At 68.1% G+C, this 56,074-nt stretch carries 52 protein-coding genes and 1 pseudogene (2 of these 53 cut by a window edge); 30 read left to right on the plus strand and 23 right to left on the minus strand.

All coding sequences use genetic code 11. The features are described 5' to 3' along the window. On the plus strand, nt 1-306 hold the 3' end of the coding sequence (locus BJQ94_RS17915; protein ID WP_265397803.1) for an SDR family oxidoreductase. It extends 450 nt beyond the left edge of the window; the window shows 306 of its 756 coding nt (coding positions 451-756); its start codon lies off the left edge, out of view; its stop codon occupies nt 304-306. A gap of 31 nt (nt 307-337) precedes the next feature. Here the strand turns inward: BJQ94_RS17915 and BJQ94_RS17920 are convergent, their stop codons facing one another. Beyond that, nucleotides 338-931 carry a MaoC family dehydratase gene (locus BJQ94_RS17920; RefSeq protein WP_265397780.1) on the minus strand — a complete coding sequence of 198 codons (594 nt, stop codon included), beginning with the start codon at nt 929-931 and terminating at the stop codon, nt 338-340. A 2-nt stretch (nt 932-933) separates the two neighbouring features. Between BJQ94_RS17920 and panB the strand changes: the two genes are divergently transcribed. Next, a complete protein-coding gene (gene panB / locus BJQ94_RS17925) occupies nt 934-1,779 on the plus strand; it encodes a 3-methyl-2-oxobutanoate hydroxymethyltransferase (protein ID WP_265397781.1) in 846 nt (281 codons plus the stop codon). Here the strand turns inward: panB and BJQ94_RS17930 are convergent. Genes BJQ94_RS17930 through BJQ94_RS17945 form a run of 4 tightly spaced genes read right to left on the minus strand, consistent with a single transcriptional unit; the run spans nt 1,776 to nt 4,365 of the window. Beyond that, a complete protein-coding gene (locus BJQ94_RS17930) occupies nt 1,776-2,234 on the minus strand; it encodes a Sec-independent protein translocase TatB (protein WP_265397782.1) in 459 nt (152 codons plus the stop codon). The genes panB and BJQ94_RS17930 overlap by 4 nt on opposite strands. A 55-nt stretch (nt 2,235-2,289) precedes the next feature. After that, a complete protein-coding gene (gene tatC / locus BJQ94_RS17935; RefSeq protein WP_345893458.1) occupies nt 2,290-3,087 on the minus strand; it encodes a twin-arginine translocase subunit TatC in 798 nt (265 codons plus the stop codon). Nucleotides 3,088-3,092: 5 nt separating this feature from the next. Beyond that, the gene (gene tatA, locus BJQ94_RS17940; RefSeq protein WP_265397805.1) at nt 3,093-3,314 is read right to left on the minus strand and encodes a twin-arginine translocase TatA/TatE family subunit; all 222 of its coding nucleotides are present in this window, start codon (nt 3,312-3,314) and stop codon (nt 3,093-3,095) included. 37 nt (nt 3,315-3,351) lie between these two features. Then, complete coding sequence (locus BJQ94_RS17945) at nt 3,352-4,365, minus strand: intradiol ring-cleavage dioxygenase (protein WP_265397783.1); 1,014 nt, start codon at nt 4,363-4,365, stop codon at nt 3,352-3,354. A 296-nt stretch (nt 4,366-4,661) separates the two neighbouring features. On the opposite strand from BJQ94_RS17945, the gene BJQ94_RS17950 reads away from it, so the two are divergent. Genes BJQ94_RS17950 through BJQ94_RS17960 form a run of 3 tightly spaced genes read left to right on the plus strand, consistent with a single transcriptional unit; the run spans nt 4,662 to nt 8,157 of the window. Continuing rightward, the gene (locus tag BJQ94_RS17950; protein WP_265397784.1) at nt 4,662-6,020 is read left to right on the plus strand and encodes an MFS transporter; all 1,359 of its coding nucleotides are present in this window, start codon (nt 4,662-4,664) and stop codon (nt 6,018-6,020) included. Between the two features lie 47 nt (nt 6,021-6,067). Then, nucleotides 6,068-7,219: a glycoside hydrolase family 88 protein gene (locus tag BJQ94_RS17955; RefSeq protein ID WP_265397785.1), complete on the plus strand. Its 1,152-nt coding sequence runs from the start codon at nt 6,068-6,070 to the stop codon at nt 7,217-7,219. A 38-nt stretch (nt 7,220-7,257) separates the two neighbouring features. Then, on the plus strand, nt 7,258-8,157 hold the full coding sequence (locus BJQ94_RS17960) for a fumarylacetoacetate hydrolase family protein (RefSeq protein ID WP_265397786.1): 900 nt from the start codon (nt 7,258-7,260) through the stop codon (nt 8,155-8,157). Here the strand turns inward: BJQ94_RS17960 and BJQ94_RS17965 are convergent, their stop codons facing one another. After that, nucleotides 8,158-8,997 (minus strand): helix-turn-helix transcriptional regulator, encoded by an 840-nt coding sequence (locus tag BJQ94_RS17965; protein WP_265397787.1) that lies wholly within the window; start codon nt 8,995-8,997, stop codon nt 8,158-8,160. It lies immediately after the preceding gene. 102 nt (nt 8,998-9,099) lie between these two features. Here BJQ94_RS17965 and BJQ94_RS17970 point away from each other — a divergent pair, with 102 nt between their 5' ends. After that, nucleotides 9,100-9,798: an SDR family NAD(P)-dependent oxidoreductase gene (locus BJQ94_RS17970; protein WP_265397788.1), complete on the plus strand. Its 699-nt coding sequence runs from the start codon at nt 9,100-9,102 to the stop codon at nt 9,796-9,798. Nucleotides 9,799-9,824: 26 nt separating this feature from the next. Further along, nucleotides 9,825-10,553, plus strand: a complete 729-nt coding sequence (locus tag BJQ94_RS17975) for a class I SAM-dependent methyltransferase (protein ID WP_265397789.1) — start codon at nt 9,825-9,827, stop codon at nt 10,551-10,553. On the opposite strand, the gene BJQ94_RS17980 is transcribed toward BJQ94_RS17975, so the two are convergent. After that, nucleotides 10,550-12,010, minus strand: a complete 1,461-nt coding sequence (locus BJQ94_RS17980) for a DHA2 family efflux MFS transporter permease subunit (RefSeq protein WP_265397790.1) — start codon at nt 12,008-12,010, stop codon at nt 10,550-10,552. The two genes, BJQ94_RS17975 and BJQ94_RS17980, sit on opposite strands and share 4 nt — an antisense overlap. Before the next feature lie 92 nt (nt 12,011-12,102). Between BJQ94_RS17980 and BJQ94_RS17985 the strand changes: the two genes are divergently transcribed. Further along, nucleotides 12,103-12,756, plus strand: coding sequence for a TetR/AcrR family transcriptional regulator (locus BJQ94_RS17985; RefSeq protein ID WP_265397791.1), 654 nt, complete (start codon nt 12,103-12,105; stop codon nt 12,754-12,756). Nucleotides 12,757-12,788: 32 nt separating this feature from the next. Here the strand turns inward: BJQ94_RS17985 and BJQ94_RS17990 are convergent, their stop codons facing one another. The 5 genes from BJQ94_RS17990 to BJQ94_RS18010 form a co-directional block, all read right to left on the minus strand. Beyond that, nucleotides 12,789-13,181, minus strand: a complete 393-nt coding sequence (locus BJQ94_RS17990) for a VOC family protein (RefSeq protein WP_275875524.1) — start codon at nt 13,179-13,181, stop codon at nt 12,789-12,791. Nucleotides 13,182-13,316: 135 nt separating this feature from the next. Next, nucleotides 13,317-14,231: a MetQ/NlpA family ABC transporter substrate-binding protein gene (locus BJQ94_RS17995; RefSeq protein WP_265397792.1), complete on the minus strand. Its 915-nt coding sequence runs from the start codon at nt 14,229-14,231 to the stop codon at nt 13,317-13,319. A 177-nt stretch (nt 14,232-14,408) separates the two neighbouring features. Further along, nucleotides 14,409-15,152, minus strand: a complete 744-nt coding sequence (locus BJQ94_RS18000; protein WP_265397793.1) for a methionine ABC transporter permease — start codon at nt 15,150-15,152, stop codon at nt 14,409-14,411. After that, nucleotides 15,149-16,168, minus strand: coding sequence for an ATP-binding cassette domain-containing protein (locus BJQ94_RS18005; RefSeq protein ID WP_265397794.1), 1,020 nt, complete (start codon nt 16,166-16,168; stop codon nt 15,149-15,151). The genes BJQ94_RS18000 and BJQ94_RS18005 overlap by 4 nt, the downstream gene beginning before the upstream one ends. A 54-nt stretch (nt 16,169-16,222) precedes the next feature. Continuing rightward, entirely contained in the window at nt 16,223-17,602 is a 1,380-nt protein-coding gene (locus BJQ94_RS18010; RefSeq protein ID WP_265397795.1) for an LLM class flavin-dependent oxidoreductase, read from the minus strand. 271 nt (nt 17,603-17,873) lie between these two features. On the opposite strand from BJQ94_RS18010, the gene BJQ94_RS18015 reads away from it, so the two are divergent. From BJQ94_RS18015 to BJQ94_RS18045, 7 genes are all read left to right on the plus strand, one after another. Next, nucleotides 17,874-19,316, plus strand: coding sequence for a gamma-aminobutyraldehyde dehydrogenase (locus BJQ94_RS18015; protein ID WP_265397796.1), 1,443 nt, complete (start codon nt 17,874-17,876; stop codon nt 19,314-19,316). An 11-nt stretch (nt 19,317-19,327) separates the two neighbouring features. Continuing rightward, nucleotides 19,328-21,352, plus strand: a complete 2,025-nt coding sequence (locus BJQ94_RS18020; RefSeq protein WP_265397797.1) for a primary-amine oxidase — start codon at nt 19,328-19,330, stop codon at nt 21,350-21,352. Then, nucleotides 21,349-22,221, plus strand: coding sequence for a universal stress protein (locus tag BJQ94_RS18025; protein WP_265397798.1), 873 nt, complete (start codon nt 21,349-21,351; stop codon nt 22,219-22,221). The genes BJQ94_RS18020 and BJQ94_RS18025 overlap by 4 nt, the downstream gene beginning before the upstream one ends. Nucleotides 22,222-22,254: 33 nt before the next feature. Next, the gene (locus tag BJQ94_RS18030; RefSeq protein ID WP_265397799.1) at nt 22,255-23,799 is read left to right on the plus strand and encodes an APC family permease; all 1,545 of its coding nucleotides are present in this window, start codon (nt 22,255-22,257) and stop codon (nt 23,797-23,799) included. A gap of 141 nt (nt 23,800-23,940) precedes the next feature. Then, nucleotides 23,941-25,251, plus strand: coding sequence for a glycosyltransferase 87 family protein (locus tag BJQ94_RS18035; RefSeq protein ID WP_265397800.1), 1,311 nt, complete (start codon nt 23,941-23,943; stop codon nt 25,249-25,251). Nucleotides 25,252-25,299: 48 nt separating this feature from the next. Next, complete coding sequence (locus tag BJQ94_RS18040) at nt 25,300-25,917, plus strand: histidine phosphatase family protein (RefSeq protein WP_265397801.1); 618 nt, start codon at nt 25,300-25,302, stop codon at nt 25,915-25,917. A 1,312-nt stretch (nt 25,918-27,229) separates the two neighbouring features. Then, nucleotides 27,230-28,153: an HNH endonuclease signature motif containing protein gene (locus tag BJQ94_RS18045; RefSeq protein WP_275875525.1), complete on the plus strand. Its 924-nt coding sequence runs from the start codon at nt 27,230-27,232 to the stop codon at nt 28,151-28,153. A gap of 32 nt (nt 28,154-28,185) precedes the next feature. On the opposite strand, the gene BJQ94_RS18050 is transcribed toward BJQ94_RS18045, so the two are convergent. Beyond that, nucleotides 28,186-29,322: a class I SAM-dependent methyltransferase gene (locus tag BJQ94_RS18050; RefSeq protein WP_265399308.1), complete on the minus strand. Its 1,137-nt coding sequence runs from the start codon at nt 29,320-29,322 to the stop codon at nt 28,186-28,188. A gap of 150 nt (nt 29,323-29,472) precedes the next feature. Between BJQ94_RS18050 and BJQ94_RS18055 the strand changes: the two genes are divergently transcribed. The 3 genes from BJQ94_RS18055 to BJQ94_RS18065 all read left to right on the plus strand — a co-directional run bounded on the left by BJQ94_RS18055 (nt 29,473) and on the right by BJQ94_RS18065 (nt 34,313). Next, complete coding sequence (locus tag BJQ94_RS18055; RefSeq protein WP_265399307.1) at nt 29,473-32,856, plus strand: SNF2-related protein; 3,384 nt, start codon at nt 29,473-29,475, stop codon at nt 32,854-32,856. 7 nt (nt 32,857-32,863) lie between these two features. Next, on the plus strand, nt 32,864-33,712 hold the full coding sequence (locus tag BJQ94_RS18060) for a DUF1206 domain-containing protein (RefSeq protein ID WP_265399306.1): 849 nt from the start codon (nt 32,864-32,866) through the stop codon (nt 33,710-33,712). Between the two features lie 100 nt (nt 33,713-33,812). After that, entirely contained in the window at nt 33,813-34,313 is a 501-nt protein-coding gene (locus BJQ94_RS18065; RefSeq protein WP_265399305.1) for a glutathione peroxidase, read from the plus strand. On the opposite strand, the gene BJQ94_RS18070 is transcribed toward BJQ94_RS18065, so the two are convergent. After that, nucleotides 34,310-34,684, minus strand: a complete 375-nt coding sequence (locus BJQ94_RS18070) for a cupin domain-containing protein (RefSeq protein WP_265399304.1) — start codon at nt 34,682-34,684, stop codon at nt 34,310-34,312. The genes BJQ94_RS18065 and BJQ94_RS18070 overlap by 4 nt on opposite strands. Before the next feature lie 313 nt (nt 34,685-34,997). Between BJQ94_RS18070 and BJQ94_RS18075 the strand changes: the two genes are divergently transcribed. The 3 genes from BJQ94_RS18075 (at nt 34,998) to BJQ94_RS18085 (ending at nt 38,077) form a co-directional block, all read left to right on the plus strand. Next, the gene (locus BJQ94_RS18075; RefSeq protein ID WP_265399303.1) at nt 34,998-36,290 is read left to right on the plus strand and encodes an NtaA/DmoA family FMN-dependent monooxygenase; all 1,293 of its coding nucleotides are present in this window, start codon (nt 34,998-35,000) and stop codon (nt 36,288-36,290) included. A gap of 180 nt (nt 36,291-36,470) precedes the next feature. Then, entirely contained in the window at nt 36,471-37,040 is a 570-nt protein-coding gene (locus BJQ94_RS18080) for a sigma-70 family RNA polymerase sigma factor (RefSeq protein WP_265399302.1), read from the plus strand. Then, the gene (locus BJQ94_RS18085; protein WP_265399301.1) at nt 37,037-38,077 is read left to right on the plus strand and encodes a CU044_5270 family protein; all 1,041 of its coding nucleotides are present in this window, start codon (nt 37,037-37,039) and stop codon (nt 38,075-38,077) included. The genes BJQ94_RS18080 and BJQ94_RS18085 overlap by 4 nt, the downstream gene beginning before the upstream one ends. Nucleotides 38,078-38,120: 43 nt before the next feature. Here BJQ94_RS18085 and BJQ94_RS18090 read toward each other — a convergent pair. From BJQ94_RS18090 to BJQ94_RS18120, 7 genes and pseudogenes are all read right to left on the minus strand, one after another. Then, a pseudogene (locus tag BJQ94_RS18090) lies at nt 38,121-38,918 on the minus strand (alpha/beta hydrolase); the annotation flags it as partial. Continuing rightward, nucleotides 38,860-39,801, minus strand: coding sequence for an ABC transporter permease (locus BJQ94_RS18095; protein ID WP_265399300.1), 942 nt, complete (start codon nt 39,799-39,801; stop codon nt 38,860-38,862). The gene BJQ94_RS18095 and the pseudogene BJQ94_RS18090, both read right to left, overlap by 59 nt. Continuing rightward, complete coding sequence (locus BJQ94_RS18100) at nt 39,798-40,808, minus strand: ABC transporter permease (protein WP_265399299.1); 1,011 nt, start codon at nt 40,806-40,808, stop codon at nt 39,798-39,800. The genes BJQ94_RS18095 and BJQ94_RS18100 overlap by 4 nt, the downstream gene beginning before the upstream one ends. 25 nt (nt 40,809-40,833) lie before the next feature. After that, nucleotides 40,834-41,631, minus strand: a complete 798-nt coding sequence (locus BJQ94_RS18105) for an ATP-binding cassette domain-containing protein (protein ID WP_265399298.1) — start codon at nt 41,629-41,631, stop codon at nt 40,834-40,836. Beyond that, nucleotides 41,628-42,503 carry an ABC transporter ATP-binding protein gene (locus tag BJQ94_RS18110; RefSeq protein ID WP_265399297.1) on the minus strand — a complete coding sequence of 292 codons (876 nt, stop codon included), beginning with the start codon at nt 42,501-42,503 and terminating at the stop codon, nt 41,628-41,630. Before BJQ94_RS18110 ends, BJQ94_RS18105 begins: the two co-directional genes overlap by 4 nt. 70 nt (nt 42,504-42,573) lie before the next feature. Further along, on the minus strand, nt 42,574-44,235 hold the full coding sequence (locus BJQ94_RS18115) for an ABC transporter substrate-binding protein (RefSeq protein ID WP_265399296.1): 1,662 nt from the start codon (nt 44,233-44,235) through the stop codon (nt 42,574-42,576). A gap of 216 nt (nt 44,236-44,451) precedes the next feature. Beyond that, nucleotides 44,452-45,924, minus strand: coding sequence for a UTRA domain-containing protein (locus BJQ94_RS18120; protein ID WP_265399295.1), 1,473 nt, complete (start codon nt 45,922-45,924; stop codon nt 44,452-44,454). A gap of 236 nt (nt 45,925-46,160) precedes the next feature. Here BJQ94_RS18120 and BJQ94_RS18125 point away from each other — a divergent pair, with 236 nt between their 5' ends. From BJQ94_RS18125 to BJQ94_RS18165, 9 genes are all read left to right on the plus strand, one after another. Further along, a complete protein-coding gene (locus BJQ94_RS18125; RefSeq protein ID WP_265399311.1) occupies nt 46,161-47,453 on the plus strand; it encodes an NtaA/DmoA family FMN-dependent monooxygenase in 1,293 nt (430 codons plus the stop codon). A 25-nt stretch (nt 47,454-47,478) separates the two neighbouring features. Beyond that, nucleotides 47,479-48,762, plus strand: a complete 1,284-nt coding sequence (locus BJQ94_RS18130; RefSeq protein ID WP_265399294.1) for an NtaA/DmoA family FMN-dependent monooxygenase — start codon at nt 47,479-47,481, stop codon at nt 48,760-48,762. Between the two features lie 152 nt (nt 48,763-48,914). After that, the gene (locus BJQ94_RS18135) at nt 48,915-49,478 is read left to right on the plus strand and encodes a dihydrofolate reductase family protein (protein WP_265399293.1); all 564 of its coding nucleotides are present in this window, start codon (nt 48,915-48,917) and stop codon (nt 49,476-49,478) included. Continuing rightward, complete coding sequence (locus tag BJQ94_RS18140; protein ID WP_265399292.1) at nt 49,475-50,407, plus strand: carbohydrate kinase; 933 nt, start codon at nt 49,475-49,477, stop codon at nt 50,405-50,407. Before BJQ94_RS18135 ends, BJQ94_RS18140 begins: the two co-directional genes overlap by 4 nt. A gap of 202 nt (nt 50,408-50,609) precedes the next feature. Continuing rightward, nucleotides 50,610-51,503, plus strand: a complete 894-nt coding sequence (locus BJQ94_RS18145; protein WP_265399291.1) for a hypothetical protein — start codon at nt 50,610-50,612, stop codon at nt 51,501-51,503. A gap of 71 nt (nt 51,504-51,574) precedes the next feature. Then, the gene (locus BJQ94_RS18150; protein ID WP_265399290.1) at nt 51,575-52,546 is read left to right on the plus strand and encodes an aldo/keto reductase; all 972 of its coding nucleotides are present in this window, start codon (nt 51,575-51,577) and stop codon (nt 52,544-52,546) included. Continuing rightward, nucleotides 52,543-53,556, plus strand: coding sequence for an NAD-dependent epimerase/dehydratase family protein (locus tag BJQ94_RS18155; RefSeq protein ID WP_265399289.1), 1,014 nt, complete (start codon nt 52,543-52,545; stop codon nt 53,554-53,556). The genes BJQ94_RS18150 and BJQ94_RS18155 overlap by 4 nt, the downstream gene beginning before the upstream one ends. A gap of 27 nt (nt 53,557-53,583) precedes the next feature. Then, complete coding sequence (locus BJQ94_RS18160) at nt 53,584-54,444, plus strand: aldo/keto reductase (protein WP_265399288.1); 861 nt, start codon at nt 53,584-53,586, stop codon at nt 54,442-54,444. Nucleotides 54,445-54,530: 86 nt separating this feature from the next. After that, nucleotides 54,531-54,833, plus strand: coding sequence for an antibiotic biosynthesis monooxygenase family protein (locus tag BJQ94_RS18165; RefSeq protein WP_110125501.1), 303 nt, complete (start codon nt 54,531-54,533; stop codon nt 54,831-54,833). Nucleotides 54,834-54,837: 4 nt separating this feature from the next. Here BJQ94_RS18165 and BJQ94_RS18170 read toward each other — a convergent pair whose 3' ends face one another. Continuing rightward, entirely contained in the window at nt 54,838-55,773 is a 936-nt protein-coding gene (locus tag BJQ94_RS18170; RefSeq protein WP_265399287.1) for a LysR family transcriptional regulator, read from the minus strand. Nucleotides 55,774-55,865: 92 nt separating this feature from the next. Beyond that, nucleotides 55,866-56,074: the 3' portion of a MerR family transcriptional regulator gene (locus tag BJQ94_RS18175; protein ID WP_265399286.1), read on the minus strand. 205 nt of this gene lie beyond the right edge of the window; only the last 209 of its 414 coding nucleotides appear in the window; the start codon falls outside the window, past its right edge; it ends in the stop codon at nt 55,866-55,868.

Consider the following 56,074-nt stretch of genomic DNA (forward strand, 5'->3'; position numbering starts at 1 on the left):
ATCGCCCAGAACGCCGCGTATGTCACCAGCAAGCACGCCCTGATCGGACTCACCAAGGTCGCCGCACTCGAGTACACCGCCCTCGGCGTGCGCACCAACGCCGTCGGCCCCGGCTTCATCGACACGCCCCTCGTGCGCTCCAGCCTCTCCCCCGAGGCCCTCACTGCCCTCGAGGGCCAGCACGCCTCGCGCCGGCTCGGCACCGACAAGGAGGTCGCCGCACTCACCCTGTTCCTGCTGAGCGACGCCGCCTCGTTCATCTCCGGCAGCTACCACCTCGTCGACGGCGGCTACTCCGCCCAGTAGTCCCGTCCCCGCACCGGGGCAAACTCGGTCGTCACACCGCGCGGCGGAGGATCAGGTTCATCATCACCTGGGACATGACGAGGGCGCCGGCCTGGTCGACGACCTCGATGCGGGTGTGCACGAGTCCACGGTCGGGCTTGGACGCCGAGACGCGTGCAGACACCACCGTGAACCGGGCCGAGAGGATGTCGCCGGCCCGCACCGGACGATGCCACCGGAGGGTGTCCACTCCCGGCGAGCCCAGGCTCGTGCGTTCGTTGAGGTAGTTGTCCACCATCATCCGCATCATCACGGCTGTCGTGTGCCAGCCACTGGCGATCAGAGAGCCGAATGGCCCGGCGAGCGCGGCGACCGGATCCACGTGCATGGCGTGCGGGTCGAACGCGGCGGCGAACTCGACGATGCTCGCCTCACTGACCGGCACGCCCCCGCATTCCACGACGAGACCGGGCACGTAGTCCTCGAAGTAGCGGTCGGCCAGGGGCACGGCGAAGAAATCATCCATAGGGATGCCACTGTACGCACCCGGATGCGCCGTGCCGTTCACAGCGACAGCGGCCACGCCGGGCAGGGCCGCGAGCAGCTGGTCGTACAGTAAATAGTCACCCGAAATACCGAAAGGCACGTATGAACGAGCAACCTGCTCCCTATGGCAGCGCTGTGGCTGCCCCGGCCGGCCGCAAGCGGGTGCGCATCCACCATCTGCAGGAGATGAAGGAGCGCGGCCAGAAGTGGGCGATGCTCACGGCGTACGACATGTACACCGCGGCCACGTTCGACGAGGCCGGGATCCCGGTGCTGCTGGTGGGCGATTCGGCGTCGAACAACGTGTTCGCCAACCAGACCTCGTTGCCGGTCACCGTGGACGAGCTGATCCCGCTAGCCCGCGCGGTCACCCGCTCCGCCGAACACGCCCTCGTCATTGCCGACCTGCCGTTCGGGTCCTACCAGGCGTCCGCCGAGCAGTGCTTCCACACCGCGGTGCGGTTCATGAAGGAGGCCGATGTGCACGCCGTGAAACTCGAGGGCGGCGTGGAGATGGTGCCGCAGGTGGAGCTGCTGGCGCGCTCCGGCATCCCCGTGATGGCGCATATCGGATTCACCCCGCAATCGGAGCACAGTCTGGGCGGCTACCGTATCCAGGGCAAGGGCACGGATGCCCTGCGGATGCTCGAAGCGGCGCTGGCCTTGGAGGCAGCGGGTGCGTTCGCCGTGCTGATGGAGATGGTGCCGGGAGACGTGGCCGCCGACATCACCGCGGCGCTCAGCATCCCCACCGTGGGCATCGGCGCCGGCAACGGCTGCGACGCCCAGGTGCTGGTCTGGCAGGACATGGTGGGCCTTCGCACCGGGCGGCTGCCCCGCTTTGTGAAGCAGTACGCGGACATGCACTCGATGCTGCTCACTGCCGCGCAGGACTACGCCGCGGACGTGACGGCCGGCACGTTCCCCGGGCCGGAGCACACCTTCTAAGCGGCACCCTCTGTCACCAACGGCGTAGCGGCAGTTGTCGCCTCTGGACCGGCCACCGCCGGATCCATCGCTGCCGGCCCCGCTCCCGCCAGAACTGAGCGGTTTCGGGAGGTGCGCATCAGTCGTGCGATGCTGGTTTCCGGCTGCGCCGGCGCCGGTGTCGCCTGTTGCGGAGCGGGCGGGGCGCTCGGCGCCGGGTCGACTGTGTCCGCGAGCGCTTCCCGGACGATTCGGCGCGGATCGTACTGGCGCGGGTCGAGCCGTTTCCACTCGTCGATGTCGAAGTCGTCGCCGAGTTCCTGCTTGACCCGAGCCTTGGCCACCTCCGAGCGGCCACGCAGGGACCGTACGAATTCGGCCAACCGCCCGGCGTAGAGAGGCAGACGATCGGGCCCGATGACGAACACCGCGATCAGGGCGACGACGAGCAGTTTTTCGAAGCTGAGGCCCAGCATGGGCGGTCTCCTTTTCGGTCGGGGCAGGTCGGGGGCGGTTACGGTCAGGGGCGGATCAGGCGGTCACAGACTCGCGGGAGGCCGTGGTGAGCAGCGCGACGCCCCGGTCGACACGTTTGTCGTGCAGCACGGCAATCCCCGCCGCGGCGCAGAACAGGGCGCACATGGGCACCGCGAGCAGGAACATCGACATGATGTCGGCCGCGGGGGTGGCGAGGGCGCAGAACACCACGATCGCCACCAGAACCACCCGCCAGCCCCGCACGATCGTCATACCCGGCAGCACGCCGATGAAGTTGAGCAGCACCACAAAGACCGGCAGCACGAAGGCCACCCCCACCGCGATCACCAACTTCATGACGAAGTCGAAGTAGTAAGACGCCTCGAGGATGGTGCTGTCCTCGGTGGATGCGAAACTGGCCAGCAGCTCGACGACATGCGGGAACAGCGTGAAGCCCGCGACGCATCCGGCCAGGAACAGCGGCACCGCCGAGAGCAGAAACCCGAAGGTGTACTTCTTCTCCCGGCGGGTGAGCGCCGGCACGAAGAACGCGAACAGCTGGTACAGCCAGACCGGACTGGAGAGCACGACGCCGGCGTAGAGCGCGATCTTCATCTTGAGCTCGAAGGCGCCGCTCACGCTGCCGTAGTTGAGAGTGGCGTTGCGCGAGTCGGCCAACGCCACGATCGGGGCCCGCAGCACGTCGAGGATGACATCGGCGAAGATGTAGCCGACGACCACCGCCACGGCCACCCCGATGGACGCACGGAAGATCCGCTTGCGGGCTTCGATCAGGTGACCCGCCAGGGGCATCAGGCCGGGCTCGGTCGACGGTGTCTTGAGTGCGCCCATCGTGATCAGCGCCCGTCGACGGTGGTGACCGGCTGCGGAGCGGACTGCTCGTCGGCCGGAGCGTCGGCCGGAGCGTCGGCGACCCGCGACTCGCGGATCTCGGTCTTGAAGATCTTCATCGACTGCCCGACGCTCTTGGCCAGCACAGGCAGCTTCGCTGCACCGAAGAGCAGCAGGATGACGACGAGGATGATGATGGCGTGCCATCCGGTGAGGTTCTGGAGTATGCCCATGGTCTCGGTTCCTTATCTGTGTGGTGTCGGGTTACTGGGTGGGTGCGTCGGCGGGCGGGGTGCCACCGTCGGTGGGCGGCGTGCCGCCACCACCACTAGGCGGGGTGCCACCCTCGCCACCGCCGTCACCCCCTGCGGGCGACGAGCCGGCCGTCGGGGTGGTGCTGGTGTCGACGCGGGCCGTGAGGGTCACGACGTAGCCGGAGCCGAGATCGCCGGTCGCGGTCGCCAACTGCAGCACGCCGCCGTCGTCGCCGAAGACGTTGTCGTTGTCGAGCGTCACCTGCGACAGGTTGGCGGTGGAGCCCTCGTAACCGGCCAGTTCGTACACGCCGGTGCTGATGTCCTCCGGCAGCGCCGCCTGGGAGGTGGAGATGGCGTTGGCGGCATCCGTGATCGAGTCGACGTCGGGGTAGACCTCGAAGTGGATGTGCGGCCAGCGACCGGTGTAACAGGCCGGGAAGATCGAGGTGAACGTGACCTTGCCCTCGCTGTCGGCAACCTGCACACCGCGCAGGTAGGTTTCATCCTCGATGCCTTCGGAGTACATCGAGTAGAGGCCGGCCGCGTCACAGTGCCACGCGTACACAGCGACATCCGCGAAGGGCGCGTCGTCGTCGTTCATGTCGAGCACAGTGAGGGTGAACGTCATGGGCACACCCTCCGCGGTCAGCCCGCCGCCGATGCTCGAGCGGATGTCGCTGCGAACGATGCCGGACTCTTCGAGCACGTTCGCCCCGTTGGAACCATCGCCCGGGTAGGGGCCGGCCGTCTCGTCGGGGATCTCGCCCGTAGATGTGGTGCTGGTGTCGGTCGATGCGGCCGTTGAGCTCGAGCTGCTACCCGATGCGTCAGTGGAGCAGGCGGCGAGTGCGACAGCGCCAGCGCCGACTCCGACCAGGCTGAGCACGCCACGGCGGCTGATCAGTGTGCGAATGTCGAAGGCTACGCCTTGGTCGACGACCTCCTCGTCGGCGCGGTCGAGTAGGCGGCCCTCGTAGGCGGGGCCGTCTGGGGTGGACTCGGGTTCAGGGATGCGGCTCATGGCTGCCTCTCGAATAGGTGTCTGTCGTTCCGGTAGTGGACCCATCTTGTGGGGGCTCTCCGGCGATCTGCTTGGCATTCCCTATGACTCCCCCATGAACCGTCAGGGCACGTGCCGAGAAGGTGTCAGTGCGCCGCGTTCCGCCTGGCGGACCTGTGTTCCGCTGTATCATTTTTAGTGCTACGGTCAATCTGAAACGATTCAACTACGGATCGTCGAGCAGTTTCGATCATGACCGCACGTCCCTCAACGGAGAGGTCCGGTCCCTCGCCATTGGCGCCGAAGGAGATCTGTACATGACTACAACATTGCCCGGGGAGATCCGTCCCGAAGCCGGTATCGGCAAACGCGACCCGAAGAAGGCCGCCATGAGCGGCTGGATCGGAAGCGCTCTGGAGTACTACGACTTCGCTCTGTATTCACAGGCTGCGGCTCTCGTGTTCCCCACCGTCTTCTTCCCGTCCGGGAACGCGACGGTCGCCATCATCGCCTCGCTGGCGACCTATGCGGTGGGCTACGTCTCCCGCCCGATCGGCGCCATCGTTTTGGGCGCATGGGGTGACAGGCACGGCCGCAAGAACGTGCTCACCTTCGCCATGTTGCTGATGGGCTGTGCCACGTTCCTCGTCGGTCTGCTGCCGACGTTCGGCCAGGTCGGCGTGCTCGCGCCCCTTCTGCTGGTGCTGCTCCGCCTGATCCAGGGCTTCGCCGTCGCCGGCGAGCTGGGCGGGGCCAGCGCGATGATCGTCGAGCATTCGCCCGACTCCCGACGCGGCTTCTTCGCCAGCTTCAGCCTCCAGGGCACCCAGTTCGGCTCGATCCTCGCCACCGGCCTGATGCTTCCGCTGGCCGCGATTCTCAGCGACGAGCAGTTCCACACCTGGGGCTGGCGCATTCCGTTCCTGCTCAGTGCCCTCGTCATCCTCGCCGGGTGGGTCATCCGTCGCCGGGTGCAGGAGCCCCCGGTCTTCCTCGCCCAGAGCGACGCCCTCACGACCAAGCGCAAGCTGCCGGTTGTCGAGCTCGTGCAGACCCACCTCTGGGTTCTGGTGCGTTGCATCCTGATGACCCTCACCAACGTGATCGGCATGGCGACCCTCATCTTCGGTGTGGCCTACGCCACCCAGGAGGGATACGGCAACGGTTTCTCCGCGAGTGAGTTCCTCTGGGTCACGCTCGTGGCCAACATCGTCGCGATCGTCACCATCCCGATCTTCGGCGCTCTCTCCGACAAGATCGGCCGGCGCACCCTCATGCTGATCGGTGGACTCGGCGGCGGCCTGCTCGCAGGGGTCTATCTCTGGGCGATCGACCTGGGCAGCCTGCCCCTGGTCTTCGTGTGCGTCGTCGTCGTTCAGGGCATCTTCTTCCAGATGTGGAACGCGACCTTCGCCACCTTCTACCAGGAGCAGTTCCCGATGCGGATGCGCGTGACCGGCTTCGCGGTCGCGCAAAACGTCGGCCTCATGATCGCGGCGTTCTTCCCGAGCATCTTCACCGCGATCGCCCCTCCCGGCACCGCGAACATCCCACTCGTGATCGGCTCGCTGGCGTTCGGCATCTGCCTCGTCGCTGCGGTGGCGGCGTTCCTGTCCGACGAGACTAGGGGTACCTCGCTCGAGGACATCGAGACCAAGTCGATCAGGCTCCCGTAAGCATCCCAACCAGCACGAATCCCACACGCACAACGAACGGATACCCCATGGCCACGACGCCACAGAAGACCTGGCCGGTGAAGCACAGCGCGCTGCTGCGGGCGCCCGAGCGGCTCATCAGCCGCGACGGAATCGATGAGCTGGTTCACCGGCTCACCGACAACCTGGTCAACATCACCGACGAGACCGGCGAGTTCCTGCTCCGGCTCGACGACGGCAGGGTGATCGACACCAAGGGCTGGGCGGGCTGGGAGTGGACGCACGGGATCGGCCTGTACGGAATCTGGCAGTACTACGAGCAGACCGGGGAGCCGGCGATGTCTGCCATCGTCGACTCCTGGTTCGCCGCGCGACTGGCCGAGGGCACCACGAAGAACGTCAACACGATGTCGCCCATGCTGACTCTGGCCTACCGGTATGAGGAGACGGGCGACCGCACCCTGCTGCCGTGGCTGGACGCATGGGCCGAGTGGGCGATGCGGTCGATGCCGCGCACCCCGCACGGCGGCATGCAGCACATCACCCTGGCCGAGGAGAACCACCACCAGCTGTGGGACGACACCCTCATGATGACGGTCCTGCCGCTGGCGAAGATCGGTGTGCTGCTGAATCGTCCGGAGTACGTCGAGGAGGCGAAGTTCCAGTTCCTCACCCACGTCGCCTACCTGATGGACCGCGAGACGGGACTCTGGTTCCACGGCTGGTCGTTCGACGGCGAGCAGAACTTCGCCAGGGCGCGCTGGGCACGGGGCAACTCGTGGCTGACCATGGTGATCCCCGACTTCATCGAGTTGCTGGACCTGCGGGAGTCCGACCCCGTGCGCCGGTTCCTGCTCGAGGTCCTGGATGCCCAGGTCGCCGCCCTTGCCGCCCTGCAGGACGACTCCGGGTTGTGGCACACCCTGCTCGACGATCCGTCGTCGTACCTCGAGGCATCCGCGACCGCCGGTTTCGCCTACGGGATCCTCAAGGCCGTGCGCAAGGGCTACCTCGACGCGGGGTACGCCCCGGTGGCCGAGAAGGCGATCCAGGCCATCATCGCCAATGTCTCCGACGACGGCGAACTGCTGCAGGTTTCCTTCGGCACCGGCATGGGATCGACCCTCGACTTCTACCGGGAGATCCCCTGCACGTCGATGCCGTACGGGCAGGCCATGGCCATCCTGTGCCTGGCGGAGTACCGCCGCACCTATTACTGAAGCCAGCACCTACTGAATACAGCACCGAAGGAACACACATGAGACTCGTCAGCGTTGATACCGACGGCACAGAACAACCCGGCGCCGTGGTGGCCGCACCGGACGGCACGGACAGGCTCCTGGACCTGGCCGGGATCGCGGGTGGCCTCAGTCTCGCCCAACTCCTGGCCGACGACACGGCACTCGCCGCTGCCCGCCTCGCGGTGTCCGGGGCCGACGCCGCCACCCTCCCCCGCCTGGACGATGTGCGGCTCGCACCGCCGGTGCGACCCCGCACCATCCTGTGCCTGGGCTACAACTACCGGGGGCACATCGAAGGCCACAACGAAGGGCTCGTCGAGGGCGACCAGGGTGGGGATGCGGCACCGTACCCGAACGTCTTCATCAAGACCGCCAACACCATCGGAGGTCCGAACGATCCGGTGGTGATGCCTGCGGCTGCGACCGACGTGGACTATGAGGGCGAGATCGCCGTTGTGATCGGCCGCACGGCGCGCAACGTCGCTGAGGCGGACGCGATGGCGTTCGTGGCCGGGTACACCCTGTTCAACGACGTGTCCGATCGCGGGTGGCAGAACCGGTCGAGCCAGTGGGCCCTGGGCAAGAGCGTCGACGGCTTCGGCCCGCTCGGCCCCTGGATCGTGACCACCGATGAGCTGCCGAACCTGGGCGGCCTGCAGATGGAGGTCGAGCGCGGCGGCGTGGTGACGGTGCGCGCCAGCACCGACGCGATGGTCTACGGCGTGGCGTTCCTGGTGCACTACCTGTCCCAGGTCATCACCCTGCAGCCCGGCGACATCATCTCGACAGGCACCCCCGCCCGGTCGGTGCAGGAGCAATCCGTTCACCTGCCGCTCGCCGACGGCGAGACCGTGACCATCCGCGTCACCGGGCTCGGCGAACTCACGACCACGTTCGTGCGGACAGACGAACGCTGATCAGGTGGTGAACGCCTCGACGCCGAGCACCTTCAGCAGGTCGAGGCGGCTGGCGTCGTCCGAGCCGGGAGCGGCGGTGTACATCACCACGTGCACGTCGCTGCCGGGCGCGTTCAAAACGTCGCAGTCCAGGGTGAGCGCGCCCACGCGCGGGTGATCGATGGTCTTTCGGTTCGACTCGTGCCTGGCCGGCCGGGCGGCGCTCCAGCGGGCGGAGAAATCGGCACTGTGGCTGATCAAATCGGCGACCAGGGCGTGCAGATTGGTGTCGGTCGGATGCTCGATCGCTGCGATCCGCAGATCGGCCACGAGAGTGTCCCGAAAGGAGTCCCGCTCGGCGTCGGTCTTCACGACCCGGCTGAAGTCACCGGTGAAATCCCGCCAGATGAGGTTGCGGTCCCGCCCGGTGAGGGCGGCCGGGTCACCGAGCAGGGCCGCCCAGTGGTTGTTCCAGCTGAGCAACCACCAGTCGGCACTGAACACCGCCACCGGCGCATCCGTCGTGCGCAGCAGCAGCCGTTCGACGCCCGCCGGAATGAGATGGGAGATCGCCCCCACCGGCGCGGCCAGACCGGCCGCCTGATGGAACACAGCGGCGTCATCGTCGCTCAGGCGCAGCGCCCGGGCCAGCGCCGCAACGACCTGCGCCGACGGGTGCACGGTGCGGCCCTGTTCGAGGCGGATGACGTAGTCCACCGACAGCCCGGCCAGGGCGGCGAGCTCCTCGCGCCGAAGCCCCGTAGTGCGGCGGGAGCCGCCGAAGAGACCCACGGCGGCCGGGGACGTGTGGTCGCGCCAGGTGCGCAACAGCGCCCCGAACTCGCGTCGGTTCTCGGTCATCGTTCCAGTATCGTCTGCCCGCCGCGCCCCTGGGTGGTACTGGGCGTCCTACCGACCGGGCGTATCTTCCGCCCCGATCAGGGCCCGGCGAGAGTGAATGGCATGACTACTCTCACTTTGATCACCGGGGCCAACAAGAGCCTCGGCTACGAAACCGCCCGCCGCCTGCTCGGCGAGGGACACACGGTGCTGCTCGGCGCCCGCGACGCCCAGCGCGGCCAGGCAGCGGCCGACGAACTCGGCGCTATCTTTGTGCGGCTCGATGTGACGAGCGACGCGAGCGTCGATGCCGCTGCCGCCTGGGTGCGGGACACCTACGGACACCTGGACGTGCTGGTGAACAACGCCGGCATCCTCGGCCCGCTCGGGCCACTGGCCGAGATGACCGCGGCGGACGTGGCCGTGGGCCTGGAGACCAACGTGCTCGGCGTGGCGAGGATGACCCGCGCCTTCGCTCCCCTGCTGGCCCTGGCCGAGAACCCGCGCATCGTGAACGTGAGCAGCGGCGTCGGCTCGTTCGCCCGCAACGAGGAGTCCGGCACCGACGAGGCGAGCGTTCCGCCGTCGATCTACTCGGTCACCAAGGCGGCCCTCACCATGCTCACCTACCAGTACGCGCGGGCCCTGCCGGGCATGCGGGTGAACGCGGCCGACCCCGGCTACACCGGCACCGCGTTCAACAACTTTTCCGGTCACCAGAGTGTCGAAGAGGGCACGGATGCCATCGTGCGGCTGGCGACGCTGGCTGCCGACGGTCCCACCGGCACCTTCCAGAGCCGCCACGGCATCGTGCCCTGGTAACAACCCTCCTTTCTAGACTGGATGGCATGACCACACACGCGCTCTCATTCGGCCAGGCCGTCGGCGACTACGAGCGCGGGCGGCCGAGCTACCCGGCCGAAGCGGTCGACTGGATGCTGCAGCGTGCGGGATCCGTGGTCGACGTGGTCGACGTGGGAGCGGGAACCGGCAAGTTCACCGCCTCCCTCGTCGCCCACGGCCTCGGCGTGACCGCGGTCGAACCCGACCCCGCGATGCGGGCCAGGCTGGTGACGAATCACCCCGCGGTCACCGCGCTGGCCGGCACGGCCGAGGTGATGCCGGTGGCCGATGCGAGTGCCGACCTGATCACCTTCGCGCAGTCCTGGCACTGGGTCGACGTGCCCGCTGCCTCGGCCGAGGTCGCGCGAGTGCTGCGGCCGGGCGGCGCGCTCGCCCTGGTCTGGAACATCCGCGACCCGGAAGTCGAGTGGGTGGAGCGGCTCGGCGAGGTGATGGGGTCGTCCAAGGCCGAGCAGTACAGCAGCCACGAACCTCTCGTCGCCGCGCCGCTCACCATCCACGACTACGCCGAGTTCCTCTGGGAGAACCCGATGACTCGCGAGGAGCTGATCGCGATGGTCACCTCGCGCAGCTACGTGATCACCATGCCGGCGCCCGACCGAGAGGCGCTGCTCGTGCGGCTGGGCGACCTGCTCGACACCCACCCCGACCTCGCCGGCCGCACCCACTACAGGATGCCGTACCGCACGCGGGTGACCATCGCGCGGCCCTAGCCGGGCAGCTCGGCCACCCGCTCCGCGGCGGGCTCAACGGCGGGCTCGACGCTCTCGCGTCGCGGCGAGGCTGGCAGCAGGAAGGCGAGCAGCAGCGGAACGGCACTCAGGGCGAGGACCCACCAGAAGGTCGCATTGAAGGCTCCGAGCGCCGCGCTCGCGCTGGCGGCGCCGGCGAGGTTGTTCTGCAGCACCACGGCGATCACCGTGACACCGAATGGCGCGCCGACCTGCTTCACCACGTTGAACGCGGCGCTGCCCCGTGGCGTCTCGGCGTGGCTCAGGCTGGCGAAGGCCAGAGTCATCACGGGTAGCGATACCGCTGCCATGCCGAAGCCCTGGAAGAACTGGCCGGCGAGGAGGAGGACGTCTCCCCCGCTCGCCCCGGCGAGAGCGAACGGCAACGTACCGGCCATGGTCAGGAGCACTCCACCCGCGATGATGAACCGGGTGTCGACGCGTCCGCTGAGCCGGCGGTTCACCAGGATGAAGCACATGGTGCCAAGCCCCTGCGGAATCAGCAGGAACCCGGTGGTGAAGACCGAATCACCGCGCACCTGCTGGTAGAACAGCGGCAACAGGAACATCAGGGCGTAGATCGAGAAGCCGCTCACGAACGTCATCACGCTGCCGATGCCGAAGCTGCGTCGGGCGAACACGCGCACATCGATGAGGGCGGGGCGGGTGGCCCGCAACGACCTGAAGGTGAAGGCGGCGAGGAGGACGAGTCCGAGTGCCATCGGCAGCCAGACCTCCGTCGCGGCGAAGCCATCGACGCCGGCTGCCTGGCTGAGGCCGTAGGCGAGGGCGACGACGCCGGGGGTGAGCAGGACGAACCCGAGCGCGTCGAGGGCGTGGGCACGCGCCTTCTCGCCCGCAGGAAGGAAGAGCGGGGCGAGCACCAGCGCGACGAGGCAGATCGGGACGTTCACGAAGAACAGCCAGTGCCAGCCCACGGACTCGATGATGGTGCCGCCAACGATCGGTCCGAGGATCGGGCCCAGCTGCCCGACGAGCCCGATGGTCGCGATGGCGCGGCCGATCCGGTCCCGGCCGGCGGCGCGGGTGAGGATCGTGAGGGTGACGGGCAACACCATGCCGCCGCCGATGCCCTGCAGCACCCGGAAGCCGATCAGCGTCTGGAGATCCCAGGCCAGCCCGCAGAGCAGCGACCCGACCATGAAGACGGTCAGCGCGAACATCCACACCCGGCGGGTGCCGAACCTCTCTGATGCCCAGCCGGACACGGGGATCACCGCGACGTAGGCCAGGAGGTACGCGGTCACGACCCACTGGGTGTCTGCGACGGTGGTGTGGAAGACGGTGTGCAGATTGTCGAGCGCGATGTTGACGATCGTGGTGTCGAGAATCGTGGTGATGACGCCGAGCACGAGGACAAGGCTGATGAGATTCAGCCGCCGCGCACTGACTGGCGCGGGAGGGGTGAGAGTTGACATGGCAGCGACACTACACCGTGCAGTGTAGTTAAGTACACCGGGGAGTAAGATTGTCTTCTGGGCAGTCGGGAAGACTGCGGTCGGGAGAACTGATGACGACAGCCGTGGTGGTCAAGACCGTTCGCGAGGGTTCGGCGCGGAAGCGCGCGGCCATCCTTGCCGCGGCGCGCTCGCTTTTCCTCTCCGACGGCTTCGACCGCACGAGCATGGATGCAATCGCCTCGGCGGCTGCGGTATCAAAGCGCACCGTCTACGACTACTACGGGGACAAGCGCACCCTGCTGCTCGCGGTCGTCGAACAGGCGCTGCAGGCTCTCGGGATGGCCGTATCAGGCGCGATCGACGAGCACCTCACCGATGTCACCGACGTCGAGACGGCCCTGATCGGATTCGCCGACAGCATCACGGCGACGGCGATCGGCTCGGCCGACTACAGCGCGCTGATGCGGCTGCTGTCCACCGAGTCGGACAACCTGCCGGAGATGCGCGACAAGCACTGGGACAGCGTCGAACCGGAGGAGGCCGTCGCCGAGCGATTCGTCGAACTCGACCGACAAGGCCTGCTCACCACCCCGGATCCGCGGTTAGCCGCCGACCACTTCGTGGCGCTGGCGTTGTCGCGTTCGGTGTACGCGCTCGGGCGGCAGGACGTGCGGCCACCGGCCGAGACACGGAAGATCATCGTCGACGGCGTGCAGGCCTTCCTTCGCGCGTATGGAGCAACACCCGGGGTGCGCCGTGACTGACTCAGGTTCGCCGGGAGGTCAGGCCGGGCAGGTCAGGCCGGGCTGGTCAGCTGGATCAGGTTGCCGCAGGTGTCGTCGATGGTGGCGACCACCACCGGCCCCATCGGGGTGGCCGGCTGGGTGATGGTCACACCTTTGGCCTCGAGCTCGCGCACGGTGGCCGCCACGTCGTCGACGGCGAACGACGTGGCCGGGATGCCGTCCGCGACCAGCGCTCGTTTGAAGGCCTGCGCCGCCGGGTGCTGGTCGGGCTCAAGCAGCAGCTCGGTGCCGTCAGGTTCCCCCGGCCCCACCACGGTGAGCCACCGGTACGCACCGAGGGGCACATCGTTCTTCGGCACGAAGCCGAGCTTGTCGGTGTAGAAGGCCAGGGCCTTCGCCTGGTCGTCAACGAAGATGCTGGTGAGGTTGATGCGGATCGGCATGGTGTGCTCCCTCAGGGTGTCGGGCCATCGGTCTCCCCTGCCGCCCATCATAGGCAGGAGCACACGAAAGCGGCCGTGTGGTCGCCTCGGGTGTACCGAGGTGACCATACGGCCGCTTTCGCGGGATGAGCGCGGCTACTCCGCGTCGATCGGGAGCAGGATGCCCTTCACGGTGGGGTCTGTCGCCAGGAACTCCTGCACGGCCGGGTCCTTGAACGCGGCGACCAGGTTCTTGATGTTCTCGGTGTCAGCGAAGTCGCTGCCGATGGTGAGCTGGCCGGCGAACTCGTCGGGGGCGGCGGGGGCGAAGATCTGCTGTTCGATCGGGATGCTCGCGGCCAGGTAGTACTCGGTGTAGCCGGCCGCGAGGTCGAGGTCGGGCAGGGCTCGAGACTGCGCGGCGAAGTCGAGCAGCGTGAACTTCAGGTTCTTCGGGTTGGTGGCGATGTCATCCTGGGTTGCTGTGCCGGCGGTCGTGCCGTCCTTGAGCGTGATCAGGCCGGCCTCCTGCAGCAGCCACAGGCCCTGGGCCTCGTTGGCCGGGTCGGAGTACAGCGACACGGTGCCGCCGTCTGGCACCTGGTCGACGCTGGTGTACTTGTCGCTCCACAGGCCGAAGCCCCAGCGGAATACGGGCGTGGCTGCGGTCTCCTTGAAGTCGGGGTTGGACTCGAGAACCTGGCTCAGCCAGAGCTTGTGCTGGTAGACCGTTCCGGCCACCTCGCCCTCACTGACGGCGCGGTTGATGGTGTTGCTGTCGGAGAGACCCTTGAACTTCACGGTGATGCCGTACTTGGGCGCCACTTCCTCTGCGACGAAGTTGACCAGGGCCTGCTCGGCCGCGTTGCCCTCGGCCGTGGCGACGATGAGGGTGGCGCCCTCGGTGGCGTTGGCCGACTTCGCCGGGTTGATCAGCGGCAGGGCGATCGCGGCGGCGGCGCCGACGGCTACGACGGCAATGCCGGCGATCCAGGGCCAGCGGCGGCGCTTCTTGAGAGCGAATCCGTGCGGCTCGGCGGCGGGCGTGGAGGGGGTGTTGGGCGTAGACATGGGGATCCTTCGGGAGTGTGGTCTGCGGGCTGGTGTAAGCGGGAAGTGCGCAGGCGTGCGGGAAGAGTGCGCGCGGGAGACGTACGCGCGTTAGAGCGGGTGCGGGGAGGTATGCGGGTCGAGCAGGCGAGCGCGGCGAAGGTCAGGCCGGACAGCTCGCCCCGGGCATCCGGCGGGTCATACCAGGCTCGCTTCGCGGCGGGCGGCACGGGGCGCACGAACAGCGCGGGACTGGGTGCGGATATGCGGGGTGGTGAGACGCACGAGCCGGTCGCCGAGTAGCTGCACCGACGCCACGGTGGCCACGAGAATCACGATGGTGGCGAGCATCACGGTGTTGTCGAAGCGCTGGTAACCGTAGGTGACCGCGACGTAGCCGATGCCGCCTGCCCCGATGGTGCCGGCGATGGCGGAGTACTCGATCATGGCGATGGTGTTGATCGTCAGGCCGCCGATGATCGACGGCAGGGCCTCGCTGAGCTGGGCGGTGCGGATGATCTGCAGCGGTGACGCTCCCGAGGCCTTCGCGACCCGCACCAGGGTGGGCGGCACCCCGCGCAGCGAGTTCTCCACGATGCGGGTGAAGAAGGCGATGCCGGCGATAGCCATGGGCACGACGGCCGCGGCGATGCCGATATTGGTGCCGGTGATGAACCGGGTGAACGGCACGATCGCCGCCATCAGGATGAGGAACGGCAGCGACCGGCCGATGCTCACGATCCAGCTGAGCGTGGTGTGCAGGGCGGGATTCTCGAACAGGCCGCCCGGCGCGAGGTTGTGCACGAGGGCGCCGAGCGGGATGCCGACGAGCACGACGATGAGCATGACGATGCCCACCATGATGAGGGTGTCCAGCAGCGCGGGGAAGACCAGCGCCGGGATGTCAGCGATGGGCACATTGTTGTTCAGGTGGAGGCTCATGCGGCCTGCTCCAGGATCTCGGCCGAGGCCGGCTCGGCCGGCTCGGGGCGGGCGTCGAGACCGAGGCTGCGTGCCACGGTGATGAGGTGCTCCCGGTCGGCGCCGGTGACGCCGATGCTGGCGTGTCCCACCGTGGCGCCGTCGACGGTCTCGATCGACGCGCCGAGCAGTGACACCGTGGTGCCGAGCTGGTCGGCGAGACGGGTGAGCCAGTCGGCGGGCACGCCGGCGGAGGTGTAGCTGACGAACCATTCGGTCGCGTCGGCTGCGGCGCTCTCGTGCGAGCGCGCCGGGCGCAGGGCCCGGCCGAGCTCGGAGGCCGGGTCGCGGAGCAGCTCAACGATGCGGCCGCTCTCCACGATGCGCCCGTGGTCGAGGCGTGCCACGGAGTCGGCGACCTGCAGCACCGTGTCCATTTCGTGGGTGATGAAGAGGATCGAGAGGCCCAGGTCGTCGCGGAGCTCCTTGAGCAGAGCCACGATCGAGCGGGTGGAGTCTGGGTCGAGGCCGGAGGTGGCCTCGTCGCTGAGCAGCACAGTCGGGCGGAGGGCCAGCGCACGGGCGATACCCACCCGCTGGCGTTGGCCGCCGGAGAGCTGGTGCGGGTAGTGCCCGGCCTTGTCGGACAGGCCCACGCGGCCCAGCAGTTCCGCCACCCGGGAGCGGGTCTCCGCAGCCGTCACGCCGAGGTACTCCAACGGCAGCGCCACGTTCTGGGCGGCGGTGCGACGGGAGTACAGGCCATCCGACTGGAAGATAGTGCCGATGCGCCGGCGCGCCACCCGCAACGCCTTCTCGCTGAGCTGGGAGAGGTTCTCCCCGTTCACGAGCACCGACCCGCTGGTGGGGCGTTCGAGCAGGTTGACACACTGCGCCAGCGTGCTCTTGCCCGCGCCGCTCGGGCCGACGACGGCGAAGATCTCGCCGGCGTCGACGCTGAAATCGAGACGGTCGAGCACCACGGTGTGCGCGTCACCGTGGCCGTAGACCTTGGTCAGCTGTTCGAGGCTGATCATGCGGGGCTCCCTGTCGAGTCCTGTCGTGCGTGAGCGTGCGGGTAGCGGGAAAGGTCAGACGACGGGAAGACCGACGCGATAGTTCGCGCCACGGTGCTCGTCGGGCAGGCGGTCGCCACGGCCGTGCAGCTTCTGGCGCAGCGTGCCCTCGGTGTACTCGGTGGGGTACACGCCGCGCTTCTGCAGCTCGGGCACCACCCAGGTGACCACGTCTTCGAAGGTGCCCGGCGTGATGGCGTAGGCGAGGTTGAAGCCGTCCACATCGGTCTCTTCGGCCCACTCCTCGAGCTGGTCGGCGATCTCGCTGCCGGAGCCGACGATGAACGGGCCGAGGCCGCCGATGGCGCCGGCGCGGGCGATGTCGCCGACGGTCCACTCGGAGCCGTCGTGGTTCGCGGCCTGGAAGTTGGCGACGGTGGACTGGATGGCGTTGCTCTTGACGTTGCCGATCGGCTCGTCGAGCGCGTAGCCGGACAGGTCGACGCCCATCCAGCCGGACATGAAGACGAGGGCGCCCTCTTCGCTGGCGTAGCTGAGGTAGTCGAGGTACTTGGCCTGGGCCTTCTCGCTGGTCTCGTCGGTGATGATGGTGAGCAGCGTGTAGATCTTGGCGGAGTACCGGTCGCGGCCCGCGGACTCGAGGGCGTCGCGCAGCTTGGTGACGGTGTCCTTGAGCACGTGCTTGGTCGACGCGGCCACGAAGATCGCCTCGGCGTTGCCGGCGGCGAACGCGATGCCCCGGCTGGATGCGCCGGCCTGGTAGATCACGGGCGAGCGCTGCGGCGACGGCTCGGAGAGGTGGATGCCCGGCACCTGGAAGTGCTTGCCGGAGTGACCGATGGAGTGCACCTTGCTCGGATCGGTGAAGACGCCGGTCTCGGTGTCGCGCACGACGGCGTCGTCTTCCCAGGAGCCCTCCCACAGCTTGTAGAGCACCTCGAGGTACTCGTCGGCATAGTCGTAGCGGTCGTCGTGCTCGAGCTGGTCGTCCTGGCCCATGTTCCGTGCGGCGGAGGGCAGGTAGCCGGTGACGACGTTCCAGCCGACGCGGCCCTTGGTGAGGTGGTCGAGCGTGGACATGCGGCGGGCGAAGGGGTACGGGTGCTCGTATGCGGTGCCGGCGGTGACGCCGAACCCGAGGTGCTCCGTGACATATGCCATTGCGGGAATGACCAGCAGCGGGTCCGCGACGGGAATCTGCGCGCCGTTGCGGATGGCAGCCTCGTTGGTGCCGCCGTAGACGTCGTAGGTGCCCAGCACGTCGGCGAGGAAGATGCCGTCGAAGCGGCCCTTCTCGAGGAGCTTGGCCAGCTCGGTCCAGTAGGCGAGGTCGGTGTAGCTCTGCGACCGGTCATCCGGGTGGCGCCACAGGCCGGAGGACTGGTGGGCGACGCAGTTCATGTCGAAGGCATTGAAGCGAATCTGTCTGGGCATGGACCTATGCTCACCTTTCCGCGGCCTGAGCACATCCGACCCTGAAACATTGCGTCACACACCCAACGGGCGAAGCATCTTCAATCGGGGGTCGCCAAGGTGCGATCGGATGCAAGATCCTGCATCATCTACCCCGGCCTGGCGCCCGGCCGCGCGGCGGAGGGCCCCTGCCGTTTTGCCCGGCCAGGTGCCATACTGGCCGGGAAACTCCGCACGTCTCCCGCACGATCGAGACGGCGAACGGCACGACCACTCGACGATTCACTCAACGATGAGGAGCCCCGTGAGCACCCCGATTCTGTCCAATTTCATCAATGGCCGATTTGTGACGCCGGCGGGCTCCGGGATGCTGGACATCGTCGATCCGACGACCGGAACCATCGTGGCGCGCTCCCCGATCTCCACGGCGGACGACGTGGATGTCGCCATGCGCGCCGCCAAGGCCGCCTTCCCCGGCTGGAGCAGGCGCACCCCGGGGGAACGGCAGCGGGCCCTGCTGCTGCTCGCCGACGCCGTCGAGGCGAACAGCGACGCTCTTGTGGAGGCCCAGCACCGCAACACCGGTCAGCCGCGCGCCACCATCGCCGCGGACGAGGTGGCGGCGGGCGCCGACCAGCTGCGATTCTTCGCCGGCGCCGCCCGGCTGCTCGAGGGCAAATCGGCCGGCGAGTACCTCGAAGGCATGACCTCCTGGGTGCGCCGGGAACCGATCGGGGTGGTCGGCCAGGTCACCCCGTGGAACTTCCCGTTCCTCATGGCGATCTGGAAAATCGGCCCTGCCCTGGCCGTGGGCAACACCCTCGTGCTCAAGCCCAGCGACACCACACCGGAGTCCACCCTCGAACTCGCCCGGATCAGCCAGGGCATCCTGCCCGACGGCGTGATGAACATAGTGCTCGGTGACGCGACGACAGGGGCGTTCATCGTGGAGCACCCGGTGCCCGGCCTGGTCTCGATCACCGGCAGCGTGCGCGCGGGCATGGCCGTCGCATCCGGGGCGGCGCACACCCTCAAACGCGCCCACCTGGAGCTCGGCGGCAAGGCGCCCGCGGTGGTCTTCGCCGACGTCGACGTGGCCAAGGTCGCCTCCGCGATCGCTGACTTCTCCTTTTATAACGCCGGCCAGGACTGCACGGCCATCACCCGGGTGCTCGTGCACGAGTCGATCCACGACGAATTCGTGGGCGCCTTCTCGGCCGAGGCCGAGCTGCGCACCACCGGATCGGCCGACGACGCCGACAACTACTTCGGCCCGCTCAACAACGTCAGGCACTTCACCGAGGTGGTCGAGAAGGTGCAGGGCCTGCCCGCGCACGCCGTGATCAGCACCGGCGGCCATCAGGTGGGCGACGCCGGCTTCTTCTTCGAACCCACAGTGGTCACCCAGGTGCGTCAAACGGATGCGATCGTGCAAGACGAGACCTTCGGCCCGGTGATCACAGTGCAGAGCTTCGGCACCGAGGCGGAGGCCATCGAGATGGCCAACGACGTGCGCTACGCCCTCGCCTCGAGCGTGTGGACCCGCGACCACGCCCGGGCGCTGAGGGTGTCCCGCGACCTCGACTTCGGCGCCGTGTGGATCAACACCCATATCCTGCTCACCGCCGAGATGCCGCACGGCGGCTTCAAGTACTCCGGCTACGGCAAAGACCTCTCCATGTACGGCGTCGAGGATTACACCCGCATCAAGCACGTGATGAGCTCGCTCGAATAGATAGGAACCCGATGACCTTCCATCCCCTCGACCCGCTCACCGGTGCGGAGTTCACCCAGGCGTCGGCCGTGCTCGCCCGCGAACACGACGTCGGCGCAGGGTGGCGGTTCGCCTCCATCGAGCTGGTCGAGCCGGCCAAGGCCGCGATCGCCGAGTTCGAGGCGACGGGTCTCGCGCCCGAGCGCCGCGCCCGCCTGGTGGTGCTGCACCGCACCGAGAACCGCACCTGGGTGGCAGTGGTCTCCCTCGACACCGACAGCCTGCTCAGCTGGGAGCAGGCCGTCGGCGTGCAGGCCAACTTCACCGTGGACGAGTGGGAAGAGGCCGACGCGGCGCTGCGCGCGCATCCGGAGGTCGTGGCCGCGCTGGCCAAGCGCGGAATCACCGACCTGGAGCACGTCTTCATCGACACCTGGACCTACGGCGACGCCGTCATCCCCGACGTCTACCGGGGCCTGCGCCTGGGCTGGGCGGATGTCTGGGTGCGCGGCGGCGCCGGCGCAAATCCCTACGCCGGTCCGGTGAGCGGCCTGCACTTCGTGATCGACGTGAACACCATGAACCTCCTCGAGATCGAGGACACCTTCACGGTCGACCCGCCGACCGTGATGGGCGAGTACGTGCCGCACCTGATTCCCGAACGCATCCGCACGGCCAGCACCCGGCCGAAGCTGTTGCCGTTGGACATCGTGCAGCCGGAGGGACCGAGCTTCAGCGTGGACGGCAACCTCGTGCAGTGGCAGAACTGGTCGCTGCGGGTGGGCTTCAACTACCGCGAGGGCATGACGCTGCACCGGGTGACCTACACGGACGCCGGCCGCGAGCGCCCGATCGCCAACAGGCTGTCGTTCGCCGAGATGGTGGTGCCGTACCGCGACCCGAGCGTCGACCACTTCCGGCGCACGGCGTTCGATATCGGCGAGTGGGGCCTGGGGTTCATGACCACTTCGCTGGAGCTGGGCTGCGACTGCCTGGGCGAGATCCGGTACATCGACGCCGTGCTGCACAACAGCGCCGGCGAGCCGTATTCGATCCCCAACGCGTTCTGCATCCACGAGGAGGACAACGCCGTGCTCTGGAAGCACGTGGACCATGACGGCGGCGCGGAGGTGCGCCGGATGCGCCGGCTCGTGGTGTCCTTCCACGTGACCGTGGCCAACTACGAGTACCTCGTCTACTGGCGCTTCTACCAGGACGGCAACATCGAGTGCGAGGTGCGCGCCACCGGCATCATGGTGGTCACCCACCTCGCGCCGGGCCAGCCGCACCCCAACGGCACCCTCGTCGACGAACGCACCTACGCCCCGTTCCACCAGCACTTCATCGTCGCCAGGATGGACCTCGACATCGACGGCCAGGCCAACACGGTGTTCCGCAGCGAGACCCGGATCGAACCGATCGACGAGGCCAACCCGCTCGGACTGGCGCTCACGCAGCAGAACACCCCGATCGAGACCGAGGGCTTCGACGACTTCGACTGGAACACCCAGCGGGCCTGGAAGGTCGTGAACGAGCAGACCGTGAACGGGCTGGGCACCCCGGTGTCGTACAAGCTCGTGCCCGGCGGTGCGATCCCGTCCTTCTTCCATCCCACCGCGCCAGCCCTGCAGCGCGCCCAGGTGATCGGCCACACGGTGTGGGTCACCCCCAACGACGAAGACCAGCGCTGGCCGTGCGGCGAATTCGTGAACCAGAGCGGCGTCGACCACGGCCTGCCCGAGTGGATCCAGGCCGGCCGTGCCGTGCGCAATACCGATGTGGTGCTCTGGTACACCTTCGGCATCCACCACATCACCCGGCCGGAGGAATGGCCGGTCATGCCGGCCGACATCGTCTCGTTCTGGCTGAAGCCGGTGGGCTTCTTCGACCGCAACCCGTCACTCGACGTTGCGCCGAGCCCCGCGCATTGCGCTCCCGGCATGGACCACAGTGACCACAACCACGGTGACCACGAGCAGCCGATTCCGGTGGCCGACCACCAGCACGAGCACGGCAGTCCGGATGCCTCCGGCACGGAACCAAGGAGAACAGCGTGACCCGAGTAGCGAACTACGTGGTGGCTTACGAGGCCACCACCCAGGGCCGCGAGGCCCTCGAGTTGGGCATCGCGCTGGCCAGGGCCACTGCGGCCGAACTGCGGATCTGCCTCGTGCTGCAGCGGGTCACCGCCGCGCCCGCGAAGATCCACGCCGCGAGCAGCGACTTCGAGGTGCTCCTGGCCGATCAGGCGAAGGCATGGCTCGCCGAGGCGGCCGGCTGGGTGCCGGCCGATGTCACGGCAACGACCCATCTGCTCTGGGCGGACTCCACCTCGGAGGGACTCATCCAGGCGGCCGCCGACCTGGACTCCGACCGGATCGTGGTGGGCGCCGCCCGCGGGGGCCTGTTCAACAGGTTCTCCATCGGCAGCGTTGCCAACGCCCTGCTGCACGCCTCCCCCGTGCCCGTCGCCCTCGCGCCGCACGGGTATCGTGCTCCGGCCCAGCTCACCCGCATCACCTGCGCCATCGGCACCCGGCCGGGCTGGGAGGCCCTGCTCGACTCGCTCGTGGCGTTCACAGAGGACCTGGGCGTCGAACTGCGGTTCGTGACCCTCGTTGAGGTCGACGCCACCCGTGAGAAGCAGTCACCGGCCGCGGCCGGCAGCACCGCCCACCTCGACGCCGTGCTCGCCTACTACGAGCGCCATTCGCACAGCCACGGCCTCATCACCACCGAGGTCGGCACCGGCAAGAACGTGGAGGAGGCCGTCGAAGCCCTCGACTGGCGGGCCGACGAGCTCGCCTTCGTCGGGTCCAGCCGGTTGGCCGCACCGCGCACGATCTTCCTCGGCATCACCGCCCACCGGATGCTGCACGCGCTGCCGGTTCCCCTCGTGGTCGTTCCGACCTCGCCCCGCAGCTGACCCGAACCGCTGATCCGAACAAAGGACAGGTCCATGGCACAGTCATCCGCTTCCGACGCCACGCCCGCCGCACTCTCCAGCACCGGCGGCCTCTCCGCCAAAGGACTGAGCGCCGGATCCGTCGGCCTGCTCGGGGCCACCGTCATCGGCATCTCCTGCATCGCCCCGGCGTACACGCTCACGGCGTCGCTCGGTCCCACCGTCGCGGCGGTCGGCACCCAGATGCCCGGCATCTTCATGGTGGGCTTCATCCCCATGCTGCTGGTGGCGCTCGGCTACCGCGAACTCAACAACGCCATGCCGGATGCCGGCACATCCTTCACCTGGGCCACCCGCGCGTTCGGGCCGTGGCTGGGGTGGATGGGCGGCTGGGGACTGATCGTGGCCACCGTTGTGGTGCTGTCGAATCTGGCCGGTGTGGCGGTGGACTTCTTCTACCTCATGCTCGCGCAGCTGTTCGGCAACCCCGGCCTCGCGGACCTGGCCGCGAACGTGTGGATCAACATCCTCACCTGTCTGGTCTTCATGGTCGGCGCCTGTTACATCTCCTATCGGGGCATGGAGACCACCAAGATGGTGCAATACGTGCTGGTGGCCTTCCAATTGCTCGTGCTGGTCTGGTTCAGCGTCGCGGCGCTGCTGCACTTCAGCAATGGCACCGCGTTCGACGCCCTCGGCTTCAGCATCGACTGGTTCAACCCGTTCCTCACACCGTCGTTCTCGGCATTCGCGGCCGGGGTGTCGCTGTCGATCTTCATCTACTGGGGCTGGGACGTCACCCTCACCATGAACGAGGAGACCAAGGATCCGGAGCGCACCCCCGGCCGGGCGGCGACCCTCACCGTTGGCATCATCTTCGTGCTGTACATCCTGGTCTCGGTCGCGGCGCTGATGTTCTCCGGCGTCGGCACCGGCGAGTTGGGCCTGGGCAACGAAGACATCCAGGGCAACGTCTTCGCCGCGCTGGCCGGGCCGGTGATGGGACCGTTCGCGATCCTGATGTCCCTGGCCGTGCTGTCGAGCTCCGCCGCGTCGCTGCAGTCCACCTTCGTGGGCCCGGCGCGCACGATGCTCTCGATGGGCCACTACCGGGCTTTCCCCAAGCGGTTCGCCGCGATCAGCCCGCGGTTCAAGTCGCCGGGCTTCGCCACGGTGATCGCCGGCGTGGTGGCCTGGGTCTTCTACGCGGTGATGCGGGTGCTGAGCACGGACGTGCTCACCGACACCATCCTCACCCTGGGCATCATGATCTGCTTCTACTACGGCGTCACGGCGTTCGCCTGCGTCTGGTTCTTCCGCCGCGAGGTGTTCTCCAGCACCAGGGCCTTCCTGCTCAAGCTGCTCGCGCCGCTGGTCGGCGGGCTCATCCTCGCGGTGATCTTCGCCACCACCCTCATCGACAGCACCAACCCTGACTACGGCAGCGGCTCCGAGATCGGCGGGGTCGGCCTGGTGTTCATTCTCGCGATGGTGCTCTTCCTCACCGGCATCGTGCTGATGATCATCATGCGTAGGGTCGACCCGGCTTTCTTCACGGGGAAGACGCTCACCAAGGGCACCTCGCGCGACACCCTCTGAGCGCACTCTCAGGTCTCATCGCCTCCTGGACAGCTTCCCGCCGTTTCCCTTTCACCTTCGATTCGTACACTCCACAGTGAAGCCGCCCTCGGCGGCGTGTCCGAGCTCCCTGGCGTGTGTCCGTGTGGAAAGTGACGTGAAATGTCCTACTTCGTCGAGCTGGTCGATGATCGCCTGACCACCCTCCTCACCCCGGCCAGGCGGGCCTGGCTGCGACGGCCCCGCACCCTGCTGTTCGGCTTCCTCGGACTGCACGTGCTCTTCCTGTTCGCCCTGCTGCCCACCATCCTCACCGGCCGGGTCCTCGGCGACCTGCCGCTCTATCGGGTCTGGGCAGAGCAGGCGCTCGTGAACGGCGTGTGGCAGGGCGTCGATGTGCAGTGGGTCTATCCCATCGGCGCGATCGTGCCCGTCGTCTTGGCGGATGCGGCCGGCCCCCTGCTCTACCAACTGCTCTGGTTCATCATGACCATGGCGCTGAACGCCGCGGCCATCGGCATCCTCACGGACTGGGGCAGAAACCGGGCCGGCTACAAGGCCGCCTGGTTCTGGCTGGCCTTCAGCCTGCTCCTCAGCCCCGTCGGGCTGTTGCGGCTCGAGGGACTCAGTGCCCCGCTCGTGATCATGGGCCTGGTGCTGCTGGCCCGGCGGCCGGTGGTCGCCGCCGCGCTGCTCACCGTCGCCACCTGGATCAAGGTGTGGCCGGCCGCAGTGGTGCTCGCGATCCTGGCCGCCGGGCGTCGCCGGGTGAGCGTCGTCGTCACCGGTGCCGTCATCACGGCGGCAATCGCGGCCACGGTGTGGGCGGCGGGCGGCCTGCGCTTCCTCACCGGCTTCATCACCATGCAGTCCGACCGCGCGCTGCAGCTCGAAGCCCCCGTGACGACCCCGTGGGTGTGGCTGGCGGCCATGGGACAACACGGCACCACGATCTACCAGAACCACGCGATCGCCACCCGCGAGGTGAGCGGGCCGGGTGCCGGCGTCGCTGCCGCCGCCATGACGCCGCTGATGTTCCTCACCGTCGCCGCCATCTTCGTGCTCATGTTGCTCGCCCTCCGCCGCAGCCGTGACACGGCCCAGCTCGTGCTGGTGGGCGCCCTCGCACTCGTGACGACGTTCGTGGTGCTCAACAAGGTGGGCTCGCCGCAGTACATGCTTTGGATCGCCCCCGTCGTGGCCGTCGGCATCGCCCACGACTGGGCCCGCTGGCGAGTGCCGGCCTACCTCACGCTCGTGATCGGCGGCCTCACCACCCTGATCTTCCCCATCTTCTACCTGCCTCTCGTGCACGGCGACGCCGGCGCCGTGCTGCTCCTCACCCTGCGCAACGGGCTCCTCGTGGTGCTGCTCGGCTGGTCGGTGGCCGCCCTGTGGAGCACGGCCAGGCTGCGCGCGCCGGCATCCGTGCTGCTCAGCCGCCGCGCGAACAGCGGCCTGCCGGCCCGGTGACCACACCGCCGATGCGGGTTGTCAGGCGGCACAAGGCAGAATAGGGAGGTGACTGCTACAACGACCTTCGCCCTTGTCCGCCACGGCCAGACCGACTGGAACGCCGCCGGGCGCATTCAAGGGGCCACCGATGTGCCGCTGAACGACATCGGCCGGGGCCAGGCGACCGAGGCCGTCGGTCCGCTCTCGCAGTACGAATGGGACTTCGTCGTGGCGTCGCCGCTGTCGCGCGCGGCCGAGACAGCCGACATCATCGCCGCCGACCTCGAGCTCGAAGTGATCCGTCACCTGCCCGGGCTGGTCGAGCGCAACTACGGCCCGGCCGAAGGACTGTCCGCCGGACCCAAGCTCGACGCGCTGCGCGTCGACGGCAGCTACGGCTCGTTCCGCGGTGCCGAAGCCGAAGACAGCGTCTCCGGCCGCGGCCTGGGCGCGCTGCGCGAGCTCGCCGAGGACTACCCGGGCGCCCGCATCATCGTGGTCTGCCACGGAACGCTCATTCGGCTCAGCCTGATGGCCGCCCTCGGGCGGGACATCCCGCCGATCACCAACGCCGCCATGTCGGTTGTGCAGTACAACCCGGATGCCGGCTGGACCGCCACGGTGATCAACAACGAACTGCTCGACGCCGACACCCTCGACGCCGGGGCCCTCGCCGCCCTCTGAGCTCCCGGGGCCCAGACCCCTCGGTTGGTCGGCCCCTCGGTTGGTCGGCCCCTCGGTTGGTCGGCCCCTCGGTTGGTCGGCCCCTCGGTTGCTCGGCCCCTCGGCCCAGCCTCACGAACGCGCCCAGTCCGCTGGTCGAGCCTGTCGAGACCCCGCGACCCGGCCTCGAGAACACGGCCATCCGCTGGTCGAGCCTGTCGAGACCCCGCGACCCGGCCTCTAAACGCACCCAGCCGCTGGTCGAGCCTGTCGAGACCCCGCGACCCGGCCTCAGGGCAGCTGGGTATTAGTCGAAGTTACGTTCTGAGGAGATAGTGACTTTATGAGGAGATAGTGAGTTTATGAGGACGGAATCGGCCATAACGTCCTAATTTGCGGCCTATTTCCTATTAAACGTGCGTCGCCCTCCGCTGGGTCAAGCCGGATAGATCCGCGAGATTGCCCTGTGGGTAACATGAGATATCCTCGCGTAAACCTCTCATTCGTGGGAGAATGAAGGTATGGACGAAGACCTGGCAGGTGGTTCCACAGCAGCAGCGGGAGACACTCCCGCTGCGTCTTCCGGTGCAGATGCGCCGTGTGACTGGAACACGAGCCTTGCCGGCCCGGCCCGGGTTGCGCCGGCTGGCACGCCCGCTGGCGGTGAGGCTCGTCGAGCCCCGGGCGACAAGCGGCCGCAGTGGCGGGACCCGTCCGAGTTGCCTGGAGTGCAGAGGGTGCTGGCCGGGGCGTTCGGCGAGAAGTTGAAGGCCATTGATGGGCTTGCTCGGCAGTTCCAAGACCTGATGGAGTCCATCGACGTGGAGGGTTTGAGCGACCCTGAGGTGGTGGCGCTTACTCAGATGGTGGAGCGCACCGGCCGGCCGGTGGACGCGGCCCGGGTGGCGACGGCGACCGTGGTGGGGTACCGGTCGCGGCGGTTCCTAGGCACCGAGTCCCTGGCCTGGCGGTTGGGCTGCTCGCACGCGAACGACCTCCTCACCCGGTTGACGGGCGCCTCGGTGCCGGAGATGAAGCGGCGGGTAGCGCTGGGCGACAAGGTCTGCCCGCGGGTGCTCGGCGACAGGGTGTTGGAGCCGGTGTTCCCGGTGGTCGCTGCGGCACTGCGGGCGGGCGAGCTCGGTATCGACTCGGCAGAGACCATCGTGAAGGGTCTGGCCGACTACACGGTTCATGGCCGGTTCGATGCCAACCAGGACGACGTGCACGGCTGTGAAGCGGCCCTGGTCGAAAGTGCAACCGGGTCGATCTTCGGCCGCACCCCGGCCCCGGCCACGACCCCACCGACTCCGACACGGTGTTCACCGGCCCGGTGGCACGACTGGGCGACTCGGACGGATCCGTCTACTCCGTCGATTCCCTGCACGCCATGGCCCTGCAGTGGCAAGCGTTCCTCAACCCCGACGGCGCTGCCCCCAACGAAGCAGTCTTGGAAGCGAAGTCGACGTTCTCCTTCGGCACACTCACCAACGGCCTCCACCCCCTCCGCGGCGCGGTGACGCCGGAGCTCAAGGGCATCATGCAGGGCGTGTTCAACACCTTCCAGTCCGCCCGCTCCGCCCCCGCGTTCCCCTCCGCGGAGGAGCAGCAGCGCATCGAGGCCGGTGAACTCGTGCCCGGTGAGGTCATCGACGAGCGCACCGGCGGGGAAAAGCGCGCCGACATCCTCCGCGGGATCCTCACCCAGGTCGCCCAAGACCCCCACACCCCGACCATGGGCGGCATGCCGCCCACGGTGATGGTTCACGTGAGCGCCACGGATCTACTCGCCGGCGTCGGGGTGGGGTGGATCGACGGGGTGGAGGGGCCGATCTCGATGAAGACGATCAACCAGATGATCGACAACGGCGGGTACCGGCCGATGTTCTTCGGCGGTAACGGCGCCGTCCTCGCCCTGGGAGACAAAGTACGCTGCTTCACCGCCCTGCAACGCAAGGCCATCACGGCCCGCGATGGTGGCTGCGTCATCCCGGGCTGTGACTGCCCGCCGCAATGGACCGAAGTCCACCATGTGAAGTCCTGGCAAGAGGGCGGGCCCACCGATGTCTCCAACGGGGTGCTGTTGTGCTGGTACCACCACCACACCCTCAGCACGGGTGGGTGGCAGATCCGGATGGTGCTCGGCATGCCCGAGGTCAAGGCACCAGCCTGGCTCGACCCGAGCGGGAAGTGGCGGAAACCCAATCGGCATCGGGCACATGACCCACGCACGCGAAGACCACCACACACCGAATGATTCGAGCGACCAGCACCTGTCCGGGTCTCGGGTCAGCGGCGGGTGGAGACCGTGACCGTGAACTTGTTGTTGCGGCCCACCTGATGCGTCTGCCCCACGATGCGGGAGAGCGCCGGCCGGTAGCCGAGGTGCGTGTTCCAGACGGTCCAGAGTTCACCGTTGGGGCGCAGCACCCTGGCCGCGTCCTCGAACAGCTTGAGGGCGATCCCCGCGTGCACCGACGACCCGATGTGGAACGGCGGATTCAGCACGATCAGCTCGGCCGACGCATCCGGTTGGGCGCTCAGGGCGTCATCGCGCAGCACGCGCACCCTGTCATCGACGCCATTGGCCCGCATCGTGGCCTCCGCCGACGCGACCGCCGCGGCGGACTGGTCGGTGGCCAGCACGCGCAGCCCCGGGCGCGCCTGCGCCAGTGTGGCCGCCAGCACGCCGGTGCCGCAGCCCAGATCGATGGCCTCTCGGGCATCCGGCTTCATCCGGCCCAGGAACTCGAGCAGGTACCGGGTACCGATATCGATGGTGGTGCCGGCGAAGGCCGCGCCGTGCGCGCAGACCGTAAGACCCAGATCGTCGTGCACGACCGAGCGCGGCCACTCGGACTCGGCCGACTCCGGCCGGATCGGCTGCTTCGCCAGCAGTACCCGCGACTTCTGCCGAGCCGGGCTCACATCAACCGCGGCGAAGTGCCGGCGCAGCACCTCGTTCATGGCCACGCTCATGTGCTTGATGCGGCCGCCGGCGACCACGGTCACATCGGCGGCGGAATGTCGGGCGATCGCACCGGCCAGTTCGTCGAGGGCGGCCAGGCTGCGCGGCAGCTGCATCAGCACCACCCGGGCGCCCCGGAACAGCTCCTCGCCCATCGGCACGTGAGAGAACGAGCCGGCGAGCGCGGCCAGGTCGGCGGCATTCTGGTCCAGGGCACGCTCGCCCGAGAGGGCATCCTGATAGACCCGGATGCCGGCGCCCGCGCCGAGACGCGCGGCCGCGCCGAGTGTCAGCGCGCCGTAGTGGTCCTCGAGCACCACGACCTCGCCGGGCCCGGCGGCGGCCAGGAACGGCGCCGCCTCGTCGAGGATGAGGCGGTCGCTCGCGTCGACGGCGAAGAGATTCGTCGCCTCCACATCGGGCCAGCGACGCAGGCGCTCGAACGGAAAGTCAGGCATCCGCTCAGAATAGCCGCCCGCGTGCCCGCGGCCGTGCCCGGCGGTGCAGCAGGGACAACGTGTTCCAGGAACTCGAGCGGCTCGGGAAGGCCGTTGCGGCGTGGGACAATAAGAGACCCCTTCACCCAACCGTCATGGACACCGCACCTTATGGCCCACAACCTCAGCGACCTGCAGATCGCCCGCCTCGTCGGGCCGCAGGCGTACTCGCGCGGGGTGAGGTATGCCAAGGAGGGCCGGGTCGAAGACCAGGTCTGGCAGCTGGGCGGCAGCCGTCTGCTCGGCACGGTCGGTGGCACCCAGGCACGCCCCTACGACGTCATCGCCACCTTCCAGCAGGATGCCAGCGGCACCGTCGTGCGCGCCTCCGGCACCTGCAGCTGCCCCGTCGGCCTGAACTGCAAGCACGTCGTCGCCCTGCTGCTGGCCAGCCGGTCCACGGCCGCCGAGCTGGCCCGCGCGCCGCGCACGGTCGATTCCCAGCGAGCCAGAACCGCCGCGCCCGCCACCTGGCAGAGCGCCCTGGCACCGCTCACCCGCGCCCCCGAGGCCGAGCCCACAACGGGCACCGCCCTGGCCCTGCAGTTCGAGCTGCTGCCCCCGCCGCGCGCTGCGCGGCTGCCGGTGCCCACTGTCTCTCTCGCCCGCCTGGGCGTGCGGCCGATGGTGCGCGGCAAGAAGGGCAAGTGGATCCGCGGCAACCTCACCTGGGACAACCTCGCGTACTCGCGCGGGATGCTCAACCGCGCCCAGCTGAGGGTGCTTACGGCGCTCTTCGAGCTGTACTCCTCCGGGCAGCGGTACCACGTGACCACCGACCCGTGGCTGCACCTGGACGGCTTCGCCAACCGCGCCCTCTGGGGGCTGCTCGGTGAGGCTCGCGAGGCCGGCATCCCGTTCATCGGCACCACCCCCGGGCAAGACCCGGTGCTCGTCGCCGCCGAACCGGCCGAACTCTCCCTCGACATCCGGCGGGACTCGAACGGCCTCACCCTCTATCCCACCATCTCCCTCGACGGCCGCACCCTCGACCGCAGCGCCCTCGGCTACATCGGCGACCCCGCTCACGGCCTCTTCACCTGGGCCGCCGACACCGCCGACCTGCGCCTCACCATCGCACCCCTGGCCCGCCAGGTGAGCCGCGACCTGCGGGTTCTCGCCTCGGCGCACACCCCCATCACCGTCCCGCCCGACGAAGAGAACGTCTTCCTGGCCGACTTCTACCCGTTCCTGCGCGGCCAGCTCTCGCTCACCAGCACCGACGAGTCCTTCGACCTGCCCGATACGGCCCGCCCCGTGCTGGCCCTGTCGATCAGCGCCCAGGCGGATGCCCGCATCACGCTGCACTGGGACTGGCACTACACCGGCGGTGCCGGCGGCTCGGGCGAACCTGCCATTGCGCCCCTGCGCGGTCCGGCAACCACCGACGCCCCGGCCGGCTACCGGGACGCTGCCGACGAGACCCGAATCCTGGCCGCCACCACCGGCCTCTTCCTGGAGTTCCCGGCACATCTGCCCGCGCTCTTCGCGGCCGAGCTGCCCGGCGAGGCCGGCGGCACGCCCCCCGCTGCCGGCGCCCCCGACTCCCCCGGGCTACTGCGCGCCGACTCCAGCCTCGACGGCGCCCGCATGATCGAGTTCCTCGAGACCGTGTTGCCCGTGCTCGAAGCGGCCGACGACATCCTCGTGCAGTTCGTCGGCGACGCCCCCGAGTACCGTGAGGCCGCCGAGCCGCCCACCCTGACGTTCGCCACCTCCGCGCGATCCGAGAGCCGGGACTGGTTCGACCTGTCGGTGCGGGTCACCGTCGACGGCGATGACGTGCCGTTCGACGAGGTCTTCCGGGCCTTGGCTACCGGCCAGGAACTGATGATCCTGCCCGACGGCACCTACTTCAGCCTCGACCGGCCGGAGCTGCAGCAGCTGCGCCGGCTGATCGAGGAGGCGCGCGGGCTGCAGGACTCCCCGAACGATTCCCTGCGCATCAACCGCGCCCAGTCCGACCTCTGGGAGGAACTGCAGGACCTCGGAGTGGCCGAGGCCGAGGCCGCCGCCTGGCGGGACACCCTCGCCGGCCTGGCCGACGGCGCCGAGATCGCGCACCGGCCGCTGCCGGCCGCGGTGCAGGCCTCGCTCCGCCCCTACCAGCAGACCGGTTTCGACTGGCTCGGCTTCCTGCACGACACCGGTCTCGGCGGCGTGCTCGCCGACGACATGGGTCTGGGCAAGACCCTGCAGGCCATCGCCCTCATCGTCGACGCCCGCGAACGGCAGGCCGAGGGCGAGGAAAAGAAACCCTTCCTCGTTGTCGCCCCCACCAGCGTGGTGCACAACTGGGCCACCGAATGCGCCCGGTTCGCCCCCAGCCTCTCGGTCGCCGCCATCACCGAGACCACCGCCAAGCGCGGCGCCTCCCTCTCGCACGCCGTGGCTACAGCGGATGTTGTGATCACCTCGTACACGCTGTTCCGGCTCGACTTCGACGAGTACGACGCCGTCAGCTGGGCCGGCCTGCTCCTCGACGAGGCGCAGTTCGTGAAGAATCACAAGTCCAGGGCACACCAGTGCGCCAAGCGCCTGCAGGCCCCGTTCAAGCTGGCCATCACGGGCACCCCGCTGGAGAACAACCTGATGGAATTGTGGTCGCTGCTCTCGATCACCGCGCCGGGCCTGTTCCCCAACGCCGCCAGGTTCGCCGAGTACTACCAGCGACCCATCGAGACCCAGGCCGACAACGACCGGCTCAGTCAGCTGCGCCGGCGCATCCGCCCGTTCATGCTGCGCCGCACCAAAGACCAGGTGGCCAGCGACCTGCCCGCCAAGCAGGAGCAGGTGCTGCAGCTCGACCTGCACCCGCGCCACCGTCGGGTGTACCAGATGCACCTGCAGCGGGAGCGCCAGAAGGTGCTCGGCCTGCTCGGCGACCTCAACCAGAACCGGTTCGAGATCTTCCGGTCGATCACCATGCTGCGCCAGCTCAGCCTGGATGCCAGCCTGTACGACGACAAGTACTCCGACATCCCCTCGAGCAAGCTCGACGTGCTCATGGAATTGCTCGAAGACGTCGTCGCCGAGGGCCACCGCACCCTCATCTTCAGTCAGTTCACCGGTTACCTCGCCAAGGTGCGGGCCCGCCTCGACGCCGCCGGGGTCAGCTATTCCTACCTCGATGGGCGCACCCGCAACCGTGCAGCGGCCATCGACGACTTCAAGAACGGCGACACCTCGGTGTTCCTGATCAGCCTCAAGGCTGGCGGGTTCGGCCTCAACCTCACCGAGGCCGACTACTGCATCCTCCTGGACCCGTGGTGGAACCCGGCCGCTGAGGCGCAGGCCGTTGACCGGGCACACCGCATCGGCCAAACCAAGAACGTCATGGTCTACCGGCTGGTGGCCACCGACACCATCGAAGAGAAGGTGATGGCGCTCAAGGCTGTCAAGGCCAAGCTCTTCGACAGCGTGATGACCGACGGCGCCACCCGCGGCTCCGGCCAGGGGCTCACCGCCTCCGACATCCGCGAACTGCTCGAGTAACCGCCCTGTGACCGACCTTCCCGCCGACCCGGTGGCAGACCGGGCGATCGACGCCCGCGAACGGATGAAGCAGGCCGCCCAGCGCGCCCACCGCAACCGGTCGGTGCGCGCGTCCGCCCGGCTCGGCCTGCTCGCCAACGGCCTGGTGCACGCCCTGATCGGCGGAATCGGGCTGCGGATCGCGAACGGGGAGTCCGGCGAGGCCGACCAGCTCGGCGCGCTCAGCGCCATCGCCGGCGGCCCCGGCGGCGCGGCCGTGCTGTGGTTGTCGACGGTCTCACTCTGGGGCCTGGCGCTCTGGCAGGGCACCAACGCCGCGTTCAGCGTGGCGCCGAACCGGCGCATCCTGGTTTTCCGTCGCTCGCTCAACGTGGGCAAGGCCCTCGGCTTTGCGCTGCTGGGCACCGTCACGTTCGCCGTGGTGCTCGGTGCCCGCTCCGGCGGGCCGGAGGTCGTGCGCGAGGCCGATGCCGCGATCGTGGAGAGCCCGGTGGGCCTGTTCCTGCTGCTGGCCGTGGGCACCACCGTGGCGATCATCGGCGGCGGCCTGGTCTGGCGCGGCGTGCGCCGCAATTTCCGGGAGGAGCTGCGTTACCTCTGGGGTCCCACCAAGGTGATCGTGCTCACCCTCGGCGTCTTCGGGCACACCATGAAGGGCGTCGCATTCCTGGTCACCGGCGGGCTGCTGATCGCCGCCGCCGTGTTCGCCGACTCCCGCTGGGTGGGCGGCCTCGACGCCGGGCTGCGCTACCTGCTCACCCTGCAATCCGGGCCGGTACTGCTCAATGTCGTGGCCGCGGGCCTGATCGCTTTCGGCCTCTACCTGATGGCCAGGGCGGCCTTCCTCCGGCACTGAGCCGGCACTGCGCCCGCACTGCGCCGGGCCGGCGGCCGCTCAGGCTGGGAGTTGGATGCGCGCCCTTCAATCTGCTTCAATTTCGAAGTACTCTGATCGCATGAACATTCGCGAGATCCCGCTCACCGCCGCCGACGGCTCCACCACATCGCTGGCCGAGTACGCCGACAAGGTGGTGCTGGTCGTCAACGTCGCCTCCCGCTGTGGACTCACCCCGCAGTACGAGACCCTCGAGCAGCTGCAGCGCACCTACGCCGACCAGGGCTTCACCGTGCTCGGCTTCCCGTGCAACCAGTTCGGCCTCGGCGAGACCGGCAGCGCCGAGAAGATCGAGGCGTTCTGCTCCACCACCTACGGGGTCACCTTCCCGCTGATGGAGAAGACGAAGGTGAACGGTGGCTCCCGGCATCCGCTCTACGCCGAACTCACCCAGACGCCGGATGGCGCGGGCAAGGCCGGCAAGGTGAAGTGGAATTTCGAGAAGTTCGTGATCTCGCCGTCCGGTGAGGTACACAGGTTCCGTCCGACCACCCTGCCGGACTCCCCCGAGGTCATCGCCGCGATCGAGTCCGGCCTGGCCGAGCTGAAGCCCGCCGCCTAGGACGCCGGCACGCCGTACTCTCCCGCGCTGTGCACCTCGATGGCCACGTACGGTTCGTCGCCGAGCACCCTCGCGTTGTGCCCCGGCGGGATCACGTAGGAGTCTCCGGCGTTGATGGTGGCCGTAGTGCCGTCATCGAGCATGGTCTCGAGCGAGCCCGAGACACAGTAACCCACGTGCAGCAGCCGACAGGAGTCGGTGTTGACGACCGGCTTGATGTCGTCTGCCCAGGTCCAGCCCGGCTGCATCGTCATCCGCCCGATCGAGTACTCGCCCAAGTGGTTCAGTTCCAGCAGGGTCTTCTCGGGTGCGCGGCGTTCGTCCGGCTTGTTGTGCGACTTCACCTGCAGGGTGTGTGTGGTGGTGGACATGATGTCCTCCCAACTCCGGCGGGCCGTTCGACGGAGGTCGGGCACGCGGCCCGCTCGGTCGCGCCTGGCCTGTGACCGAGCCAGCGTAAACCCGGCGGATGCCGAACAGAAGGCCCCTCCGCTCCGCGCCCCGCCGTGCTCACTGCCCCGGCGTAATCTGCCGGTGACAAACACGGCACTGAGGCGAAATGCGCCGCTGTTCGACTACTCAGAGGCGATCGGCTCGGTCGACCGCCGCCCGGGAGGGCTCGCACTTCGCGCGATTCCCACCAGCGGCACCGAACGCAGACAGGAAGGCACCACAGTGTTTCACATGGGATGGTTCCTCGGTATGGGCTTCGGCTCCTACGGATGGAACAAGCAATGGTCCGGCAACGCAGGAAAGGACATCGCGAATCCCCAACTCTTCATCGACATGGCGACGTCCCTGGAGCGCGCTGGTTTCGACTACATGATGATGGAGGACTCCTCAGTCATCCCCGACACCTACCGCGGCACTCTCGACGAGTCGCTCCGGGCCGGCATCATCCGGATGGACCCGATGCCGCTCATCCCGCTGCTCGCCGAACGCACGTCCAAGCTCGGCATCATCGCCACCGCGGCGACGACGTTCTATCCCCCGTTCCTGGCGGCGCGCCTGTTCAACACCCTCGACCACCTCACCCACGGCCGGGTCGGGGTCAACCTCGTCACCGCCTCGCCCGACGCCGCCGCCCAGAACTACGGCTACGACAAGCACTTCGAGCATGACCAGCGTTACCTGATGGCCGATGAGTGGGTGCGCGCTGTCAAGTCCCTCTGGGACACCTGGGAGCCCGGCTCCCTGCTGCTCGATGAGGCCACGAACACCTTCGCCGACCCGAGCAAGGTGCACCACGCCAACTTCGAGGGCGAGTTTTACCGCACCCGCGGACCGCTGAACACGGTGCCTTCGCCGCAGGGACATCCGATCATCTGCCAGGCCGGCGGCTCTCCCGCCGGCATGGCCTTCGGCGCCAAGCACGCCGACACGATCCTCGCGTCGGTGGACGGCCCCGCGGCCATGCGCAAGTACCGCGAGGACGTGCACGCCCGGATGATCCTGGAGGGGCGCGACCCGTCCGAGGTGAAGATCATGTTCCTGGTCGACCCCATCCTGGCCGACACCGATGATGAGGCCGACGAGCGCCGTCGCCGCCGTGACGCCGTGGCCGTCGGTGCTGTCGACGCCGCCCTGATGCGGATGTCGTACATCTCCGGGCTGGACTGGTCGAAGTTCGACCTGGACGCCGAGATCCCCGACATCACCGGCCAGCACAACGGTCACCAGAGCGTCGTGGACGACTTCATCAAGGCTTCGAAGGGCAAGATCCTGCGGGATGCCCTGGCCGGTCAGCGCCGCGGCACCGAGTCCGTAGACATGTGGGGCTCCCCCGCCACTGTCGCGGCCAAGATGGACGAGGTCATGCAGGAAGCCGGCGGCGACGGGTTCCTCATCGCCCTGCCCGTCACCCGCAAGAACATCACCGAGGTCTGCGACGGACTCGCCCCCGAGCTGCGCAAGCGCGGCCTGATTCGGGACGGCTACGAGTTCGACACCTTCCGCGAGAACCTGTTCGCCTTCTAGTCCCTCGGACGGCTTCGGCCCCGCTGCCTTCGGGCAGCGGGGCCTTTATCGTTTCCGCGACCGGGTGCCGAGCCGTCACACAAACGTCTGCGAATTCGGAGACGAATTAGCTGATCCGGACATCCTTTGGAAAGATCACAAAACAGGGGGAAGCGTGAGAAGAGAATGCGAACAGGGGTCGTGACGGAAGTATCGTCCAGGCAAGAGACGGACGAGTATCTGCTGCAACAGAGCGTCGACGGCGACCGCAGAGCCTTCGGCACCCTCCATGACCGGCATAGCCGAGTCGTTTACGCCGTGGCCATTACGGCCACGCGGAATCCGGCCGATGCCGAGGAAGTCTCTTCAGACACGTTTTTCACGCTGTGGAAGAAGCGGGCCACGGTGAGGTTCATTGATGGGTCGGCCCTTCCGTGGCTGATCGCGACTGCCCGCTACCAAGCGATGAATCACCAACGGGCACGCTTCCGTGAGGCGTCGATCTCGCTCAACGACGACGTTGACACCCATTCCTCGGCCAGCGCAGAAACAATCGCCGCCGAACGCCAACTCACCGCGCGGCTCGAAGAAATCATCGCCAACCTCGGCCCCCTCGAGCAACGCATTGTTCACCTGTGTCTGGTCGACGGTCTCACCTACGAACAAGCCGCCCTCACACTCGGCATCACCCACGCCACAGTGCGAAATCGGCTCGCACGATCACGCACACGACTGCGCCACGAACTGCACCTGGAGGAAGGATCACCATGAACACACCGACCGAACTGCGCAGCAACCTCCTGCCAGATGACGAGGCTTTCACCAGGATGAAGCGGGACCTGTTCGAGCGAATCGACGCCGACGAACTTGCCCCACCCATCAGGCATGCTGCTCCGCTCACGTACACACACCACCCGGCGAAGAAGACGATACGGCGACGGTGGGCCGGCGCCATGGCGGTGGCAGCAGCAGCGATCACCGTCGCCCTGCTGGGGGCCAACCTTTTCAGCCCGAACGTCGCGCCCGCGACGGCTGCCGAGGTTCTTCGTTCAGCCGCCGCCGCAACCATCATCACGGCCGACCCTGTGGTCGGCCCGGGCCAGTACCTCATGACCCAAAGGACAGAAGGCGCCCTGGGACTCGGGGAGGACTTTGGTTACGTGGACAACCGACGTAGCGCGCTCTATATCCCTTACGACCGGTCCAGCACCTGGATTGAAGAAACCCAGTGGCTACCCGCTGGCGAGATCTTCGGCGACTCCACGAAGGCACAGGCAGAAATCGACAGCTTCGGGAGCACTCCCGGACATGGCGACGCAAAGTACTTTGAGGGCCCGGCCGGAATCTTCGCCGGGTACGACGAATCCCATCCGGAGCTGGCGTCCATGCCCACAGATCCCACCGAACTTCTGGACTTCGTCTACACCAACCCCGCCGGAGGAAACCCGCCGGACGAACAAGCCTTCCAAGACATCTGTGACCATCTTTCGACGGGTGTAGTGCCGGCGAAACTACGCGCCGCAATGTATGAGGCCCTTGCCGAAATACCAGGGGTGTACGTTGCGGAGGACCAAGCGACCCTCGACGGTCGCACCGGAGTAGCAATCGGCCGAAAACTGCACGCTGACTCGTACTCGTACCAACTCATCATCGACCCAGCCACAGGGCTGATCATCGGAACGAGAACAGTTCAACTTGCTGAGGGCGACTTCATACCGGCTGGCATTACTGGAACCGTGACCCTGGAAACCACGGTCGTTGATCAAGCCCCCACCGGGCCGTTCACCGTGCGGCCCCCGCAGGGATAGGGTCAGGCCGCGGCTGGGTCCTCGCGGAGGACCGGCGCCGTGGTTACGAGAGGGTCGTCAGCCATTCGTCGACGGCAGCGCGCGCGATCGACGGCTGCTCGTGGAAGAGGAAATGACCGGCGCCCTCGATGACGGTGAACGTGGCTGCCGGAAGTGCGGCGGCTATTTCTTCGGCGGCGTCGATGGGGATGAGGCGGTCCCCAGACCCATGGATGATCGCTGTCGGGCAGGGTATCGCCGGCAGCATCCAGCGGAGATCGTCCCGCTGCATGACCGCCCGCTGCTGCCGGAGAAAGGCCTCTGCGCCGACCGGCTCCGTCATGGCGCGCCACGTGCCCAGCAGACCCTGGTCGGACTCATGCTCCGCTGCCACGACGCCGGAGAAGGCGGCGTCGACGAGAGCACCAAAGTGCCCGTCTTCTACGAGCGCGGATTGGCGCTCCCTTGCCAGCATCTGCTCGGCGCTATCGGCTCGGGCGGACGTGCTCACGAGAGCAAGGCCGACGACACGATCGGGCGCCTGCCGCACCACCTCGAGGGCGACATAGCCACCCATGCTCGTCCCGAGAACAGCGATTTCGCCAACATTCTCTCGCAGAATCCGCTCGGCCATCGCTTGGATCGTGTCGTCGTGGCGGGTATCCGCCAACGTGACCTGACCGTGCGTCCAGGCCGTGTCGATCACGGGCGCGTAAGCGAGAGGCGAACAGAGCAGGGGCGGAATCAACACGATCTTCATGCCTCTAGTGTCGCCAGACCCCCTGACACCACCCGGGGACGGATCAGGCCGCTGCCGGGTCCTCGCGGACGACCGGCGCCGTGGCGGCGACCGACGCCGACGCGGGCAGCCGGCCGAAGAGGGCGTGGGACGCGGTGGCGAATGCCCACACTGTGACCATGATGGCCGCGGCCGGGAAGGCCGCCGCCCACCAGCGACCGCTCAGGGCGTCGTTGGTGCCGCCGGAGAGCATCGTTCCCCACTCCGGCGTCGGCGGCTGCAGGCCCACACCGACGAAGCCGAGCGACGCGGTCAGCAGAATGCTGGTGGCGAAGAGGTAGGCCATGTTCTCCAGCGCCGCCCAGATCGAGTTCGGCAGCACGTGCCGCAGGAGCAGGCGCGCCTCGCTCTGGCCTGACATCCGCGCGGCATCGAGGTAGGCCTCGCCCCGCACCCGCAGCACCTCCACGCGCACCAGGCGCATCTGCACGGGGGCGAGCACAAGCGCCATGGCCACAGTGAGCGACGGGATCGAGGCGCCGAAGAACGACACCACGACCAGGCCGATCAAGAGGCCGGGAACCGCCTGGATGAGGTCGAAGATACGCGTTCCGGAGCGGGCGGCCAGACCGGCCAGCCCCCGGGCGTGTTCGTTGCTGCCGAGCACGAGCCCGGCGGCGATACCGATCACCGTGCAGAGCAGTGCCGCCGCGATCGCGATCGTGAGGTCATAGCGGGTGCCCCAAATGACTCGGGAGAAGATGTCGAGCCCGGCGCTGTCGGTGCCGAAGAGGTGCGCGAACGACGGGGCCGCCGAGGCCGGGCCGGTGACGCGGTCGGGAGCGTACGGCGCGAAGAACGGCGCGACGATCGCCACCAGGACGATGATCCCCGCCGGGATGAGCGGGAGGATCCTGATCTTCCGCCTGGGCAACCGTCCGGCGGCCGCGCGACGTCCCCCGCGGGCAGGGCTGGTGCGGGCTGGGCTGGTGGTGGGAGTGCTCATGCGGCTTCTCCGGTTCCTCCCGGGCGGCGCCGGGGATCGATGAGCATGGTGACCAGGTCCACGAGGAGGTAGACGACCAGGGTGAGGCCGGCAATGACGAGGAGGAAGCCCTGCATGGCCGGGTAGTCGTTGGTCTGCACGGCCTTCACGGCGTACTGGCCGACGCCGGCGAAGCCGAACAGGGTCTCCAGCACGATGGCGCCGCCGACGAGGTAGCCGAACATCTGCCCGACCATGGTCACGACGGGAGGAGCCGCGCGCCGGTAGATGCTCTTGAGCACGGTACGACGGCTCGCACCGGTCGACAGCCTGAAGTGGGTGGCGGGGTCTTCGACGGCATCCTGCAGGCTCGAGACGAGGATGCGGATGACCACCGCCGACTGCGCCGCGGTGAGCACCAAGATGGGGATGAACAGGTGCGCCGCCATCGAGAGGGTGCCGGGCCAGTAGGCCTGGATGATGGTGTCGAGGAACGGGAACCCCGTGATCGTCACCTCCTGCGGCAGGTCGGTGGAGAGCCGGCCGAGCGGGGCGGGCGCCCAGTGCAGCACCGTGTAGAAGAGGAACAGCCCGGCGACCGCGAGCACGAACTCCGGCAGCGCGCCGGCGGCCCTGGCATAGGCGGTCACGATCTTCGCGACCCAGGTGCGCGGGTGGAATACGGCGATGTGACCGAACACGGCGGACACGATGACGGTCACGAGCAGACCCTGCACGGCGAGTTCGATGGTGCTGGGCAGAAGCTCGGCCAGTTCGGTCGCCACGCTGGCACCGGACTGGATTGAAACGCCGAGGTTGAGCTGGAACAGGTTGGCGAAGTAGTTGCCGAGCTGGTGCCACAACGAGCCGTCGAGCCCGAGGCTCTTCTGCATCAGGTCGTAGGCCTCCTGCGTGTAGTTCGGACCCAGCACCGAGATGATCGGGTCACCGGGCACGAGCCGCAGGATCACGAACGTGACGAGGGTGAACACGGCGAGGTGCAGCGGCAGGAGCGCGAGGCGGGTCATCCACCAGCGCTGGTGACGAAGTCGATCAAGCAATTCGGGCCTCCCCGGTCGAAGCTGCGTCGTTGTAACCGGCGAGGAGTTCGCGGGTATACGGGTGGGCGGGCGAACCGACCACGTCTCGGGTGAGGCCCTGCTCCACAAAACGGCCCTGGTACATGACCCGGAGTTCGTCGGAGACGAAGGCGGTGGCGGGCAGGCCGTGCGAGATGAAGACGATGCCGGCGCCACGCTCGCGCACGTACTGCTTGAGGAAGTTCAGGATGCTGCCCTGCACGGAGACGTCGAGAGCGGACACGACCTCGTCGCAGATCAGCATCGACGGCTCCACGATCAGGGCCCGGGCGATGGAGAAGCGCTGACGCTGACCACCCGACACGGATGCCGGCGGCCGGTTGGCCATCGCCGGGTCGAGGCCGAGCTTGAGCAGGGTCTCGTCCGTGCGCTGCCAGGCATCCGTCGCCGACAGGCCGAGCAGGTGCATCGCCGGGAACATGATCGACTCACGCAGCGAACGGCGCGGGTCGAACGACGACGTGGTGTCCTGGCCGATCATCTGCAGGTCACGCCTGAATTCGCTCAGCTTGGTCTTGGAGCGGCGGATGTCGGCGATCTCGTCGCCGTTCCAGGTGATCGAACCGGAGCTGGACGTCTCGAGTCCGCAGAGCATGCGGCCGAGGGTGGACTTACCCGACCCGGACTGACCGATCACTCCGACGGTCTGGCCGGGGGCGAAGCTGTCGTCGATGTTGTCTACGGCGGTGTGCGGGTGCCGGCTCGAACCGAACCGCTTCACCACACCGGTGAGAACCAGGCCCGCGCTCATGCGGCGACCTCGCCGGTTCCGGGAAGGAAGTCCTCGAGCGTGGGCAGCCGCTCGTCGTCGAGGTGCTCGAAGGTGGGGATGCAGGCGAGCAGGCCCCTGGCGTAGGGGTGCACTGCCGTCTGCGCGAAGGTGCGCGACTGACCGCCGTCGACTATGCGGCCCTTGTACATGACCACGATGCGGTCGGAGAACTCGGTGCACATGGCGATGTCATGGCTCACGATCAACAGCGCCGTGCCGAGCTCGCGGCCGAGTTCGGTCATGAGCTCCATCGAGAGCCTGGACAGCGACGCGTCGAGCGCGCTGGTGGGCTCGTCGGCGATGAGCAGGCGCGGGGCGGAGGCGAGGGCGATCGCGAGCATGACCCGCTGGCGCATCCCGCCGGAGAGTTCGTAGGGCCGCGCCCGGAGCACGCGGTCGTCGTCGGTGAGCCCGACGCGGTGCAGCCAGTCGCGGGCCTCGACGAGCGCGGCGCGCTTGGAAAGCTTGAAAGTGTCGCGGAGCACGGCGATCAGCTGGTCGCCGACAGTCCAGAGCGCGTCGAGCGAGGTGCTCGCGTCCTGGAACATCATGCTGATCCCGGGAACGTGCGCGGGGAGCACGGCGCCCGCCCCGCGCTCGACGGGTCGCCCGTCGAAGCAGAGCGCGGTCGCCTGCACGGATGTGGCGGGGTTGGTGATGAGGCCGGCGATGCCCCACGCCAGGGTGGACTTGCCCGACCCCGACTCACCCACGACAGCGACGGTCTCTCCAGGGGCGACGGTGAGCGAGACCCGGTCGACCGCGGGGGTCGTGGTGCCCTGGTAGCGGATCGACAGGTCTTGCACGTCGACCAGGGGCCCGGATGCACTCGGCATCTGTGTGATGGCCATGGCTGTCCTTTCGTGTCGTTGCGGGGTGAGTCGGGGTCGGGCTAGGTGGGTCAGGCTCAGTCGGCCAGGGCTAGTCGGCCAGGGTCATCGCCGACACGTCGACCGCGTGGTCGGTGCGCCAGGTCCAGCCGTCGAGGCTCGAGCTCACGGCCGAGTCCTCGGAGACCTGCCCGATGAAGATGTTCGGAACCTGCTCGGCGAGCCAGTAGCTCTCGGCGGCGTTCCAGGCCACGCCGGCCTCGTCGCTGAGCGGGTCAGCGAACGCGGAGCCGGCCGTGACGAGGTCCTGGAAGGTCTGGTCGGACCAGCGGGCGTAGTTGGACGAGGACCCGGGAGTGGTGAGCAGGCCGAGCATGTACGGCGGCGACAGGGTGACCGACTCGCTCTTGGAGAGCACCAGCTGGGTCTGGCCGGTGCTGGCCTTCTCCTGCAGCTGGGTGGCCGGGACCGAGTCGACGGTCACGTCGAACCCGGCGTCGGCGGCGGCGCTCTTGATGGCGACGGCGGAGTCGACCAGGGTCTTGTCCTCCGAGGCGACCGAGAGGGTCACCGGGATCAGGTCGGTGTAGCCGGCATCCTCGAGTGCGGCCGTGGCTGCGGCGGGGTCGTACTCCCAGTCGGGGAGTCCTTCGCCGTCGTGGCCGGGCGCATCCGCCGGGAGCATCGCGTTGTTCTTCTCGGCGCGGCCCTGGAAGACACCGTCGACGATCTGGTCGTAATCGATGGCGAGGGCGAAGGCCTTGCGCACCGCGAGGTCGTCGAACGGCGCCAGGGTGGTGTTCAGCGAGAGCATCAGGTAGCCGTTGCGCGACTTGGTCGGCACCAGCACGTTCTCATCCTCGGCGAGTTCCTTCTGGTCGCTCGGTGACAGGCCCAGCGCGATGTCGGCGTCGCCGGACTTGAGCGCCTGGGCGCGGTTTCCGGCGTCGGGGACGACCCGCTGGATGACCTTGGTGATCTCCGGCTCGCCGAGTGCGTAGTCCGGGTTCGCCACGAAGACCATCTCGCTGGCGGCGTCGACGCTCTCGACCCGGTACGGGCCGAAGCCGAAGTCGAATCGCCCGGAGGAGAACGCGGTCGCCCACAGGTCGTCGTCGGCCACGTTTTCCTGGAGGAAGGTCGCGTCATAGATGCTGCCGGATGCGCCGGCGAGGATCGACAGCACAGTGAAGCCGTAGGCGGCGTTCGTGAGGGTGAGCTGCACGGTGTTCTCGTCGATCGCGGTGAACTGGTCGGCGCTGGTGAGGCCGGGCTTGCCGATGTAGGGCAGGATGCTCGTGGTGGCGCCGAACTTGCGCTGGAACGACCAGACCACGTCATCGGCGGTGAGCTCGTTGCCGTGCTCGCTCATCACGCCGTCGCGCAGGTTGAAGGTGTACACCAGGCCGTCTTCGCTCACGTCGTAGCTCTCGGCGAGGAGGCCCTCGAAGTTGTACTGGTCCTGAACCTGGGTGCCGGCCTGGTCGCCGTCAACGTAGGCCTTGCGGATCAGTCCGGCGTTCAACATGTCGAACGTCGAGTAGTACGACGTCGTGATCGCGTAGCTGGTGTCGTAGCTCATCTGGGTCGACAGGGCGGGCACGACCTCGACGACGGTGCTGGAGCCCGACGTTTCGGTGGATGCGGCCGGGCCGAGGTTGGAGCATCCGCTGAGCGCGACGGCGGCAGCGGCGAACGCCGCCGTGAGGGTGATGGCCCTCCGGCTGCGGGAGGAACGGGATTTCGAAGACATGGCGGAACTCCAATTTCAAGGCGGGCGGAAGAGTCGTGTCGCAGGCACGATGAAGGAACACGATGAGGTGGGTTTTGCCGCGGCGGGGGGAGGTGTAGAGGTCCGGAATCCGACGGGGCTGCTGGTGTTTCATCAGCCTGAACGACGAGTGTTACCGAACCGCACCCTCAATGTTTCCGCGGGATTTCGCTTCCCCTGCGCGAGACAACTCACCGGTCAGTCGTCTTCGATGGCGACCCTGTCGCTGCGGAAATGGGTGAAGCTGAGCTCTCGCACCACGCCATCGACGTCTTCGAGGAGCAGCTCCCGCACCAGCATCGGCGTGCCCTCTGGCACGCGCATAGCCGTTGCCGTGCGCTTGTCGGGACGCACCGCCTCGATCGCGGTGAGGGACCGACCAGGGGGCCGGCCGTACCGGTCCTCGAAGCCCGCCACAGTGGGGGCGCCGTCCGCCGCCGCAAGCCGGCCCTCCACCCGGATCACTCCGGGCAGGTCGGTGCTGCGCCGATAGGTCACCCGAACGAACAACGGCTTGTCTTCGAGGAAACCGATCTGCTCGATCATCGCGACGGAGTCGTCCTCGATGTCCATCCGGGCTCGCACCAGCGGAGACGCCGGCACAATGGCGTGTTCCACGAGGGTCAGCACGATCCCCGGCAGGCGTGCCTCAGGGTGGTCGTCGACGGGAACCGAGACCACTGCGGTGGTCGAGACGGAGCGGGGTGCGGGCTGCCGGCGACCGTGGTCGACCGGGGCGACCGGCTCAGACTCCTCCGGGCGCACACTCGCGATGAGTTCGTGGTCGAGGCGGCCGATCCAGCGGTCCGGCATCCGCCTGGCGTCGGTGCTGCGCACGGGCCGCACATCGGCCAGCGTGGTGCGGTCGCCCCTGAAGTGGGTGAAGGTGTACTCCCGCACCGCGCCGCTGGCGTCCAGGGTGAACTGCTGGCGGCCGAGAACCGGGGCTCCCGGCTCGAGCTGCAGCAGCCTGGCGGTCTGATCGTCAGCATCCAACGCCTCGACCCGGTTGTGGGTGGCGCCGAAGGGCGCGTCGAAGAGGGTCACGAATTCGCGGGCGAAGTCCTCATCCCTGGCCGCCATATAGCGGTCGGAGGGCAACTTGCGCTCCGGGGTCGAGACACCGATCAGCGAGTGCAGGCGTTCGAAGAACGCTTCGGGCTCCACGTGCAGCGGAACCACCCCGGTGCGCTGGAAGACGGGATGGTCGCCGGCGAAGCCGAGCTGCACGAAAGTGAGCACGAAGTCGGCGTCGGTCCCAAGTAGCTTGCGGATGACGCGCGGGGTCGGGATGACGCCGTCCTGCAGCGACACCACCTCCAGGCCGTCGGCCGCTTGATCCGGCGTGGGCGAATAGTCGCGCGGCGGAATGTCCGGGATCGAGAACTGCACGAGGTGATTGGTGAGAATGGTGCCCCGTCGAGGCGCCCGGGAGATCAGGCCATCCTGCACCAGCATGGCGAGCGCAAGCCGCACGGAGTTTCGCGATGCGCCGAAATCCTGCGAGATCGTGAGCTCTTCAAGGTTGCTCGTTCGGGTGGCCAGGCCCGCCCGGATGACGCTGCGCAGCTGTTCGTAGGTGCGCCGGGTCGAGGTGTGCAGCGGCGTCTGGTTCAGGGTGCGATGCCGCTGGAACACGGATGCGCGCTGTTCGTTGTACGTGAAAGACATGTCCGCTCCAGATCCGTGCGGCCCCGGGGCGTCCGTTGCGGCTTGCGTGCGGATCGCTTGCCAGAGGCTTTGGTCCTCCCACGTTACGTCGTCCGATTGCCAAGATCACCCCCAAACGGGAAGCGTAATACGGGTGAAATCAGGCTGCCACTCGCAAGAAATGCGCCGCCCATCTACTGCTCGGTACAGAGCGCACCTTCACGGCGCTCTCGCTACGAGGATGGGAAGTGACGTCAATGTTCCACATGGGATGGTTTTTAGGCACCGGTTTCGGTGTCTACGGCTGGAACGGTCCGTGGACCGGCAATGTCACCAGCGATGTCGGCCGGCCGCAGCTTTTCATCGACATGGCGACGTCGCTCGAACGCGCCGGTTTCGACTACATGATGCTCGAGGACTCGTCTGTTCTGCCCGACAATCACCGTGGCACCTTCGAGGCGAGCGTGAAAAAGGGCGGCCACGTGCGGTTCGACCCGCTGCCGCTCATTCCGTACCTCACCAACGCCACCAAGCACATCGGTGTGATCGCCACGATCTCCACCACGTTCTACCACCCGTTCATGGCCGCGCGCCTGCTCTCCACCCTCGACACCGTCACCGGCGGCCGCGTCGGCATGAACCTGGTGACGTCCAGCAACGAGACCGCGATGCAGAACTACGGCATCAAGACCCTCATCCCGCACGACGAACGCTACGTGCGCGCCAACGAATGGGTGGACATTGTCAAGCAGCTCTGGGATTCCTGGGACGCCGACGCCATGGTGATGGACGAGGCCACGAACACCTTCGCCGACCACACCAAGGTGCGCCCGATCGACTTCGAGGGAAAGTTCTACCGCTCCCGCGGCCCCCTGAACACCGTGCCGGGGCCGCAGGGGCATCCCATCATCTGCCAGGCCGGCGGGTCCTCCTCCGGCCGTGACTTCGGGTCGCGCAACGCCGACACGATCATTGCCGCGGCGCGCGGTGCCGAAGAGATGAAGGAGTACCGCGACGACGTCAGCCGCCGCGCGATCGCTGAAGGTCGCGACCCGAAGAGCATCAAGGTGCTGTTCCTGATCAGCCCCGTGATCGGCGAGACCATGTCGGATGCCCAGGAGCGCGATGCCGCCGCCAAGCGCGGGTTCGCCGAGAACATTGACGCCCAGCTCGCCGGGTTCTCCTACATCACCGGCATCGACTGGTCGAAGTTCGACATCGATGCGCCGTTCCCCGATATGTCCGACAACCAGGGGCACCAGAGCACCATGGCCGACTTCGCCCGCTCGGGCGCCACCATCCGCGAAGCAGTGCTCAACCGGCGCACCCAGGAATCGGTGCGGCTCGTCGGCACGGCCGAGTCCGTGGCACAAGAGATGGACGAATACATGGAGTACGCCGGCGGCGACGGCTACCTCATCGCCATGCCGGTCACCAGACGCAACATCACGGAGATCGCCGACGGGCTCTCCCCGGCCCTGCGCCGCCGCGGCGCGATCCGGTCCAGCTACGACCACACCACGTTCCGCGACAACCTGCTCGCCTACTAACCTTCTCGCCAATAGGAGACCCACAATGTTCCATCTCGGTTGGTTCCTCACCTACAAGCCCCAAGCGTGGGACGACATCCACAGCGACCGCGGAAACCAGTTCCCCAACCCGCAACCGTACGTCGACTTCGCGCGGACCCTGGAACGCGCCGGGTTCGATTACCTCATGATCGAGGACGGCTCGTTCATCCCCGACGCCTACGGCTCGTCGATGGAGTACTCCCTCAAGACCTCGTTCGGCGCTCCCAAAATGGACCCGATGGCCCTGATCCCGATGCTCGCGGCCAACACCGAGCGCATCGGCCTCATCGGCACCATGACCACGTCGTTCTACCCGCCGTTCCTCGCCGCCCGGCTGATGAGCACCCTCGACCATCTCTCCCAGGGGCGGGTCGGGTTCAACCTGGTCACGGCGCACAACGACCGCACCGCGCAGAACTACGGGCTCGACAAGCACTACGACCACGACGAGCGCTACCGCATGGCAACGGAGTGGATGGACGTCGTGCGCGCGCTGCTGACCTCGTGGGACGAGGACGCGGTGATCGACGACGCCGCGAACGGCGTCTGGGCCGATCACACCAAGATCCACAAGATCAACCACGAGGGCGAGTTCTTCGCCTCCCGGGGCCCGCTCAACCTTCCGCCCGGACCGCAGCGGGTGCCCGTCATCTGCCAGGCCGGCGGCTCGCCGGTGGGCCGTGACTTCGCTGCATCCGTTGCCGACACCATCGTCGCGCCCAGCGGCACCATCGAGTCGATGAAGGCGTTCCGCGACGACGTCCTCGGCCGGGCCGCCGCGCTCGGACGCAACCCCGAGGACATCCGGGTGCTGTTCCTCACCGACTTCACCATCGGCGACACCGATGCCGACGCGCAGGAGCTGCTGCGCCGCAAGCACGAGACGGCGGCGGGCAACGTGCAGAAGCAGCTCGCCCGCATGTCGTTCTCCAGCGGCATCGACTTCTCCAAGTTCGAGCTGGATGCGCCGGTGCCGGCGATCGAGACCAACGCCGCCCGCACCAGCACCACGTCGTGGTTCGCCGGGCGCGAGCACCTGACCCTGCGGGAGATCGCCTCCCAGGTGCCACCGGGACTGGAGATCGTCGGCTCCCCCGCCACCGCGGCCGATCAGATGGAGGCCGTCATGGCCGAAGTCGGCGGAGACGGCTTCCTCGTCGGCAACGAGATCACGGCGCGGTCGATCTCCGACATCGTCGGCGACCTCGCCCCAGAGCTCCGCCGTAGTGGCCTGATGCGCTCGGAGTACACCGCGGACACCCTGCGCGGCAACCTGCGCGCGTTCTGATTACCTGCTCGAAAGCGGCCGTGTGGTCACCTCCCAGTCGGTGTGGTGACCACACGGCCGCTTTCGCGATCGTCCCGAAGTCGAGCAGAATGGAGGCTCCACGCCGGGGTGAGAACCTTGCCGCGGGACGATCCCACCGGATGAGGAGCACCATGGGCACGCTGATCTGCACAGGCATCACCTCCCTCGACGGTTATGTCGCCGACGCCGACGGCAACTTCGACTGGAGCACCCCGAGCGACGAGGTGCACACCTTCGTCAACGATCTCGAACGCTCGGTGGGCACCTACCTGTACGGCCGGCGGTTGTACGAGGTGATGGTGGCCTGGGAACGAATGCACCTCGACGACGACGACCAGCCGGCCGTGATGCGGGACTACACCGCGATCTGGCAGGCGGCGAACAAGATCGTCTACTCCAGCACCCTGGCGGAGCCGTCGAGCAGCCGAACCCGCATCGAGCGCACGTTCGGTCCGGATGCCGTCCGCCGGCTGAAAGAGAGCACTCCTGGCTCGCTGTCGATCGGTGGTCCACACCTGGCCGCGCAGGCATTCGAAGCCGGACTGATCGACGAGGTCCAGCTGTTCGTCTCCCCCATCATCATCGGCGGCGGCACGAAGTTCCTGCCGGATGACCTGCACCTCTCCCTCGAGCTGAAAGACGAATACGCGTTCCGGAACGGCGTGGTCTACCTGGGCTACCGGGTGCTCCGATGACGCCCGACCACTCGTTCGCAGCGAACACCCGCGCGCTCGTGATCGGGGAAGCCCTGATCGACATCGTGCGGCGGCCCGGTGCGGAGCCGGTCAGCCACGCGGGCGGCAGCCCGATGAATGTGGCCTACGGGCTCGGCCGGCTCGGGGTGCCCACCACCCTCGTCACCCAGATCGGCGCGGATGCCTTCGGCGAGATCATCGCCGGCCATCTGACCGCGGCCGGAGTGGACCTGTTGGACGGGTCGGTCGGCGGCAGCGCTACCTCCAGCGCCACGGCGACGATCGACCAGGCCGGCGCCGCGAGCTACGACTTCGACCTGCGCTGGGAGCTGCCGGTGCGACCGCTGCCGACGCCGTGCACGCTCATCCACACCGGGTCGATCGCGGCGATCCTGCAGCCCGGAGCCCGCGCCGTGCACACAGCGTTCACCACCGCCCCGGCCGGTACGCTGCTCAGCTACGATCCCAACGTGCGACCGGGCATCATGGGCAGCCGTGACGACGTGGTGCGGGCCGTCGAAGACCTCGCCGCGGTCGCGCACGTGGTGAAGATGAGCGACGAGGATGCCGCGTGGCTGTATCCGGGGCGTGGCCTGGACCAGATAGCCCGGGACTACGTAGCGGCAGGGGTGGCGCTGTTCGCGATCACCCGCGGCGGGGACGGCGCCCTGCTGCGCGCCGGCGGGGCCACGACCGAGCTGGCCGCGCATCCGGTGACCGTGGTCGACACCATCGGGGCCGGCGACTCGTTCATGTCCGGGCTGCTCTACGCGATCCTGGTCGGCGACACCACCGAGTCGATTCTGCAGAACACGCTCGGCGCCGCCGCCCTGGGGCTCGTGGGGCAGACCGCCCTGGCGAGCGCCGCGATCACGGTGTCGCGGGCCGGCGCCACCCCGCCCACCGTGGCGGAGCTGCTCGCAGGCTGACCTTGCCGCTCGCGGGAAGCAGACTGCGCCGGGCAAGTCAATCCCCTTGAAACCACACGCCTCCCTGGCTTTACTGTGCGTACGCTGTCCCCTGAATCAGGGTCTTTGGCGACGGGTACAGGAAGTCTGGTGCGACATGGTGGTCACAACAACTGACACAGCGGTGCAAGTTTCGGTCGAACTCACTCCAACGGACGGAGTGGTGGTCGAGGGTAACTCGCTGGGGGTCACGATGCGCATCACCGCCCTGCGCCCGGCGCTGATCGAACTGGCCGACATCTCGCTGATCCGAAAGGTCAACTACACCTACGGCCGCGGCAACATCTACGGCGGTGTGTTCCCCGCCCGCGAACGATCCACCGAGCTGGTCACCGCCGTCACGGTGCCGGCCCCCGGTGTGATCCCGGCCGGGCAGACCCGGGTGCTCTCGCAGACCCTGAGCGTTCCCGGCGACGGCCCGGCCTCCGTTCGCGGCGATCTGATCGACGTGGGCTGGTCGGTGCGGTGCGTCCTGAAGGCCGCCGGCGGCCAGATCATCAAGCGCGAACGACTCATCGACGTTCAGTCGTGGGGCCAGACGAGCGCCACCGACATCGGCCACCCGCCGGTCGGCGAGCACCTCGGGCAGGTCGCCCTCGAGTTCATCGCCCTGTCCTCCCGGATCCTGGAACCCGGCACCCCGCTCACGGGTGTGCTGCGCCTGCGGCCCCACGCCGAACTCAACACCCGCGGCGTGCGGGTGCAACTGGTGCGCTGTGAAGAGGTGTGGGGCGGACCCGGCCAGGAGGCCGACCCCGATGCGAGCGAGTCAGAGGGCTACCGGCATTCCGAAGCTGTAATGTCCGCGGTCACGGTGGGCGCCGCTGGAACCCTCGTCCCCGGCACAGTGGTAGATCTGCCCTTCGCGGTCGAAACCCCCGCCGGCCTTCCCGCACCGTCGCTGTCGATCGGCAACCTGCACGTGCGCTGGGAAGTTCGGGCCGTCGTCGACCTGCCGCTGCGCTCCGATCCCCGGCTCTCCCTCGACCTGCTCGCCGTCACGGCCAGCCGGCAGCCGCTTGATTCCGGGCGCCAAGGGGCACTCGACACCGATTGAGAACTCGGGGTGCTGGATCGCATCCATTTGGCCTGTTGGACAGCGCCTGATCGCAGGAGCAGCCTGAGGTTATGGAATACACACACCTCGGCCGCTCCGGCCTGTCAGTTTCGCGTCTGTGCCTCGGCACCATGAACTTCGGCCCGCAGACCGACGAGGCCACCTCGTTCGAGATCATGGACACCGCCCAGGCGGCGGGAGTCAACTTCTTCGACACCGCGAACGTCTACGGGTCCAAGCAGGGCCGCGGCGCCACCGAGAGCATCCTGGGCCGGTACTTCGCGCAGGGCGGCGACCGCCGCGAGAACACAGTGCTGGCCACCAAGGTCTACGGCGACATGTCCCAGCGCCCCAACGACGGCAAACTGTCGGCCCTGAACATCCGCCGTTCGCTGGATGAGAGCCTCAAGCGGCTGCAGACCGACTACGTCGACCTCTTCCAGTTTCATCACGTGGACCGGAACACCCCCTGGGACGAGATCTGGCAGGCCATGGAGACCGCCGTCGCGCAGGGCAAGATCCTCTACGCCGGCAGCAGCAACTTCGCCGGTTGGCACATCGCCACCGCCCAGGCCGAGGCCCGCCGGCGCAACTTCACCGGGCTGGTGAGCGAGCAGTCGCTGTACAACCTGCTCAAGCGCGACATCGAACGCGAGGTCATCCCCGCGGCGCAGGCCAACGGGATGGGCATCATGCCGTGGTCGCCGCTGGAGGGCGGCCTGCTCGGCGGCGTGCTGAAGAAGCAGAACGCGAGCGGCCGCCGGGTGTCACCGGAATCCGCGGCGAAGATCGAGAAGAACCGTCCGGCCATCGAGGCCTACGAAGCGTTCTGCGCCGAGCTCGGCCAGGAGCCGGGCGCCGTGGGACTGGCCTGGCTGATGCACCAGAGCGCCGTGACCGCGCCGATCATCGGCCCGCGCACCATGGAACAGCTGGAGGCCGGCCTCCGCGCCGTCACCGTGAAGCTGGACCAGGCCGCGCTGACCCGGCTCGACGAGATCTTCCCCGGCTACAAGACCGCGCCGGAAGACTACGCCTGGTGACCCCCGTGACCACAACCGGCCTGAGCGTTCTGTTCATCGGCGGCAGCGGTGTGATCAGCTCCGCCGCCGCTGAACTGGCCGTGGCCCGCGGCCACCGGTTGACGGTGCTCAATCGCGGCCAGTCCGCCCTGCGCACGGTTCCCGACGCGGCGGAGGTGCTCACAGTTGATGTGCGGGACGCGTCCGCCGTGGCCGCCGCGCTCGGTGAGCGCACCTTCGACGTCGTCGTGGACTTCGTGGCGTTCACCCCGGAGCACGTGAGCGCCGACATCGCCCAGTTCGCCGGAAAATGCGGCCAGTACGTGTTCATCAGCTCCGCCTCCGCCTACCAGAAGCCGCCGGGCGCGCTGCCGATCCGCGAGTCCACGCCACTGCGGAACCCGTACTGGCAGTACTCGCGGGACAAGATCGCCGGCGAAGACGTGCTGATGGCGGCCTACCGCGACGAGGGCTTCCCGGTCACGGTCATCCGCCCCTCGCACACCTACGACCGCACCCAGATCGCCCTGCTCGGCGGCTGGACCGACATCCACCGGATGCGCACCGGACAACCGGTGGTGGTGCACGGCGACGGCACGTCGCTCTGGACCCTCACCCACAGCACCGACTTCGCGAAGGCGCTCGTGGGCCTGTTCGGCCGCTCGCAAGCCGTGGGCGACAGCTTCACCATCACCTCGGACGAGTACCTGCCGTGGGATGCCATCTACGCCGAGTACGCCCGCGCCGCTGGCGCCCCTGCGCCCACGATCGTGCACGTGGCCAGCGACACCATGGCGGCCGAGAACCCCGACTGGAGCGGCCCGCTGCTGGGCGACCGGTCGCACTCGGTGATCTTCGACAACGGCAAGGTGCGCGCGCTGGTGCCCGACTTCGTCTGCACCACCCCGGTGGCGCTCGGGTTCCGCGAGGCCATCGCCTGGTTCGACGCGCATCCAGAGCAGCAGGTTGTGGATTCGGCGCTCAACGCCACCCTCGACCGGCTCGTCGCCGCGCACGCCACCGTTTCCTGACCCGTCATCCCCCAGATTGGACACTCTATGAAGACCCGACTCATCGGCGACCGCACCGTCAGCGCCATCGGCCTGGGCGGCATGCCCATGTCGATCGAGGGCCGGCCAGACGAGGCCCGCTCCATCGCCACCATCCACGCCGCCCTCGACGAGGGCGTGACCCTGTTGGACACCGCGGATGCCTACCACCTGCACGCCGACGAGGTCGGCCACAACGAGTCCCTGATCGCGACGGCCATCGCCTCATGGGGCGGCGACACCGCTCAGGTGATCGTGGCGACCAAGGGCGGCCACCTGCGCCCCGGCGACGGCACCTGGTACGTCGACGGCCGTCCCGAGTACATCAAGCAGGCCGCACACGCGTCGCTGAAGCGGCTCGGCGGCGACGCGATCGACCTCTACCACCACCACCGGCCTGACCCCGCGGTGCCGTACGCCGACTCCATCGGCGCCATCCGCGACCTGCTCGACGAGGGCGTCATCCGCCTGGCCGGCATCTCCAACGCGAACCCGAAGCAGATCCGGGAGGCCTACGACATCCTTGGCGGCCGGCTGGTGAGCGTGCAGAACCAGTACTCGCCCGCGTTCCGCAGCAGCCAGCCCGAGCTGGACCTCTGCACCGAACTCGGCATCGCCTTCCTGTCCTGGAGCCCGCTCGGCGGCATCAAGTCGGCTGCTGATCTCGGCACCCGGTTCGCGCCCTTCCAGCAGGTGGCGGATGCGCATGGCGTGAGCCCGCAGGTCGTCACGCTGGCCTGGCACCTGGCCGCATCACCGCAGGTGATCCCCATTCCCGGGGCGAGCCGGCCGGAGAGCATCCGGGATTCGGCGCGGGCAGCGGACGTGACCCTGTCGGCCGACGAACTGGCCGCGCTCAACGCGTCCTGAAGAAACGCGGCCTGAAGAACAGCCGCCGGGAATTCCCCGGCGGCTGCCCTGCTTATTGTCAGTACTCACCTGAATCTGGAGCACCAATGACCGCTATCGTTCACCTTGCCCTGCAGCTCGACCCGACCAAGCTCGACATCGTGCCGGCCCTGTTCACCGAGGTCCTCACCGCCACCCGCGCCTGGCCCGGCAACGAAGGACTCGAAGTGATCGTCGACGACGCCGACCCCGCGCACGTGATCGTGGTCGAAACGTGGGCAAGCGCAGCGGACCACGACGCCTACGCCGCCTGGCGCACCACACCGGAGGGCGCCAGCCGCCTGGGCGAGGTGCTCGCGGCCCCGCCCGTGAAGACCGTCTTCTCCGAACGGATTCCGCTGGCGCTCTAACCGATCAGGCGGCCGACGGCACGCTATCGGCCGGCGCCACAGCCGGGCCGGCCGAGGCCTGCGCGGCGGCGACATCCTCGAGCAGCTGCTCGAGGAACGCGGAGGCTGCCGGACTCGGCTCGTCGGCGACCGCCACGGCCACGGTCCACTCGGGCACCGATGCCGGCAGCGGCACGGCAACGAGGTCGTCGGGGCGCTTGAGCGCGAAGCTGGTGGGCACGATCGCCACGCCCAGGTTGTAGCCGACCAGTTCGAGCAGCGGATGCACGTCGTTGACCTCCATCGCCGCCCGGTACTCGAAGCCCGCCGCCGCGAACGCCCGCCGGGCGAGCATGTGTGCGCCCCAGCCGGCCTGGAAGCCGATCAACGGCTCGTTGCGCAGTGTCTCGAGGTCGACCGCAGCCAGCCCGGCGACAGCGTGGTCGGGGTGGCAGAGCACCACCATCTTCTGGCTGCTCAACGGGTGCAGGCTCACTCCGGGCGGGGTGTCCCCGGTCACCACGACCAGCGCCACGTCTGTCGTGCCGCTTGCCACGCCCTCGATCAGCTCCACCGAACCCACCTGGCGCAGCCGCACCTCCACGCCCTGGTTGGCGGTGCGGAAGCGAGCGAGCTCGGCCGGCAGGTCCACGGAGCCGAGGCACGGTTCGGCGCCCACGGTGAGGCGTCCGCGCATCAGGCCGCGCACAGCCGCGACGGCGTTCTGGGCGGCGGCGGCGCTGGCGAGCGTTCGGAGCGCATCCGTGAGGAGCGCCTGGCCGGCGGCGGTGAGCTCGACCCGACGGGTGCTGCGGATGAAAAGGGAAGTGCCCAGCTCGATCTCGAGCGTCCGGATCGAGGCGGAGAGACCCGACTGGGAGATGTGCAGCAGCTCGGCCGCCCGGGTGAAGTGGCGTTCGTCGGCGACCGTCACAAAGTGTTCAAGCTGGCGCAGTTCCATTCAGCAACTCTACAACTCAGTGAGCCATCGCTAAGAAGGTAGCCCGCTGGTCGAGCCCCATCCGCTGGTCGAGCTTGTCGAGACCCCGCCGGCTACTTGTCGAGGGGGCGCCAGATCACGATCTGGTTGGAGCGGCGGGTGCGGGTGCCGGCGCGCATCGAGATGACGTCACCGGCCAGCCCGGCCGCGAAGACGCGGCGGCCCGGGCGGTTGAGCAGCTCGTCGGCCAGCGCCGCCTCGAGATCGCCCACGCGGCCTTCCAGCAACCGCACGGTGTCTTCGAGCGCGAGAATGCGCCGGA

The sequence above is a fragment of the Cryobacterium sp. SO2 genome (genome assembly GCF_026151165.2).
GTDB lineage: Bacteria > Actinomycetota > Actinomycetes > Actinomycetales > Microbacteriaceae > Cryobacterium.

Coding starts and splice junctions, on each gene's coding strand:
- panB (WP_265397781.1), top strand. CDS start 934: ATGAACGAGCAACCTGCTCCCTATGGCAGCGCTGTGGCTGCCCCGGCC.
- BJQ94_RS17930 (WP_265397782.1), bottom strand. CDS start 2,234: ATGCTGGGCCTCAGCTTCGAAAAACTGCTCGTCGTCGCCCTGATCGCG.
- tatC (WP_345893458.1), bottom strand. CDS start 3,087: ATGGGCGCACTCAAGACACCGTCGACCGAGCCCGGCCTGATGCCCCTG.
- BJQ94_RS17945 (WP_265397783.1), bottom strand. CDS start 4,365: ATGAGCCGCATCCCTGAACCCGAGTCCACCCCAGACGGCCCCGCCTAC.
- BJQ94_RS17950 (WP_265397784.1), top strand. CDS start 4,662: ATGACTACAACATTGCCCGGGGAGATCCGTCCCGAAGCCGGTATCGGC.
- BJQ94_RS17955 (WP_265397785.1), top strand. CDS start 6,068: ATGGCCACGACGCCACAGAAGACCTGGCCGGTGAAGCACAGCGCGCTG.
- BJQ94_RS17960 (WP_265397786.1), top strand. CDS start 7,258: ATGAGACTCGTCAGCGTTGATACCGACGGCACAGAACAACCCGGCGCC.
- BJQ94_RS17965 (WP_265397787.1), bottom strand. CDS start 8,997: ATGACCGAGAACCGACGCGAGTTCGGGGCGCTGTTGCGCACCTGGCGC.
- BJQ94_RS17970 (WP_265397788.1), top strand. CDS start 9,100: ATGACTACTCTCACTTTGATCACCGGGGCCAACAAGAGCCTCGGCTAC.
- BJQ94_RS17975 (WP_265397789.1), top strand. CDS start 9,825: ATGACCACACACGCGCTCTCATTCGGCCAGGCCGTCGGCGACTACGAG.
- BJQ94_RS17980 (WP_265397790.1), bottom strand. CDS start 12,010: ATGTCAACTCTCACCCCTCCCGCGCCAGTCAGTGCGCGGCGGCTGAAT.
- BJQ94_RS17985 (WP_265397791.1), top strand. CDS start 12,103: ATGACGACAGCCGTGGTGGTCAAGACCGTTCGCGAGGGTTCGGCGCGG.
- BJQ94_RS17990 (WP_275875524.1), bottom strand. CDS start 13,181: ATGCCGATCCGCATCAACCTCACCAGCATCTTCGTTGACGACCAGGCG.
- BJQ94_RS17995 (WP_265397792.1), bottom strand. CDS start 14,231: ATGTCTACGCCCAACACCCCCTCCACGCCCGCCGCCGAGCCGCACGGA.
- BJQ94_RS18000 (WP_265397793.1), bottom strand. CDS start 15,152: ATGAGCCTCCACCTGAACAACAATGTGCCCATCGCTGACATCCCGGCG.
- BJQ94_RS18005 (WP_265397794.1), bottom strand. CDS start 16,168: ATGATCAGCCTCGAACAGCTGACCAAGGTCTACGGCCACGGTGACGCG.
- BJQ94_RS18010 (WP_265397795.1), bottom strand. CDS start 17,602: ATGCCCAGACAGATTCGCTTCAATGCCTTCGACATGAACTGCGTCGCC.
- BJQ94_RS18015 (WP_265397796.1), top strand. CDS start 17,874: ATGAGGAGCCCCGTGAGCACCCCGATTCTGTCCAATTTCATCAATGGC.
- BJQ94_RS18020 (WP_265397797.1), top strand. CDS start 19,328: ATGACCTTCCATCCCCTCGACCCGCTCACCGGTGCGGAGTTCACCCAG.
- BJQ94_RS18030 (WP_265397799.1), top strand. CDS start 22,255: ATGGCACAGTCATCCGCTTCCGACGCCACGCCCGCCGCACTCTCCAGC.
- BJQ94_RS18035 (WP_265397800.1), top strand. CDS start 23,941: ATGTCCTACTTCGTCGAGCTGGTCGATGATCGCCTGACCACCCTCCTC.
- BJQ94_RS18050 (WP_265399308.1), bottom strand. CDS start 29,322: ATGCCTGACTTTCCGTTCGAGCGCCTGCGTCGCTGGCCCGATGTGGAG.
- BJQ94_RS18055 (WP_265399307.1), top strand. CDS start 29,473: ATGGCCCACAACCTCAGCGACCTGCAGATCGCCCGCCTCGTCGGGCCG.
- BJQ94_RS18065 (WP_265399305.1), top strand. CDS start 33,813: ATGAACATTCGCGAGATCCCGCTCACCGCCGCCGACGGCTCCACCACA.
- BJQ94_RS18070 (WP_265399304.1), bottom strand. CDS start 34,684: ATGTCCACCACCACACACACCCTGCAGGTGAAGTCGCACAACAAGCCG.
- BJQ94_RS18075 (WP_265399303.1), top strand. CDS start 34,998: ATGGGATGGTTCCTCGGTATGGGCTTCGGCTCCTACGGATGGAACAAG.
- BJQ94_RS18085 (WP_265399301.1), top strand. CDS start 37,037: ATGAACACACCGACCGAACTGCGCAGCAACCTCCTGCCAGATGACGAG.
- BJQ94_RS18095 (WP_265399300.1), bottom strand. CDS start 39,801: ATGAGCACTCCCACCACCAGCCCAGCCCGCACCAGCCCTGCCCGCGGG.
- BJQ94_RS18100 (WP_265399299.1), bottom strand. CDS start 40,808: ATGACCCGCCTCGCGCTCCTGCCGCTGCACCTCGCCGTGTTCACCCTC.
- BJQ94_RS18105 (WP_265399298.1), bottom strand. CDS start 41,631: ATGAGCGCGGGCCTGGTTCTCACCGGTGTGGTGAAGCGGTTCGGTTCG.
- BJQ94_RS18110 (WP_265399297.1), bottom strand. CDS start 42,503: ATGGCCATCACACAGATGCCGAGTGCATCCGGGCCCCTGGTCGACGTG.
- BJQ94_RS18115 (WP_265399296.1), bottom strand. CDS start 44,235: ATGTCTTCGAAATCCCGTTCCTCCCGCAGCCGGAGGGCCATCACCCTC.
- BJQ94_RS18120 (WP_265399295.1), bottom strand. CDS start 45,924: ATGTCTTTCACGTACAACGAACAGCGCGCATCCGTGTTCCAGCGGCAT.
- BJQ94_RS18125 (WP_265399311.1), top strand. CDS start 46,161: ATGTTCCACATGGGATGGTTTTTAGGCACCGGTTTCGGTGTCTACGGC.
- BJQ94_RS18130 (WP_265399294.1), top strand. CDS start 47,479: ATGTTCCATCTCGGTTGGTTCCTCACCTACAAGCCCCAAGCGTGGGAC.
- BJQ94_RS18135 (WP_265399293.1), top strand. CDS start 48,915: ATGGGCACGCTGATCTGCACAGGCATCACCTCCCTCGACGGTTATGTC.
- BJQ94_RS18140 (WP_265399292.1), top strand. CDS start 49,475: ATGACGCCCGACCACTCGTTCGCAGCGAACACCCGCGCGCTCGTGATC.
- BJQ94_RS18150 (WP_265399290.1), top strand. CDS start 51,575: ATGGAATACACACACCTCGGCCGCTCCGGCCTGTCAGTTTCGCGTCTG.
- BJQ94_RS18160 (WP_265399288.1), top strand. CDS start 53,584: ATGAAGACCCGACTCATCGGCGACCGCACCGTCAGCGCCATCGGCCTG.
- BJQ94_RS18165 (WP_110125501.1), top strand. CDS start 54,531: ATGACCGCTATCGTTCACCTTGCCCTGCAGCTCGACCCGACCAAGCTC.
- BJQ94_RS18170 (WP_265399287.1), bottom strand. CDS start 55,773: ATGGAACTGCGCCAGCTTGAACACTTTGTGACGGTCGCCGACGAACGC.